The following is a 45,607-nucleotide window of genomic DNA, read 5'->3' as shown; positions in this document are numbered from 1 at the left end:
AACACCCTGCTGCCGGTGCTGGCGGCTTCAAATGGCGTAGAATCGGCGGCGAACGCCGTTCGCACTTATGTTCCAGGGTGGCGGAGAGGGAGGGATTCGAACCCCCGATAGAGTTGCCCCTATACCGCATTTCGAGTGCGGCGCTTTCAACCGCTCAGCCACCTCTCCGCACGCAGTGCCGCGCTGTCTAGCGCCAAGGTCCGCCCAAAACAAGACGTAACGGTCCATTGTCCGGCCGGTCCCGCTTGACTTTTCGCGCTCCGCCCACCATAGCAAGCGCCAGCGTGGCGCGGTCGGACCGCGCCTTGCTCCTTTTGGCGAAAGACCCGTTGGCGAAAGACCCGGCACGGGCGTCGCTCGAAAGGCAAGAAAACGGGAAAATCCGGAAAGACTGAACAAGAAGCCGGCCGGCGTGCCGATCGCCCATGGCGCCCTGTGCGTGTGGGATCCGGGCGTGCCAGAGCCGTATCGAACACGAAGGGAAAAACGATGTTCGCAGTCATCAAGACCGGCGGCAAGCAGTATCGCGTCGCCACCGATGATGTGCTCACGCTCGAAAAACTCGACGGCGATGCCGGCGAAACGGTCCAGTTCACCGAGGTGCTCGCCGTCGGCGATGGGGCCGATGTCACCCTCGGCAGCCCGCGCGTCGAGGGTGCCATGGTCACCGCCGATGTCGTCGAACAGGGTCGCGCCAAGAAGGTGATCGCCTTCAAGAAACGCCGGCGGCAGAATTCGCGCCGCAAGCGCGGCCACCGCCAGTTGCTGACCACCGTGCGCATCCGCGAGATTCTGACGGACGGCGCCAAGCCCTCGGCCGAGCCGACCAAGAAGCAGTCCGCACCGGCCAAGGCCCCGAAGACCGAACCGAAGGCCGAGTCGCCCGCACCGGGGGCCGGGGCCGCGCCAGAAGGCCCGCTGTTCACCGCGCCCGACGGCGAAAAGGACAAGCTGACCGAGCTCAAGGGCGTCGGCCCGGTCGCCGAAGGCCAGCTCAACGAGCAGGGGATCACCACCTTCGCGCAGATCGCCGCGCTGACCGCCGACGACATTGCCCGGATCGACGAGCACATGCCGTTCAGCGCGGCGCAGATCGAGGACTGGCAGGCCCAGGCCAGGGAGCGCGCCGGCTGAGACCGTGCAAGGCCGGGTGCGCCGCACAACAGCTTCACCCTTGAACCGCCCGCCGGAAACGCCCATAAGGACGGCACGCCCGGTCGGGACGCATTAAGACGCCGACTGCGGCAGGAGAGATAAGATGGCACACAAGAAAGCGGGCGGATCGTCGCGCAACGGACGTGATTCGGAATCCAAGCGCCTTGGCGTCAAGAAGTTCGGCGGCCAGTCGGTGACCGCCGGCAACATCATCGTGCGCCAGCGCGGCACCCGGTGGCACCCGGGGACCAATGTCGGGATCGGCAAGGACCATACCCTGTTCGCCCTCGCCGACGGCGCGGTGGAATTCCGCAGGAAAGCCAATGGCCGCACCTATGTATCGGTGATGGCGACCAGCGACTGACCGGGCAGGTCGATAAAGCGCCCGGCGTTCCAACACCCGGGAGTAGAGCGTTTTCAAAGGGGAGTTGGGGCAGGCATCAACTCCCTTTTGATTCGGACCGAACCCATGATCAGCTCCGCCGAAAAGCCCGATTACCGTCAGCCCGAAAGCCGGCCCTTCTCGCTGAACACGCCCGTTCTCGCCACCGATCGCCTGGTGTTGCGCATGCCCGTGCTCGACGATGCCGACGAATTGGCGATCATCGCCAACAGCCGCGAGATCGCCGAGATGACGGCGCGCATGCCCCACCCCTACAAGCGGGCGGACGCGATCGCCTACATCAACGCCATCCATGACGGCCGGGTCGAAGGCTATGTCTATGCGGTGACGATTGCCGACACGGGCCGGCTGATCGGCATGTGCGCGGTCACCAACCGCCCGCCCTCGGGCGATCTGGAGGTCGGCTACTGGCTCGGACGGAGCTGGTGGGGCAAGGGCTACGCATCGGAAGCGGCGAGCGCGGTGGTCGATCTCGCCTTCCGGGTGACCGGCGCCAACGTCATCTATGCCGGCTCGCGCACGGTCAATCCGCGTTCGCGCCAGGTGCTCGTCAAGCAGGGCTTCGAGTTCACCGGCCACGACCATATCGACACGATCGCCGCCGGGCGCGTTGCCATGGAGCGCTATCGGCTGAGCCGCGAAAACTGGCTGGCCCGCAAGGCCGAAACCGGCTGAGCCGCGCCTTGCCGGGCCGCTCAGCCCGCGATCTCGATCCAGACCGGCATATGGTCCGAGCCTTCGGCCTCGCGGTCGATCCGCGTGCCCTTCGCCCGCGCCGCCAGCGCCGTGTTGCAGAAGGCATAATCGAGCCGCCGTCGCCGCACCGGCTCCTCGCCTAAGGCCGATCGCCAGCTCCAGCCCGGATCGGTCGCGGTCGCCTCGACGATCGCGCCATCGTCGACCATCAGGCGATATTCATCGGAATCCGGTTCGCAGTTGAAATCGCCCATCAGGACGAAATCGCCCCGGTCCTCCATGTCCGGCAGGCCAAACTCGAACGCCCCGGTGATCGCGCCGCCGGTGCGGGCGAAATCGCCCGCGATCCGTTTGAGCGCGCGGATCTGCGCCATGCGCTCGCGCGCATCCACATGGTCCAGATGCACCGAATAGAACCGGATCGGGCCGGCCGGCGTGTCGATCCGCGCTTCGAGCGCGCCGCGCTGAAGGTTGAACGCGTCCTTGCGCCAGGAACGGGGCAGCAAATGTCCGCGCACCGCCGTCAGCGGCCATCGCGACAGCACCATGTTGCCGAATTGGAACCGGCGGTTGACCGCCACGCCGTCGACGATCGCGCCGCCCATGTCCAGATCGGCGGCCGGATGGTACGCCGAAAAGTGGCTCGGCAACGCCGCAACGATCGCTTCGACCATGTCCATGCCGCCATTCTTGACGTAGCCACGCGTCACCTCCTGCAGGCAGATCACATCGGCGGCCCGGACACGCGCGATGATCCGGCCCAGATCGCAGGTTCCATCGAACCCGAAGCCGTACTGAATGTTGTAACTGACAGCGCTGATCATCGTCGCGTCCCCGTGCCGCCCATCGATAATGCTCGCAAGGCGCGTTTCGATACGCTACAGACTGCGCCCCGTAGCCGTCCGAACCACCGCTCCCGATCCGCCGACCCTTACAGCGGCAACCGTGACAATGCGATGAAATTCCTCGACCAGGCCAAGGTGTACATTCGATCGGGCGACGGCGGCGCCGGCGCCGTCTCGTTTCGGCGCGAGAAGTATATCGAGTTCGGCGGCCCCGACGGCGGCGACGGCGGCCGGGGCGGCGATGTCTGGGTCGAGGCCGTGGACGGGCTCAACACGCTGATCGACTATCGCTACAGGCAGCATTTCAAGGCCAGGACCGGCCAGCACGGCATGGGCAAGACCCGCACGGGCGCCGGCGCCCCCGATGTCGTTCTGCCCGTGCCCGCCGGCACGCAGGTGCTCGAACAGGACAATGAAACGCCGATCTGCGATCTGGTCAATATCGGCGACCGGCATCGCCTGGCCCGCGGCGGCAATGGCGGGTTCGGCAACGCGCATTTCAAGTCCTCGACCAACCGGGCGCCGCGCCGCGCCAATCCCGGACAGCAAGGCGAGGAGCGCTGGATCTGGCTGCGCCTGAAGCTGATCGCCGATGCGGGTATTGTCGGCCTGCCCAACGCGGGCAAGTCGACCTTTCTCGCCTCGGTGACCGCCGCCAGGCCGAAGATCGCCGACTATCCGTTCACCACGCTGCACCCCAATCTGGGCGTCGCGCGGATCGACGCGCGCGAATTCGTCCTCGCCGACATTCCCGGGCTGATCGAGGGCGCCTCGCAGGGCGCGGGCATCGGCGACCGCTTCCTGGGCCATGTGGAGCGCACGCGCGTTCTGCTGCATCTCGTGTCGGCGCGCGAGGACGATGTCGAGGCTGCCTACCGCACCGTCCGCGGCGAGCTTGAGGCCTATGGCCAGGGCCTTGCGGACAAGCCCGAAGTGCTGGCCCTGTCGCAGGCCGACCTGGCCGACGACGCCGCGCGCGCCGACATGGCGGCCCGGCTTGAGGCGATAGGCGGCCGGGCGCCGCTGTTGCTGTCGTCGGCCACGCGCGAGGGCGTGGAGGCGGCGCTGCGCGCCCTGATGGCGGCCGTCGAGCAAGCGCGGAGCGCCGATCGCAGCGCCGGGCGGCAGGCCCGCCCGTGGCGACCGCTCGATGGGGGGCGGTGAACGATGGGCCTTGCCGCGCACAAGCGCATCACAGTCAAGATCGGCTCGGCGCTTCTGGTCGACCGGGCCTGCGGCCTGCGCGCGGCCTGGCTCGACAGCCTGTGCGACGATCTGGCCGGCCTTGCCGCCGATGGCCACGAGATCCTCGTCGTTTCCTCAGGCGCCATCGCGCTCGGCCGCACGATCCTCGACATGCCCGGCGGCACGCTCAAGCTCGAAGGAAGCCAGGCCGCGGCGGCCGTCGGGCAGATCGCGCTCGCCCATGCCTGGAACGCTTCGCTCGCCCGCCATGGCGTCACCACGGGCCAGGTGCTCGTCACCCTGGACGATACCGAGACGCGCCGGCGCTATCTGAACGCGCGCGCGACCATCGGAGCGCTGCTGAAGGTCGGCGCGATTCCCGTCATCAACGAGAACGATACCGTGGCGACCAGCGAAATCCGCTACGGCGACAATGACCGGCTGGCCGCCCGCGTCGCGGTGATGATGAACGCCGATCTTCTGGTGCTCCTGTCGGATGTGGACGGGCTCTATTCGGCGCCGCCCGCGCGCGATCCGGCCGCCGAACACATTGCCCGCGTCGCGGCCATCACGCCCCAGATCGAGGCGATGGCCGGCGGTTCGGCGTCGGAGACCGCGCGCGGCGGCATGCGCACCAAGATCGAGGCCGGCCGCATCGCCACCGCCGGCGGCACCGCGATGGTGATCACGCGCGGCACGGTCGACCGTCCGCTGACCGCGCTCGAAGAAGGCGCGCGCGCCACATGGTTCGCCGCTTCGCCCACCCCCGTCTCGGCCTGGAAGGGCTGGATCGCCGGCAAGCTGGAGCCGCGCGGCACGCTGACGGTGGACGCGGGCGCGCACCGGGCGCTTCGGCAGGGCAAGTCGCTGCTGCCGGCCGGCGTGAAACGCGTCGAGGGCGACTTCGCGCGCGGCGACACGGTCGCCATCGCGCTCGACGGCGGTGGCGAGATCGCCCGTGGTCTTGCCGCCTATGGTGCCGCCGAGGCCCGCGCGATCGCCGGCCGCAAGACCGACGAGATCGAGGCCGTTCTCGGTCACGCGCCGCGCGCCGCCATGGTCCATCGCGACGATCTGGTCATGGGCGCGCACCGTTGAAACCGGCGTTGCCCTCGCCATGGGCGGCATGTAAAAGACGGACCCTGTGAAAGGGACGATCGCCATGCTGACCCGCGCGGACAAGGCCGATACCGATAAGGCCCGTACCGATATCGCCGCCGTCATGGCCGGGATGGGCGCGCGGGCCAGGGCCGCCGCGGCGCCCTTGGCGATCGCGCCGGCCGGCGCCAGGAACGAAGCGCTCGACGCGATGGCCGAGACGATCCTCGCCGGCCAGGCGGACATTCTCGCCGCCAACCGGGCCGACATGGAGGCGGCCCGCGCGGCCGGCCTGTCGAGCGCCTTGTTGGACCGGCTCGCGCTGACGCCCGAACGCGTCAAGGCGATGGCCGAGGGCGTAAGCGCCATCGCCGGGCTCGACGATCCGGTCGGCAGCGTCATCGCCCGGTGGGACAGGCCCAACGGGCTGCGCATCGAGCGCGTGCGCACGCCGCTGGGCGTGGTCGGCGTCATCTATGAAAGCCGGCCGAACGTGACCGCCGATGCCGGCGCGCTGTGCCTGAAGGCGGGCAACGCGGTGATCCTGCGCGGCGGCTCGGACTCGGCGAACTCCTCGCGCGCCATCCATGCCTGCCTGGTCGACGGTCTCGAAAGGGCCGGGCTGCCGGCCGACGCCATCCAGCGCGTGCCGGTCACCGACCGTCAGGCGGTGGGCGAGATGCTCAAGGGCCTCGACGGCGCCATCGACGTGATCGTGCCGCGCGGCGGGCGCGGGCTGGTCGAGCGGGTGCAGGCCGACGCGCGCGTGCCGGTCTTCGCGCATCTTGAAGGCATCTGCCATGTCTATGTGGACGGTTCGGCCGCGCTTGAGATGGCGGTCGAGGTGACGGTCAATTCCAAGATGCGCCGCACCGGCATCTGCGGCGCCGCCGAGACGCTTCTGGTCGATCGCGCCGCGGCGGACCGGGTGCTCGCGCCGATCCTGGACGCGCTCGACAAGGCCGGCTGCCAGATCCGCGGCGATGAGGCCGTGCGCGCCGCCTGGCCGAAGGCGGCGCCCGCGCGGGAGGCCGACTGGTCGACCGAATATCTCGACAGCATCATCTCGGTCGCTCTCGTCGATGGCGTCGGCGGCGCGATCGGCCATATCGGCCGCTATTCCTCCAACCACACCGAGGCGATCCTCGCCGAGGACGCCGGGGCCGTGGCGCGCTTCTTCGCCGAGATCGACTCGGCGATCGTGCTGCACAACGCCTCCACCCAGTTCGCCGACGGCGGCGAGTTCGGCATGGGCGCCGAGATCGGCATCGCCACCGGCAAGATGCATGCCCGCGGGCCCGTCGGCGTCGAACAGCTCACCTCCTTCAACTATCGCGTGCGCGGCTCCGGCCAGACGCGCCCGTGACCATCAACTGACGCCGATCCGGCGCGCGGGGGACCACGACCCAGATGACGTTCGACCATGCCGGCGTCGGCGCCCAGCATCTGCGCATGCCGCATGTCGAGCCGGGCATGAGCGTCGGCCTGTTCGGCGGCACGTTCAACCCGCCCCATGACGGCCATCTTCTGGTCGCCGAACTCGCCCTGCGCCGCATCGCGCTCGACCAGGTCTGGTGGATGGTCACGCCCGGCAACCCGCTCAAGCGAAACGACGCGCTGCCCCCGCTCGCCGAGCGCATCGGCTGGTCGCAGGCCATCAACCGGGACCCGCGCGTCAAGGTCACCGCGTTCGAGGCGCGCCACAATGTGCGCTACACGGCCCAGACCCTTGCCATCGTCAAGGCGCGCAACCCCACGGTCCGCTTCGTCTGGATCATGGGCGCGGACAATCTGGCGACGTTCCACCACTGGCAGGACTGGCGCGCCATCGCCATGCGTTTCCCGATCGCGGTCGTCGACCGGCCGGGCTCGACACTGGCCTTCCTGTCCTCTGTGATGGCCAAGACGTTCGCCCGCGCCCGGCTCGACGAGAACGACGCGGCGCTTCTTGCGCACCTCGACCCGCCGGCCTGGACGTTCATCCACGGCCCCCGCTCGCCGCTTTCCTCGACCGCGATCCGCAACGGCACGCAGACGCCGAACCGGAGCGCGGCGCGGCGCCGTTAAAAGCGGGTAAACCGACCTGTCTTGAAACTGTCAGACGCCCATGCATATCTTGTGGGTGTGGATGCCGAATCGTCCACATGTGTCCGGTGTTCATTGAAAGGAAGCTCTTGAGAACACAGACCCTGAAGAAGGCCGTCGCCGTGCCTTCGCCCTCCGATCCCGACGGCCGCGCCGTTGCGGAGCGGATTTTTCGAACCGTCCTTGCAAGCCTTGATGCCTCCAAGGCCGAAGACATCGTCTCCCTCGACATAAAGGGCAAGTCCGCCCTCGCCGACCATATGGTCATCGCGTCGGGCCGCTCGCACCGCCATGTCGGCGCGGTGGCCGACCATCTTCTGCGCGCGCTCAAGGGTGCCGGTTTCGGCGCCGCCCGCGTCGAGGGCCTTTCGGGCGCCGACTGGGTGCTGATCGACACGGGCGACGTGATCGTTCACATCTTCCGCCCCGAAGTGCGTGCGTTCTACGCGCTCGAAAAGATGTGGGCGGAAGACAGCCAGGCGGAGACGGACACGCTGCACTAGGCCTTGTGGCCTAGTAAGCCCGTCCGCTCACCGCGCAAGCTCCGTCATGCGGCTGATCGTCTTTGCCGTCGGCCGCATGAAGAGCGGACCCGAGGCCGAACTGGCCGGCCGTTACCTCGACCGGCTCGGCAAGGCCGGACCGGCGGTCGGCCTGACATGGGAAGGCGTGACCGAGATCGCCGAAAGCCGCGCCGCCTCGCCCGGCCGGCGCAGGGTCGAGGAAAGCACCCGGTGCCTGGCGCTCGCCGATGGCCGGGCCTGCGCCCTGATCGCCCTTGATGAAGCCGGCAAGTCGCTGACATCGGACGGCCTGGCAAGCCGAATAGCCCGCCTGCGCGATGACGGCGTCCGCCGCGCCGTCTTCGCCATTGGCGGGCCGGACGGGCACGCGCCGGAGCTTCTGGCCCGTGCCGATCTGCATCTGGCGCTCGGCGCCATGACCTGGCCGCACCAGATCGCCCGCATCCTCGTCGCCGAGCAGCTCTACCGCGCTGCGACCATTCTCGCCGGCCATCCCTATCACCGTGCGTGAGCGCCGACCAACAATTGCCGCCTTTGCAGGTTTTCTCGGCGTCACCGGATGCCGATAGTGCCCGGAACGAACCGCCTGATTCGACCACGGAGCGAGACGACGCCTTGGCGCGCGGCAGGACAAAACGAACAGCGGCCTTGGCGCTTGTTGCCGCCCTGATCGGGCCTTGCGCCTCGGCCCAGCCGGTCGTTGCGCCCGACAGCGCCACCGCCACCGCCACGGCCACCGCCGATATGGAAGCGCGGCTCGGCAGGTCCGTCGAGGAACTGGAACGCGTGCTGGGCGAACGCGGCGTTGCCGGCGCGCGCGCGGCCGAGCTTGCGCGCGAAATCGAGACGATCCGCTCGGACCGCGCCGCGATCACCACCACCCTGATCGCCGCCGCAAAGACCGAGCGGAAGCTCGGGCTCGACATTGTGGCGCTTGAGGGCCGGCTGGAAAGCCTGAAGGCGCAGGCGTCGTCGCTTCGCACGAGGCTGTGGGACCGCCGCGCCCTGCTGGCCGAGGTACTGGCCGCGCTGCAACGCATGGGCCTCAATCCGCCGCCTGCCATCCTCGTGACGCCCGACGATGCGCTGGCATCGGTGCGCAGCGCGATACTGCTGGGCGCCGTCGTGCCGGAGATGCGCGCCGAGACGGAGCGGCTGAACGCCGATTTGGCCGAATTGGGTCAATTGACCGCATCGATCACCGAAGAGCGGGCTCGCCTTGAGACGGCGCGCGCCGCCCAGGCCGAGGAGCGGGCGCGCCTGACCGTGCTCGTCGAGGAAAAGCGTGCGCTCGAAAGCGGCGCCGCCGAGGCACTGGCCGAACAGGAGCGGCGCGCCGCCCGGCTCGCCGGGGAGGCGCGCGATCTCCAGGCGCTGATCATGGCGCTCGAAGAGGACATCCAGGCCGCGCGGGCGGCGGCGGAACGGGCCCGGCTCGAAGCCCAAGAGGCCGAACGAAGCGCCCGCGCGGCGCGGCAGGAGGCCCAGCGGGTTGCGCGGGAGAGCGCCGAGCGAGCTGCCCGCGAGCGCCTGGAGGCGGCGCGACAGGCCGAACGGGAGGCGCGGACGCGGCTCGAAGCCAGCCGCCGGCGCGCCGAGGAACTGGCCGAGCGCCAGAGGCGCATCGCGCCCTCGACACCTTTCGACGCCCTCGCCGGCCAGCTCGAACATCCGGTGGCGGGCCGCACAATCACCGCATTTGGCGACGATGACGGGCTGGGAAGCCTGGCCCGCGGCGATACGCTACAGACCACGCCTAACGCAATCGTGACGGCCCCGGCGGACGGCTGGGTGCTTTATGCCGGCCCGTTTCGCGCCTATGGTAACCTCTTGATACTGGACGCTGGCGACGGATACCATATTGTGTTGGCGGGCATGGACCGGATCGAGGTCTCACGGGGCCAGTTCGTGGCCGGCGGCGAGCCGGTCGGGATCATGGGTTCGATCCGGCTGGCCGGCGTGACGGCGGCGGCCACTGAAAATGACAGTCCGACGCTCTATGTTGAATTCAGGAAGAACGGAAAACCGGTCGACCCCTCCCCCTGGTGGGAAGCGGCCGGAGCAGGAAGGACATGACCAAGATGTTTCGCAGAGCTAGCCTCTTGTTTGCCGGCGCGCTGGTCGGCGCCGCGACGACGCTTCTTGTTGCCGGCCAGCCGCTGATGCCGGCGAACGCGGCCGGGAGCGAGACCTACCGTCAACTGGCCATCTTCGGCGACATCTTCGAACGCGTGCGCGCCAACTATGTCGAGGCGCCCGAGGAAAGGGAGCTCATCGAGAACGCGATCAACGGCATGCTGACCGCGCTCGACCCGCACTCGTCCTTCCTCAACGCCGAGGACGCCGAGGACATGCGCACCCAGACGCGTGGCGAGTTCGGCGGGCTGGGCATCGAGGTGACGATGGAAGACGAACTCGTCAAGGTGATCGCGCCCATGTTCGGCACGCCCGCCGAGGCGGCGGGCGTTCTCGCCGGCGACCTGATCGCCCGGATCGACGGCGAGGAGGTGCGCGGCCTGACCTTGCAGCAGGCGGTCGAGAGAATGCGCGGACCGGTGAACACGCCGATCGAGCTGACGATCCTGCGCGAAGGCCTGGCCGAGCCGGTCGAGATCACCATCGTCCGCGACATCATCAAGCTTCAGGCCGTCAAGGTCCGCACCGAGGGCGATGTCGGCTATCTGCGGGTCATCTCGTTCACCGAACAGACCTATGACGATCTGCGCGAGGGCCTTGAGCAACTGACCGAGCAGATCGGCGAGGACAATCTCCAAGGCATCGTGCTGGACCTGCGCCTCAACCCGGGCGGCCTGCTCGACCAGGCGATCAGCATTTCCGACGCCTTCCTCGAAAAGGGCCTGATCGTCTCCACGCGCGGGCGCGACGACCGCGACAGCCGGCGCTTTTCGGCCCGCCGCGGCGACCTGCTTGACGGCAAGCCCGTCGTCGTGCTGATCAATGGCGGCTCCGCATCGGCCTCCGAGATCGTCGCCGGCGCACTTCAGGACCACCGCCGCGCGACCGTCGTCGGCACCCGGTCTTTCGGCAAGGGATCGGTGCAGACCATCATCCCGCTGGGCGAGGCGGGCGCGCTGCGCCTGACCACGGCGCTCTATTACACGCCGGCCGGAACGTCGATCCAGGGCAAGGGCATCACGCCGGACATCGAGGTGCAGCAGACCCTTCCCCAGGAGTTGCGCGACCGGCAGGATGAACTCGCGCGCGGCGAATCCGACCTGCGCGGCCATATCCAGGGCGAAGAGGAGGACGAGAACGGCTCCGGCTCGATCGCCTATGTCCCGCAGGACGCCGAACAGGACGATCAGCTGCAATATGCGCTGTCGCTGTTGCGGGGCGAGGTTGCCCACGCCGCCTTCCCGGCCGATCCGAGCGAGGCGATCCCGAACTGACCGCACGCGCCATTGCCAAACCGTCCATGAGGCATGAACATCGGGGCCGCCGTCGACCGGCGGCCCTTTGATTCGCCTCCTTTCCCAGGTGCGAGACCGTTCATGACCGACCTTCACGCACCGCTGGGCGCCGACAGGCCGAAAAAGGCGGTCGGCACGCAGGCACCGGCGCAAAGGGCAGGCCGCTGGTCCGGTGTTGGCGCCGCGCTCGCCTTCGCCCTGGTGCTGGCGGGCGCCAATCTGGCGATCCTCGCAACGGGCGGCCCGGCGCGGGAAACCACGCTCCTCACCCTCCCCGCGCCGGCCGCGACCGGACGGGGCGGCACCCTGACGACCGGCGCCGTCACCGTGTCCGATCCCGCTGCGAGCGAGGGCGCGGACGTCAACATCGTCTACGGAGACGGCGGCGCGGACCGCCGGACGTCCGACCTGCCGCTGCCGACATTCGACGATGGCGGCCGGCAGGTCTCGCCGGGCGGGCCGAAGATCATCACCGTGCGCGATCCGGCGGCCGCGCGCGTGGGCCAGCCCCTTCAGGTGGCGCACCTGCCCGAGGAGGGTGCGCTCGAAGACAGCGATTTCGGGCCGCTGCCGGTGCGCACGGACGATGGCCGCCGCCCGATGGACATCTACGCCCGCCCCTGGTCGGGCGACAGGGGCAAGCGGATCGCGATCGTCATTGGCGGCCTCGGCCTGTCCCAGACCGGCAGCCACCGCGCGATCGAGATCCTGCCGCCCGAAATCACGCTGGCCTTCGCGTCGACCGGCCATTCGCTGCGGCGCTGGATGGGCGAGGCGCGCAAGGGGGGCCACGAACTGCTCGTCCAGGTGCCGATGGAGCCGCACGGATATCCCGAGATCGACCCCGGACCGCGCACGCTTCGCTTGGCCTCGTCCGCCGAAGCCAATCTTGAGAAGCTGCACTGGGCGCTCGGCCGGCTGACCAACTATACCGGGGTGATGAACCATATGGGCGCGCGCTTCGCCGCCGACGAGGCGGCGATGGCCCCCGTTCTGGGGGATCTCGCCCATCGCGGCCTCCTGTTCTTCAACGACGGGTCGGCCGGCGGCCAGCCGCTGGCCGATGCCGCGCGCGCGCGGGGCGTGCCCTATCTGTCGGCCGACATCGTCATCGACGCCTCGCGCCGGCGCGGCGACATCGAAACGCGGCTGAAGGCCCTTGAGGAACTGGCCGCGGCGCGCGGCTATGCCGTCGGCAGCGGCTCGGCGCTCGAACTGACCGTCGGCACCGTCGCCGACTGGGCGGAAGACGCCAAGAAGCGCGGCTTCGAACTGGTCGGCGTCGCATCGCTCGCCGGCCGGAGCCGGTAGCCGCCATGTCCGCAAAGACCGTGCCGGCCGACACGCTGCCCTACCGCCCCTGCGCCGGCATGATGGTGCTCAACCGGCAGGGGCTCGTCTGGGTCGGCCGCCGCATGAAGCAGGGCAACACCGAATATTCCGGCGCGCCGCTTCTTTGGCAGATGCCGCAGGGCGGAATCGATCCGGGCGAGGACCCGCTTCCGGCCGCCCGGCGCGAACTCTACGAGGAAACCGGTATCCGCTCGGTCGAGCTGATCGAGCGGGCGCCCCGCGCCGTCCGCTACGATTTGCCCGCGCACATGATGGGCATCGGGCTCAAGGGCAGGTATCGCGGGCAGGAGCAGCACTGGTTCGCCTTCCGCTTCACCGGCGGCGAGAGCGAGATCCGGGTCGATCCGCCGCCCGATGGTCACGACCCGGAATTCGACGCCTGGCGATGGGTCGAGATGGCGACGCTTCCCGACGGCATCGTCGACTTCAAGCGCGACGCCTACCGCCAGGTCGTCGCCATGTTCGGCCATCTGGCCGGCACGCGCAGCTGACGGCGGCGCGCGCGTGAACACCTGATTGTCATATGCAGCCGCTACGGGATGAAGCCATGATCATCAGCAAGACCGTTTTTCGCCCGTCGGCGCCGGAGGACAGGATCGCCGTGCGCGCGGTCCACAGGCGCGCCTTCGGCCGGGACGCGGAGGCGGACCTGGCCGTCGCCCTGCTGGAAGGGGCGACGGTGACGATCGACATGCTGGCGAAGATCGACGCCATGGTCGTCGGGCATGTCGTGCTGTCCGAACTGTCCGGGCCGGAGCGGTCGCTCGGTCTCGGTCCGCTGGGGGTCGATCCCGAATGGCACGATTTCAAGATCGGCACCGAACTGACGCGGCGCGCGCTGGAACAGGCGCGGCGCGGGGGCTGGAAGAGCGTCTTCGTGCTGGGCGATCCGGCCTATTACCGCCGCTTCGGCTTCAAGCGGTCGCTCGCCGAGCCCGTCCGCTGCGCCTATCAGAGCGATGCCCTGCAAGCGCTCGAACTCGCCCCGGGCGGCCTTGAGGGCTATGCGGGCCCGGTCGCCTATCCGCCCGAATTCCACGCCGTCGACTGACGCGCGGGCAAGGAGAAACAGCTTTCCGGCCGGGCGCGGCAAGCAGAGCCGTTCTAGGCCGGCAGAACCGCGTCCTGCAACGTGGCGAGCTGGTCGAGATAGGCCTGCGCCTTGGCGCGGGCCTCGTCATCCCTGGCGTCGGCCACATCCTCGCGCGCGTCCTCGATGCGCTGTTCGAGGTCCGCCCGATCGATGTCGGCGACACGGACCGCCGATTCGGCAAGGATGGTGCAGGCCTGCGGCGTGACGTCCACGAACCCGCCGAAAACGACGTAATTGTCAGCCTGGCCATCCGAAAGGGTCACCTCGGCAACGCCAGGCCGCAATGTCGACATGGTCGGCGCATGGTCGGCCAGCACGGTGAAATAGCCGTCCGTTCCGGGCACGACGACCGCGCTTACCTCGGCCGAGACGAGCAATTGTTCGGGCGAAACCAGTTCGAAGTTGAAGCCGTCGGCCATGGTCTCAGTCAATCTCCTTGGCGAGCGAGCCCAGGACGCCGAACGCGGCCCCGACCAACGCTCCGACGAGCACGTTCAGCACCACCGGGTTGTTCGGAATGATGCCGATGAACTCGTCGAGCGAGTTCGGGCCGATCAGGAAACCGACCAGGGCGCCGGCCATTCCCATCTGGGCGATCAGGTTGATCTTCACGCGTTCACCCTCCCGGCGGGCCGCCCGCACACGTGCGGCCCCCGGCCCTCATAACATCAGGCGGCCTCGGCGGCCAGCCTTTGCGCCTTCTCGACGGCTTCCTCGATGGTGCCGACCATATAGAAGGCGGCCTCGGGAAGATGGTCGTACGCGCCTTCGACGAGCCCCTTGAAGCCCTTGATCGTATCGGCGAGGTCGACGAGCTTGCCCGGCGCGCCGGTGAACACCTCGGCGACGAAGAAGGGCTGGGACAGGAAGCGCTCGATCTTGCGCGCGCGCGCCACGGTCAGCTTGTCCTCTTCGCTGAGTTCGTCCATGCCCAGGATCGCGATGATGTCCTGGAGCGACTTGTAGCGCTGGAGCGTTGCCTGCACGGCGCGCGCGACGTCATAGTGCTCCTGGCCGACCACTTGCGGGTCGAGCATGCGGGAGCTGGAATCGAGCGGGTCCACGGCCGGGTAGATGCCCTTTTCGGAGATGGCGCGGTTGAGCACGGTCGTCGCATCGAGGTGGGCGAACGAGGTCGCTGGCGCCGGGTCGGTCAGATCGTCGGCGGGGACATAGATGGCCTGCACCGAGGTGATCGAGCCCTTGGTGGTCGTGGTGATGCGCTCCTGCAACGCGCCCATGTCCGTGGCGAGCGTGGGCTGATAGCCCACGGCGGACGGGATGCGGCCGAGCAGCGCCGACACTTCCGAGCCCGCCTGGGTGAAGCGGAAGATGTTGTCGACGAAGAACAGCACGTCCTGGCCCTGGTCGCGGAAATATTCGGCGATGGTCAGGCCGGTCAGGCCGACGCGCGCGCGTGCGCCGGGCGGCTCGTTCATCTGGCCGAAGACGAGCGCGGCCTTCGAGCCTTCGCCACCGCCTTCCTTGTTCACGCCCGATTCGATGAATTCGTGATAGAGATCGTTGCCCTCGCGGGTGCGCTCGCCGACGCCGGCGAACACTGAAAAGCCGCCATGGGCCTTGGCCACATTGTTGATCAGTTCCTGGATCAGAACGGTCTTGCCGACGCCGGCGCCGCCGAACAGGCCGATCTTGCCGCCCTTGGCGTAGGGGGCGAGCAGGTCGAGCACCTTGATGCCCGTGACAAGGATTTCGGCCTCGGTCGACTGGTCGACATATTCGGGCGCGGGCTGGTGGATGCCGCGCACCTCCTCGCCCTTGACCTCGCCGGCCTCGTCGATCGGCTCGCCGACCACGTTGATGATGCGGCCCAGAAGCTGCGGGCCGACCGGAATGGCGATCGGCGTCGCCGTATCGGCCACCGGCTGGCCGCGCACGAGGCCTTCGGTCGAATCCATGGCGATGCAGCGCACAATGTTCTCGCCCAGATGCTGGGCGACCTCCAGCACCAGGCGCACGCCGTTGTTGTCGGTCTCGAGCGCGTTGAGGATTTCCGGCAGCGCATCATCGAATTTGACGTCCACGACCGCGCCGATGACCTGTTCGATCCTGCCGGTCGCGGCTTTTGCCTTGGCTGCTGCTTTTGCCATCTTCGCTTCCTCTTTCGTGGCGCGACCGGCCGGCCGCTCCGCAATTGCGTGACGCCCTCAGGCGTCGGTCAGTTTCAGTTCGCTTTCAATCCGGTCGAGCCGGGATTCGGGTCGATCAAGCGCCGGTCCCCAACGGTCTGGCCGCGGCCTTCGAGCTTGTCGGCGCGCCTATGGCGCGAAGCTGCCGACGGCTGCACCTGCGAAATCGCGCCCTGAAGGTTGGAAAGCCGAAATCCGATGTTTGATTGGCCCCGTTCAAACGCCGACATTCGAAACGTCAGATCCGAGACCTCTTGCTTGATATCCTCAACGGCAGTCCAGATTTGCCGCACATGCTCCGGAACCAGATTTTCCGCGTTCTCACTCATGGTTCGACCCTATCACAGCGCCTCGGCGCCCGAAATGATCTCGATGAGTTCCTTGGTGATCTGCGCCTGACGCTGGCGGTTGTAGCTCAGCGTCAACCGGTCGATCATCTCGCCGGCATTGCGGGTGGCATTGTCCATGGCGGTCATCTTGGCGCCCATCTCGCCGGCTGCGTTTTCAAGCAGCGCGCGGAAGATCTGCACCGAAATGTTGCGCGGCACCAGGTCTTCGAGGATGGCGCCCGCATCGGGTTCGTACTCGTATATCGCGGCGGCGCCCGCACCGCCGGCATCGTCGTCGGCGGTCGCCGGAATGATCCGCTGGCCTGTCGGCACCTGGCTGATCACCGACTTGAACTCGGAATAGTAGAGCGTGGCGACGTCGAATGCTTCGTCCTCGAACAGGCCGATGACTTTCCTGCCGATCGTGTCCGCGTTGACGAAGCCGACCGATTTGACCTCGCGCAGTTCGACGAGTTCAATGATCAGCGGCGCGAATTCGCGCTTGAGGATGTCAAAGCCCTTCTTGCCGACGCACAGGATCTTGACGTCCTTGCCCTCGCCCTGAAGGCGGCGGACATCCTCGCGCACCATCTTGGCGATCGAGGAATTGAAGCCGCCGCAAAGCCCGCGCTCGGCGGTGCAGCAGATCAGAAGATGGACCCGGTCTCCGCCCGAGCCGGCCATCAGGCGCGGCGCGTCATCGCCGTCGACGGACGCGGCCAGATTGGCCAGCACCGCGCCCATGCGCTGCGAATAGGGGCGCGCGGCCTCGGCGGCCTCGTGCGCCCGGCGCAGCTTGGCCGCGGCGACCATCTGCATCGCCCTTGTGATCTTCTGCGTCGCCTTGACGGAGGAGATGCGGCTGCGAAGGTCCTTCAATGAAGGCATCGGTCAAACCCTTTTGAACGCGGCCTTCCCGTGTCAGGCGAAGCTCTTGGCGAACGCGTCGATGGCGGCCTTGAGCTTGCCCTCGATCTCGTCGGTCAGCTTCTGCTCGGCGCGGATGGCGTCGAGCACGTCCCTGCCCTCGCCGCGCATATGCGTGAGCAGACCCTGTTCGAACGCGCCGACCCGGTCGACCGGCAAGCCGTCCAGATAGCCGTTGACGCCGGCAAAGATGACCGCGACCTGCTCCTCGGTCTTGAGCGGCGAGAATTGCGGCTGCTTGAGCAGTTCGGTCAGGCGCGCGCCGCGATTGAGCAGGCGCTGCGTGGCGGCATCGAGATCGGAGCCGAACTGCGCGAACGCGGCCATCTCGCGATACTGGGCAAGCTCGCCCTTGATCGAGCCGGCGACCTGCTTCATCGCCTTGACCTGCGCGGACGAGCCCACGCGCGACACCGAAAGGCCGACATTGACGGCCGGGCGGATGCCCTGGAAGAACAGGTCCGTCTCAAGGAAGATCTGCCCGTCGGTGATCGAGATCACGTTGGTCGGAATGAAGGCGGACACGTCGTTGCCCTGCGTTTCGATGACCGGCAGGGCGGTCAGCGAGCCCGCGCCATTGTCCTCGTTCAGCTTGGCCGCGCGCTCCAGAAGCCGCGAATGCAGGTAGAACACATCGCCGGGATAGGCCTCGCGGCCCGGCGGGCGGCGCAGCAGGAGCGACATCTGGCGATAGGCGACGGCCTGCTTGGACAGATCGTCATAGCCGATCAGCGCATGCTTGCCATTGTCGCGGAAATATTCGCCGATCGCGCAGCCGGCGAACGGCGCCAGGAACTGCAACGGCGCCGGATCGGAGGCGGTGGCGGCGATGATGATCGAATAGTCGAGCGCGCCCCGCTCCTCCAGCACCTTGACGAACTGGGCGACGGTCGAGCGCTTCTGGCCGACGGCGACATAGACGCAGTAGAGCTTCTCGTTCTCAGGGCCGCTGTCGTGGATCGGCTTCTGGTTCAGGAACGTGTCGAGCAGAATCGCGGTCTTGCCGGTCTGGCGGTCGCCGATGACGAGTTCGCGCTGGCCGCGGCCGACTGGGATCAGCGCGTCGATCGCCTTCAGGCCCGTCGACATCGGCTCATGCACCGACTTGCGTGGGATGATGCCCGGCGCCTTGACGTCGACGCGCCGGCGCTCGGCGGTGTTGATGGGACCCTTGCCGTCAAGCGGATTGCCGAGCGGGTCGACCACGCGCCCAAGCAGTTCCATGCCGACGGGCACGTCCACGATCGCGCCCGTGCGCTTGACCGTGTCGCCTTCCTTGATGTCGCGGTCGTTGCCGAAGATCACCGCGCCGACATTGTCGCTTTCAAGGTTCAGCGCCATGCCGGCAATGCCGCCGGGGAACGCGACCATCTCGCCGGCCTGCACCTGATCGAGCCCGTAGATGCGGGCGATGCCGTCGCCGACCGACAGCACCTGCCCGATTTCCGAGACCTCGGCCTCCTGGCCGAAATTCTTGATCTGGTCCTTGAGGATTGCGGAGATTTCCGCGGCACGGATGTCCATCAGCCGACCTCTTTGAGTGCAAGCTTGAGTGAGGAGAGTTTCGTCTTCAGCGAGGAATCGATCTGACGCGAGCCGATCTTGACGACCAGGCCGCCCAGGATCGACGGATCGACCGTCACAGACAGCGTGACGTCCTTGCCGGCGACCCGCTTGAGCGTGGCCTTGAGCGCCTTTTCCTGCGTGGCGTTGAGCGCGGCGGCGCTCGTGACCTCGGCGATCACCTCGCCGCGCGCGCGCGCGGCGATCGCCCCGAACGCCTTGATGATCGCCGGCAGGGCGAACAGGCGCCGATTGCGGGCGACGACCCGAAGGAAATTGGCCGTAAGCGGTTCGAGCCCGGCCTTGGCGACAATGGCATCGAGCGCGGCCGACTGCTCGTCGGCGGAAAAGACCGGGCTCTCGATCAGGCGCTTGAGATCGGCGCTTTCGCCGATCAGCACCCCGAAGGCGTCAAGGGCCGTCCCGACCGCCTCGACCGCGCCGGATTCGGAGGCCAGCTCATAGAGCGAGCGGGCATAGCGATCGGCAACCGAGGAAGTGGGGGATATGCTGGCCACCGCGCCGAAGGTCCCTGTTTTCGGGCATGTGCCGAAGTGCCACGCGAAGGCAAGTCAACACATTGAATTGATTTTTCTTTTTTCGGCCCGCCGGGAAAGTGGTCGTCCCCTCCGAGAGCCGGTCCAGCGCCGTCTAGCATAGCGTTTTTGGCGGTGCAAGGTGATCCGCCCACCCTTTTGTCACAGGGCAAAAGGCGCTCTTGAACGGTTTCAGCGCACATATCCCAGCGCAAGGGCGAGCGGGCCCGCCGCAAGCGCGATCTCGAAGGCCAGCGAGCCCCAGTTGAAGCCGCTGTTGCCCCTGTCGGCGAAGATCGAAACCAGCCGGCCGAGCGCCGTGAAGGCCCATCCCGCGCCGAGCACGAGCCAGACGAAGGGCTGCTGGAAGACGATCGCCAGAAGACCGGTCCCCAGATAGAAGCCGGCCATCGTCGCCCGGCTCTCCGACAGGGCTGCGGGCACGCCTTCGGCGGTGCGCAGGCGCAGGATGCGAAAGGTCGCGCGCGGCGCGAAGAAGCAGATCAGGCCGAAGATGACGGTGATGACGGCCGAGGTCCAGGCGAGCCATTCGCCGGGCGTTTGCGGGGGTATGAGGGTGAGCATGATGGAACCTTTGCTGAGGGCGCGTTGCGGATCGGGCTATGTCAAAGAAAACTCTGCGGGTCGACATCGACCGCCACGCGGACCGAGCCGCGCGGGTTGGGCGCCGTGGCGATCATGGCGCGCAGATAGGCCTGCATGTCGGCTCGCTCGGTGCCGTGCACCAGGAGCCGGAACCGGTGCCGTCCGCGCACCATGGCGAGCGGCGCCTCGGCCGGCCCGAGAACCATGATGTCGTGCGACGCCGGGGCGGCGGCGCGCAGGCTCCGGCCATGGGCTTCGGCGTCGGCGCGGCTGCCGGCCGACACGATGATCGCGGCCAGCCGGCCGAAGGGCGGCATCCGGCCGCGCGCGCGCTCGGCGATCTGGGCGGCGTAGAAAGCGTCGAGATCGCCCTTCGCGCAGGCTTTGAGCACCGGATGCTCGGGCTGGTAGGTCTGGATCAGGCCATGGCTCCGCCGCCCCGTGCGGCCGGCCCGGCCGGTCACCTGCGACAGAAGCTGGAAGGTGCGTTCGGCCGCGCGCGGATCGCCATTGGCAAGGCCGAGATCGGCGTCGACCGCGCCGACCAGCGTCAAGAGCGGGAAGTTGTGGCCCTTGGCGACCAGTTGCGTGCCGATGACGATGTCGGCCTCGCCCCCGGCGATCGCCTCCATTTCGAGCCGCAGGCGCTTGACCCCGCCCGCCATGTCCGACGACAGCACGGTCACCCGCGCATCGGGGAAGTGGCCAAGCGTCTCCTCGGCGATGCGCTCGATGCCCGGCCCGCAGGCGACCAGATGGTCGAACGTGCCGCATTGCGGGCAGGCTTCGGGCACCGGCTCGTGATGGCCGCAATGATGGCACTGCAATTGCCGCCGGAACCGATGCTCGACCAGCCAAGCCGAGCAATCCTCGCAGGCGAAGCGATGCCCGCACGCCCGGCACAGCGTCAGCGGCGCATAGCCGCGCCGGTTGAGGAACAGGAGCGACTGCTCGCCCTTCTCCAGCGTTCGCGCCATGGCTTCCAGCAGCACCGGCGACAGGAAGCCGCCCCGCGCCGGCGGGCTCTTGCGCATGTCGACGAGCCTGACATCGGGCAGGGCGGCGTCGGCGAACCGGCGCGGCAATGTCAGGTGCCTGTAGCGGCCTTCAAGGGCATTGTGGCGGGTTTCCACCGACGGCGTCGCCGACACCAGCACGACCGGGCAGCCGGCGAGCTTGGCGCGCACCACCGCCATGTCGCGCGCATTGTAGTGGACGCGGTCCTCCTGCTTGTAGGCCGTGTCATGCTCCTCGTCGACGATGATCAGGCCGAGATCGGCGAACGGCAGGAACAGCGCCGAGCGCGCGCCGGCGACGACGCGCACGCGCCCTTCGACCACCTGCCGCCAGACCTTCTCGCGCATCCTGGGCGGAAGGTCCGAATGCCAGGGCGCGGGCGGGGCGCCGAAGCGCGCCTCGAACCGGTCGATGAAGCTCTGGGTCAGCGCGATCTCCGGCAGCAGGACCAGGACCTGCCGGCCCGCTTCGAGCGCGGCGGCGATCGCCTCGAAATAGACCTCGGTCTTGCCGGCGCCGGTGACGCCTTCGAGCAGCGCGACCGAAAAGGCGCGCGCGGCGACCCCGTCCGCAAGCCTTCGCGCGGCCCCGGCCTGCTCGGCGCGCAGATCGGGGACCGCGTGGGCCGGATCGGGCGGCGCGACGACCGGCGGCGGCGGCAGCGTCACCGCCTCGAACGCGCCGGCCTTCGCCAGTCCGTCGACCACTGACGGCGACACGCCCGCCGCATGGGCAAGGCCCGGGCGCGTCCAGGACGCCGGGCGCGTTTCGGCGGCAAGGGCGAGCACGCGCGCGCGCGCCGCGGTCAGGCGTTCGGGGCGCGTTTCGGTCAGCCGCAGCGCCGGCACCGGCGCTTCGGGCTCGAAAGCGGCGGGCGCGCGCAGCGCCATGCGCGCGACCAGGCCCGGCGCCGACAGCGTATAGCGCGCCACCCATGCGATGAAGCGGCGCATGTCTTCGGCGAGCGGCGGACAGTCGAAGACGGCCGTCACCGGCCGCAGCTTCGCGGCATCGACGGGCACGTCCCGCCCCGCCGCGTCCCAGACCAGGCCCGGCACCTGGCGCGGGCCGAGCGGCACCTTCACGATCGCGCCCGGCGCGGCCGACAACGCTTCGGGCAGCGCATAGGTGTAGGGCACCGGAGACGGCGTCGGCACCAAAACCGATACGGTTCGGGCAACTTTTTGCGAATCGGTCCTCATGGCGGGTGACCTTGCAGCCCGATTGCTCTAAACGGAACCCGACCGAGCGGCGCGGCCGCGCAATCCGAAAGCGGGAAAACAAGACATGAAGTTCTTTGTCGACACGGCGGACGTCAACGAAATCCGTGCGCTCAACGATATCGGCCTGCTCGACGGGGTGACCACGAACCCCTCGCTCATCATGAAGTCGGGCCGGCCCTATGGCGAGGTGACAAAGGAAATCTGCGACATCGTGGAAGGCCCCGTCTCCGCCGAGGTCACCGCGACCGATTTCGGCGGCATGATGAAAGAGGCCGATGTGCTCGGCGCGATCGCCGACAATATCTGCATCAAGCTGCCGCTGACGATGGATGGGCTGAAAGCCTGCCGCGCGATCACCCAGGGCGGCCGGCAGGTCAATGTGACGCTGTGCTTTTCGGCCAACCAGGCGCTTTTGGCCGCCAAGGCGGGCGCGACGTTCATCTCGCCCTTCGTGGGCCGCATCGACGACCTGGCGGTGGACGGGATGGAGCTGATCGAGGAGATTCGCACCATCTACGACAATTACGATTTCGGCACCGAGATCCTCGCCGCCTCGATCCGCACGGTCAATCACGTCAAGCAGGCCGCGCTGATCGGCGCCGACGTGGCGACCGTGCCGCCGGCAACGCTCAAGGCGCTGTTCAGGCACCCGCTGACCGACAAGGGGCTGGACGCGTTCCTGGCCGACTGGGCCAAGACCGGCCAGACAATCGCGTGACGGCCTGGGAACGGCTTAGTCAGCGCAATTTGGCCCCGCGCGCGGCCGGCGCGCGATCGCGGCACGGCTCAAGTCCGGTCGAATGCGCCAAGTGTGGCGTTCCAAGTGTGGCGTTCAGGGCGCAAACACCGCATCCGCGTCGTCCTTAAGCCGGTGCTCGCAATGGCCCTGCAAGGCGTGCGTCAGGTCCTGCACGTCCCCGTCGAGCGCTTCGGGAGCGATCGGCGCGCCGAGCGTCATCGAAAAGGTGCTGCCGGTCTTGTTGAGCAACTCATGGAACACGGTCATGTCGCGCAGTTCCGGGTTGCGGTGCGCGAGCAGGTAGAAAAGCCAGGAATTGCGGGCCTCGACATGCATGGGAACGATCGGCACGTCATAACGCTTGGCCATCTGGATGCCGGTCGCCATCCATGGCCGTTCGCGCAGCGCGCCGTGCGACCAGTAGGCGATGCGGCCGGACGGGAACAACACGATCGCCTTGCCGTCCTTGAAGGCGCGGTTGGTGCGCACCAGCGTCTCGCGGCTCTTGGCATGCGATTTCTGGCCGGCGCGCCATTCCACCGGGATGATGATGTCGGCCAGCCCCTTGGAGACGCGGATCGCGTCGCGGTTGGCGAAGAACATGAAGTCCGGCCTTGTGTCCTTGAGCATGTCATGGACGGCGATCCCATCGGCGATGCCGGTCGGGTGATTGGAGACCAGGATGAAGGCGCCCTTGCGCGGCAGGTGCCCGGCCCCGGACACGCGCACATCCAGCTTCAGCAGGTCGGAGACGTAGCCGAAGCAATCGAGCCCCTTCATCTCGGCGACGGCGTCGGCCATGCGCACCGCCTGATCATAGTGCAGGATCTTGTAGAGCGCCGGCCGCAGCAACGGCCAGGCCAGGCTCTTGACCAGCGTCTGGCCGCGCTCGGCGATCAACTGGTCGACGATGTGCGGGTCGCCGGCCTGCCTGCTGGCTTGCGTGCGGCCGCTAATGACGCCCGCAAAGGTCGAGGTCACGCTTTGGATTTCCATGGCCATTGTGTCCGGTCTGGGTGAACAGTCCCTTGCCGATTTGTGTATCGGCATTATGACACATGTGCGAACGTGTTGAAAACGCCGCCCGCCGGCCGGGGGGCGTTCGTGTGCAATTTGCCGCACGGCCGGCGGGCGGCCGTGGATTGCGGGCATCGCGAGCCAGACGCGCTCTAACCTTCGCCGACCCCCCGATAGGCCTGCTCGCCCCAGATCTGCGTGACGCGCTCGTCGCGCCCGCAGGCGGCGCGGTAGCCCTTGTAGGCGCGTGCCTTGGTGACAAGGCCGAACCGCGTCAGGACGCGCTCCTGGCTCAGATGATAGTCGAGGTGATAGTCCTCGGCCTGCCAGAAGGCGACCGGGCCCTCGACCGGCGTGACGACCGGCTGCCCGAGCGCTTGCGAGGCGGCGTTGACGGCTTCGAGCGCGGCCCGCTTCTCGGTGTCGTCCGCGGCATGGATCGCCGTTTCGTAGGACCGGCCGCGGTCGCAGAACTGGCCGCCGGAATCAAGCGGATCGATGGTGCGCAGGAAGATGTCGACGAGCGTTCGGTAGTCGGTCACGGAAGGGTCGTAGTCGATCCTGACCACTTCGCGGTGGCGGCCGTGATTGCGATAGGTCGGGTTGCGCATCTCGCCGCCGGCATAGCCCGAGGTGGTGCCGACCACGCCGGCCACCTTGTCGAAGTCCGCCTCCACGCACCAAAAACACCCGCCTGCGACCACGAGCGATCTGGTTTCGGCCTGGGCGGGCGCGGGCGCGGCAAGAATGGCCAGCAAGCCGGACAGGACGAGCGAACGAACAAGGGACAACGGCATGAAGCGGCTCCGATCTGCACTCTGTACCATACCGACTAGAGAATGTCCGCAGCGGACAGGCAACTCAATCGCGGACACGTTTGTGTGAGGGCGGCCGCGGGCGCCGCAAGGGCACATGCTTGTCAAACGGGGGGCGGCTGCCTATGCATGCCGCGCCCTTTCCCCTTGTCCCGCGATGGCTGTCTTGCTTGCCCGCCTGAAAACCGCCTTCCGAGACCGGCAGAATCTATGGCGCGCGAGCTGGAGCGCCGACCTGGCCAGGCCGGCGAACCGGCGGCGCGCCTATCTCGACATGATGGCGTCCGACCACGGCGTCCTGCGCCTTTGGTGGCGCAATATGGACGAGATCGCGCCCGGCGTTTGGCGCTCGAACCAGCCTTCGCCGGAACAGGTCCGGGATCTTGCGCGCCGCGGCATCCGCACCATCGTCAATCTGCGCGGCCCGTCGAGCTGGGGGTCCTACTATCTGGAACGGGAAACCAGCGGGGCGCTGGGCATCAAGATGGTCGATGCGCGGCTCTATTCGCGCATGCCGCCGACGCCCGAAGAAGTGGAAGCCCTGTTCGCGCTGTTCGAGACCGCCGACAAGCCGCTCCTTATGCATTGCAAGTCCGGTGCCGACAGGGCCGGGCTGGGCGCGGCTCTCTACATGCTCTGGGCCGGCCGGCCGCCAGAGGCGGCGGCGCGGCAGCTCTCGCTGCGCTATCTGCACGTAAGGCACGCCAAGACCGGCGTGCTCGACCGCTTCATCGAAGACTATGCGCGCGCGCACCGGCAAAGCGGCATCGCGTTCCGCGACTGGCTGCACACCACCTATGACAGGCAGGCGGTTATGGATGCCCATCGGGCCAGCCGGGTTGGCAGTTTCCTGACCGACCGGATCCTGCGCCGCGAATGAACCGGCACTCCCGCCGGACACTCTAGCCCTACCAGCGCACCGGCTCGCCCGGCGCGGCCGGCTCGATCGCCAGCGCATGCACGCCTGCGGCCAGTTCTGCCGACAGCGCCGCGTTGACCGCCCTGTGGCGCGCGAGCCGCGCCATGCCCTCGAAGGCCGCAGAGACGATGCGCACGCGAAAATGGGTTTCGCCCGTGCCGTCCACCGCGCCGCCCTGATGGCCGGCATGCAGGTGGCTCTCATTGATCACTTCGAGCCGCTGGGGGGCGAAAGCCGCCGTCAACCTGTCGCGCATCGCGCTTTCAATGGAACCCGTCAATGGCTATCTCCCGCTTGTCACGCGCCGTCAGGACCGGTAAACGGGTGCGTGGTTTTCCGCGCCCCTGCATCCGCCCTACCGCGCGCATCCCTCGTGTCAATCCTTGTTTGTCCGGGCTCCGGCCCCATAATCGCTTCGCATGAAAACCAGTTCGAAATATTTCGATTCGATCCGCATCAAGCCGGGCGGCAAGAAGCGCCAGGCCGAGGAGGAGGCGCGCAACCGCTGCCAATGGGCCGGCTGCGAAAATCCGGGCCGCCACAAGGCGCCGGCGGGCCGCAACCGCGAGGGCGAATATCTGTGGTTCTGCCTCGACCATGTGCGCGAATACAACAAGAACTACAACTATTTCTCGGGCCTTTCGGACGAGGACATCGCCCGCTTCCAGAAGGACTCGATGACCGGCAACCGGCCAACCTGGAAGATGGGCACGGCGAACGCCAGGACGACGGCCGCGCCCGTCTTCTCCGATCTCAAGTCGGGGTCGGCCAAGGCCATGCGCATGCGCGACCCGGACGCATGGGCGAACGCGCGCAACGCCGCCCCGGTTCGCCGGCTCAAGCCGCTTGAGTCCAAGGCCATGCGCACGCTCGGGCTCAAGGACGAGGCGAACTCCGACGACATCAAGACCCGCTACAAGGAGCTGGTCAAGAAGCACCATCCCGACGCCAATGGCGGTGACCGCACCTCCGAGGAGCGGTTCCGCGACGTCATCCAGGCATATCAACTGTTAAAGACCGCGGGGCTGTGCTAGCCCGCCTCCGACTGTGACCGTGAAGCCCGGCGACCCGGCGCCGCGCCAGGAATGACCCATGAACAAGATCGACCTCGACATTGCCGACATGCCCGACACCACCGTCGACGTGCGCGAGACCTTCGGTCTCGACGTCGACATGGCCGTGCCGGCTTTTTCGGCCGTCGCCTCGCACGTGCCGGAGATCGATCGCGACTATATTTTCGACCGGGCGACGACGCTGGCGATCCTGGCCGGGTTCGCCCACAATCGCCGCGTGATGGTCTCGGGCTATCACGGCACCGGCAAGTCGACCCATATCGAGCAGGTCGCCGCAAGGCTCAACTGGCCGGCCGTCCGCGTCAACCTGGACAGCCATATCTCCCGGATCGACCTGGTCGGAAAGGACGCCATCGTCGTGCGCGAGGGCAAGCAGGTCACCGAGTTCCGCGACGGCATCCTGCCCTGGGCCTATCAGCACAATGTCGCGCTCGTCTTCGACGAATATGACGCCGGCCGTCCGGACGTGATGTTCGTCATCCAGCGCGTGCTTGAATCCTCGGGCCGTCTGACGCTGCTCGACCAGAGCCGCGTCATCCGGCCGCACCCCGCCTTCCGCCTGTTCGCCACCGCCAACACGGTCGGCCTGGGCGATACGACAGGGCTCTATCACGGCACCCAGCAGATCAACCAGGCGCAGATGGACCGCTGGTCGATCGTCACCACGCTCAACTATCTGCCGCATGACAACGAGGTCGAGATCGTCCTGGCCAAGGCCAAGCACTATCAGACGCGAGAGGGCCGCGAGACGGCGGGCGCCATGGTGCGCCTCGCCGACCTGACGCGGCAGGCCTTCATCAATGGCGACCTTTCGACCGTGATGAGCCCGCGCACGGTGATCACCTGGGCGGAGAACGCCGAGATTTTCGGCGATCTGGCGATGGCCTTCCGCCTGACCTTCCTGAACAAGTGCGACGATCTGGAGCGCACGCTGGTGGCCGAGTTCTACCAGCGCTGCTTCGGCGAGGAACTGAAGGAATCGGCGGCGAATGTCGCGTTGAGCTAGCCGCGGCGAACCATGGCCACCCTCGGAGACAATGCGCGCAAGCGCTCCCACAAGCCCGCCGACACCGAGCCGTTCAAGCGGGCGGTGTCGAGTTGCATGCGGGCGATATCAGGCGAACCGGAGCTTGAGGTCGTCTTTTCCAACGACCGGCCGGCCTTTGCCGGCAAGCATGCGCGACTGACCGACCTGCCCAAGCGGGTCACCCGCAACGATGTCATGATCACGCGCGGCATGGGCGATTCGATCGCCCTGCGCTCGGCCTGCCATGACAACGGCGTGCATCGGGCCATCGCGCCGGACGGCGATCAGGCCCGCGCGGTGTACGATGCGGTCGAACAGGCGCGCTGCGAATCGCTCGGCGCGCGGCGCATGGCCGGTGTCGGCGACAATCTGTCGGCGATGCTCGAAGACCGCTTCACGCGCAACAATCTGTCGGCCGTCACCGAGCGCGATAAGGCGCCGCTGGAAGAGGCGGTGGCGCTGATCGTGCGCGAAAAGCTCACCGGACGGCCGACGCCGGAAGCGGCCAGCGCCGTCGCCGATCTCTGGCGCGACTGGATCACCGACAAGGCCGGCGGCGATCTTGAGGCGCTCGCCGCCAATCTTGAGGATCAGGACGCTTTCGCCCGCACCGTGCGCCACATGCTGGCGGCCATGGAGATGGCCGAGGACTATGAGGGCGAAGGCCCGGACGACGCCGGCGAGGATGACGGCGAGGACCAGGAGCCACCCGAGCAGGACGATCAGGACGAGGAGGGCGGCCTCGACGACCAGCAATCGGGTGAGGAAAACGCCGAGGAGGACGAGGCGCCCGCCGAAAGCCAGCAGGCCGAGGCCGGCGAGATGGAGGCCGCCGACGCGGCCAGCGACGAGATGGACGAGGATTTCGATCTCGATGCCGAGGAGCCTGGCGATGTCGAGCGGCCCGACCCGCGCTTTGAGGACATCCTGTCGGGCATCGACTATCAGGTGTTCACCGCCGAGTTCGACGAGACGGTCGCCGCCGAGGATCTGTGCGACGAGGTCGAGCTTGAGCGGCTCCGCGCCTATCTGGACAAGCAGCTCGCAAATCTCCAGGGCGTGGTGGGGCGGCTCGCCAACCGTCTGCAACGGCGCCTGATGGCGCAGCAGAGCCGCTCCTGGGACTTCGACCTCGAAGAGGGGTTTCTCGATCCGGCGCGCCTGCCGCGCGTCGTCGTCGAGGAGATGAAGGGCGGCTTCGGCGCGCTGACCTTCAAGCGCGAGCGGGACACCAATTTCAGGGACACCGTCGTCACCCTGCTGATCGACAATTCCGGCTCGATGCGGGGCCGGCCCATCTCTGTCGCCGCCACTTGCGCCGACATTCTGGCGCGCACGCTCGAACGGTGCGGCGTGAAGGTCGAGATCCTCGGTTTCACCACCCGCGCATGGAAGGGCGGTCAGGCGCGCGAAGCCTGGCTCAAGCGCGGCAAGCCGGCCGAGCCGGGGCGGCTCAACGATCTGCGCCACATCATCTACAAGAGCGCCGACGCGCCCTGGCGCCGGTCGCGGCGCAATCTCGGCCTGATGATGCGCGAGGGCCTGCTCAAGGAGAACATCGACGGCGAGGCGCTCGCCTGGGCCTACAGGCGCCTGGCCGCCCGCCCAGAGCAGCGCAGGATCCTGATGATGATCTCCGATGGCGCGCCGGTCGACGATTCGACGCTGTCGGTCAATCCGGGCAACTATCTCGAACGCCACCTGCGCGCGGTGATCGAGGAGATCGAGACACGTTCCGGCGTGGAGCTGCTCGCCATCGGCATCGGCCACGACGTCACGCGCTATTATCGCCGCGCGGTGACGATCGTGGACGCCGAGGAACTGGCCGGCGCCATGACCGAGCAATTGGCCGCGCTGTTCGAGGACGAAGGCGGCCGCCCGGCCGGCCGGGGACCGGCGCGCCGCAGGCGGGCGGGCTGAGTGCGGCCGCGCGCAAGGGCGCTCGCCCTGGCCGCCGCCATGTTCTGCGCCACACCGCCGGCCGGCACCCCGACCGCCGGCGCCGAGGAGGCCGGGACATATCGCATAAAGGCGCGCATACACCCCATTGCGCGCTTTCGCATCGGCTCGGATCAGGCGCGCTTCGGCGAACTGGAGTTCGCCGGCGGCCTGGAGATGAAGGCCGCCTCGCCGCATTTCGGCGCCCTTTCGGGCTTGCGCTTCACCGACGGGCAGGCGGGTTTCATCGCCGTGACCGATACCGGCTTCTGGCTGACGGGCACGGTCGAACGCGACGGTGCGCGGCGGCCGGTCGGCGTCGCCGGCCTTGAGATGACGCGGATCGCCGGCCGCGACGGCCTGCCCTTCGCCGGCAAATGGTTCGCCGACGCCGAGGGCATCGCCGCCAGCGGCGACACGGTGCTCGTCTCCTTCGAGCGCGCCCATCGCATCGTCCGCTACCGGCGGCGCGCGAACGGCGCGCCGGTCTGGCAGGGCGCTGACCATCCGCCCGTGCCGGCGCGCGAACTGCGCCCCAATCGCGGCTTCGAGGGGATCGCCATCGGCGCGCCGAACGGTCCGCTTGCGGGCGCCCTGATCGGCATCAGCGAGTACAGCCTCGATGCGGCCGGCGACATCATGGCGTTCGTTGCGCCGAAAGAAGGCGAGGCGTTCGAGTTTTCGGTCCGCAGGAGCGGCGGGTTCCACGTCACCGATGTCGACGCGCTGCCCAACGGCGACCTGATCGTCCTCGAAAGGCGCTTCAACGTTCGGGACGGAATCGGCATGCGCCTGCGGCGCATCGACGATGCGGACATTCGCGAGGGCGCGACCGTCGATGGCCCGACGCTGCTGGAAGCCGATCTGCGCTATCAGATCGACAATATGGAAGGGCTGGCGGTCACGGCCGACCCGGACGGCGTGCCGCGCCTGACCATCGTCTCCGACGACAACCACTCGCTGCTGCAACGCAGCCTTCTGATCGAGTTCAGGCTTGTCGGACCGGACGTCAGCCCGCAACCGGCCGCGGCGGACGGGTAGCACCCAGAAGGAGACCGTAGGGCACCAGCATGGCGAGCCCCACGGCCAGCTTGACCAGCAGGTCGCCGGCGGCCAGCGAGACCCAGAGCGGCGTCTGCCCGCCGACCCCCAGGAACGGCACGGCAAAGCCGAGCGAGCCGTCCTCCATGCCGAGCCCCGTATCGATCAGGCCGAAAGCGGGCGCAAAGGCGATCGAGAAGAACAGGGCCGTGTCGACCAGGGAGCCGATCACCGACGAGATCAGCGGCGCCTGCCACCATCGCTGTTCGCGCAGCCGGTTGAAGATGGCGACATCGAGCAGTTGCGCGGTCAGGAAGGCGGTGCCCGAGGCGATCGCGATGCGGGGCGTGGCCAGAAAGACCGACAGCACCACGGCCAGCGCGAAGCCGGCGAGCACCACGGTGCGGGCCACCTGCGGGCCGAAACGCCGGTTCGTCAGGTCCGTGACGAGGAACGCCACCGGATATGTGAAGGCGCCCCAGGTCAGCAGATCGGCGAGGTTGACGCCGCCGAGGGTCGCCTGAACGGGGAACTGGACGAGATAGTTGGACGCGGCCACCACCGCGCACATGGCGGCGATGAAACCGAGGGTCGGAACGAGCGGAAGGGAGTGCATTTTTTTATCCTGGGTGATGCCACCAGTTGCAATCGGACCGACCCGTTTCCGGGCCGGCGGCGAAATCGGGATCAAGCCCCGGCGGCTTCGGCCTGTTTCTGGGCGATGCGGCGCTTGATCAGGCGCGCGCGCTGCGACAGTTCGGTGGCCTTGGCCTTGGCCAGATAGGCGTCGAGGCCGCCACGATGCTCGACCGAGCGCAGCGCCGAGGCCGAAACGCGCAGCCGGAACTTCTCGCCCAGCGTTTCGCTCATCAGCGTCACCTGGCACAGATTGGGCAGGAAACGGCGCCGGGTCTTGTTGTTGGCGTGGCTGACATTGTTGCCGGCCATGACCGCCTTGTTGGTCAGTTCGCATGCGCGCGACATGGCGTTCACCTTCAAGCGTGTTCGATCGGGTTCGCTCCGCCGGCGCGAGCGAACCATCGTGGCCAAACCGGAACCCCGGACTCGGCAATGGACCTGGCGCATTGCGGAAAAGTCGCCGCTCTATAGTGACTGCGCGCCACCGCGTCAATGGTGCGGGTCGATGCCCGGTCGGCCGCGCCGCGCCGGACGCTCCACACAAACGGCCCATTTGCCGTCTACCCGGAGAAGGGGACGATTTGATCAGGACGACATCCATGCGACGCGCCATCCTGGCCGCATCGGCCGCGCTCCTCGCCGCCGCCATCGCGACACCGGCCGAAGCGAACGGCTACCGTTCCGAATATATGATCTCCGCCTTCGGGCTCCGCATCGCCTCGACCCGTTTCGAATCGGTCATCGACGGGTCGAGCTACACCGTGAACGGGTCCATGCGCGCCCGCGGCATCGCACGCCTGTTCACCACGACCAGCGGCACCGTGACCGCCACGGGCAGGATCGACGAGGGCGCGGTCGCCCCGCTGAGCTTCAAGGTGCGCTATACCGACGGCGGCAGGGACAAGAAGACCGTCATCGCCTTCTCCGGCGGCCGCGTGACCGAGGTCAGCAACCGGCCGGCCGTCACCCGCGATGAGGACTGGATCGACGTGCCGGGCGCCCAGCTCGTCGATGTGCTCGACCCGATCGGCGCCATGCTCGTGCCGGCGCGCTCCATGGGCGCGGTGTGCCGCCGCACGATCCGCACCTTTTCCGGCGCGCTGCGCGCCGACCTCAGGCTCAGCCACCTGCGCACGATCCCCTTTTCCGCCCGGGGCTACAGGGGCGATGCCGTCACCTGTCGCGCCCGGTTCGTGCCGATCGCCGGCTTCAACAGCTCCAAGCGCGAGATCAATGCGATGCGCGACGATGGGCGGATCGAGATCAGCTTCGCCCCGGTCGGCCAAACGGGCCTGTTCGCCCCCGTCAAGGCGCGCCTTACCTATGAGGGCATCACGGTCCACGTCACCGCCATCCGTTTCGAGCAATTGACAAACTGAGCGGCCGGCCCGAAAGGGCGACCATGGCGACCAGCATCCACACCGGTCGGGCGACCGCGCGGCGGCGCAACCGCGCAACGCTTGCCGGCTTTGCCGCCGTGATCATGTGGGCGTTTCTGGCGCTTCTGACCGATGCGACCGGGGCCATGCCGCCGTTCCAGACGGCCACGCTCGGCTTTGCCATCGGCACGCTCGTCGGTCTTGTCTGGTGGGCCTGCCATGGCGACCGGCCCTCCCTGCGGCCGGCGGGCGGCGAAGGGTTCGCCTGGCTGCTCGGCGCGCTGGGCCTGTTCGGCTATCATGCGCTCTATTTCGCCGCGCTCAAGAACGCGCCGGCCGTCGAGGCGAGCCTGGTCGCCTATCTGTGGCCGCTCCTGATCGTCGTCGGCAGCGCGCTGTTGCCCGGCGAGAAGCTGCGCCGTCCGCACGTGCTGGGCGCATTGTGCGGCTTTGCCGGCGCGGCATTGATCGTCACGCGCGGCCAGGGGCCGGTGATCGATCCGGCCCATGCGCAGGGCTATGCGCTGGCGCTGGCGGCCGCCTTCACATGGTCGTCCTATTCTCTGCTGGCACGCCGGTTCGCCACCGTCCCGACGTCGGCGGTGATCGGCTTTTGCGCGGTGGCGACCGCTCTGTCGGCCCTGTGCGTCCTGCTGTTCGAAGCTGGACACGTGGTCTGGCCGCTGTCGGGCCTGCAATGGGCCGCGGTGATCGGCCTTGGCCTGCTGCCGGTGGGCGCCGCCTTTTATGTGTGGGACCATGGCGTCAAACATGGCGATATCCAGCTCGTCGGCACGTCGAGCTATGCGGCTCCGCTGCTCTCAACGCTCATCCTGATCGCCGCCGGACGCGCCGAGGCGGGCTGGGCCGTGCTCGCCGCCTGCGCGCTGATCACGGCCGGCGCGTTCCTGGCCGCGCTGCCGGCCCTGCGGGCCCGGCCTTGAACGCGCCCGGCGATCCGGGCGGCCCTCGCATCGCCGCGCGGGCGCCGATACTGCGTGCCTTCTGACGACCTCAGAACCGGTCCTTGCGGGCACGCAGTTCGGCGAAGACGGCGACATCGTCCGCGTCTTCCATGCCCAGGCGGGCACGGATCGCCGGATCGTTCGTACGCAGGAACGGGTTGGTCTTAAACTCGCGCGCGAGCGGGACCGGCAGCGTCGGCTTGCCGTCGGCGCGCAGCGCGTCCACCTCGGCCGCGCGCGCGGCGAGCGCGGCATTGCCCGGATCGACCGAAAGCGCGAACGCGGCGTTCGCCTTGGTGTATTCGTGGCCGCAATAGAGCAGCGTATCGCCCGGCAGGCGCCCGAGCTTTGCGAGCGAGGCGTGCATGTCGGCGGCACTTCCCTCGAACAGGCGCCCGCACCCCATCGAAAACAGCGTGTCGCCGGCAAAAAGGGCCCTTGCGGCCGGGCAGTGATAGTTGATCTGCCCCAGCGTGTGCCCCGGCGTTTCGATCACTTCGAAGGCGAGCCCGCCGGCGCTATAGGCGGCGCCTTCGACAAGCGTCTCGTCCAGCAGTCCGATCGCGTCGGCTTCCGCCTTCGGCCCCGCGACCGTGCAGCCATGGGCGTCCCTGAGCGCCCCGAGCCCCTCTATATGGTCGAGATGCTTGTGTGTGACCAGAATGTCGGTCAGGCGCCAGCGGCGCCGTCGCAGCGCCGCTTCGACGGCCGCCGCCTCGGGCGCGTCGATGGCGACCGTGCGTCCGCTTCCGGCATCGTGCACGAGCACGCCGAAATTGTCCGACCGGCAAGGGAACTGTTCGATCTCGATCATCGGCCCGCACTCCCGCACCGCATTGCCCTTGGCGCACAAATGCGGTTTTGTGGCGCCGCGTCAACCATAGGGCGTCTCCGATGCACACCGACATTGTCGAACTGCGCGCCTTCTACCATTCCGCGCTCGGCAAGCGCGCCCGCGGCGCGATCGGCCTTGCCCTGTCCCGGATCTGGCACCCGCTGCCCAACGAACGGCTGGTCGGGCTGGGCCATGCGCGACCATGGCTCGACCGGTTCGAGCCCGACACCGAGCGCACGCTGTGCCTGGTGCCCGCCGCGCAGGGCGCCGCGCGCTGGCCGCGCACCGGCCCGTCACGCACCGCGCTCGTGTTCGACGAAGAGCTTCCCCTGCCCGATTCCTCGGTGGACCGGCTGCTGCTCGTGCACGCGCTCGAATTCGCCGAAAACCCGCGCGAAACCCTGATGGAGCTTTGGCGCGTGCTCGCCCCCAACGGCCGGCTCGTCATCGTCGTGCCCAACCGCCGTGGCGTGTGGGCGCGCATCGAACACACCCCGTTCGGCAATGGCCGGCCGTTTTCGCGCGGCCAGCTCATCAAGCTCCTCCGGGAGACCAATTTCACCATGACGTCGGAGACCGAGGCGCTGTTCTTTCCGCCTTCGCGGCGCCTTTTGTCGTTGCGCCTGTCGTCGCGGCTTGAGGAATGGGGGCTGCGCCTGTGGCCCCTGTTCGGCGGCGTGATCGTCGTCGAGGCGCAAAAGCGCCTCTATCAGGGCCTGCCTGTCGCCGAACGCCAGTCGCGACGCGTCTTCGTACCCGCGCTCGCGCCCCAGGGTACGGTCGCGGGGCGCGCGCCGGCGAGCGGGCGGCGACTTTGCATTCGCACGTCCATGCGCCTATGACGAGGCGACACGCCCGAGTGATCACGCCATGGCCGAAACGCCCCCCAACCCGCAGCGCCTGACGGAACTGCGCGCCAAGATCGACGCGATCGACGAATCGATGCACGCGCTGCTGATGCAGCGCGCGGGCGTGATCGACGAACTGATCCGCATCAAGGGCGCCGACCGGGCGCGCGGCGCCGCCTTCCGGCCCGGCCGCGAGGCGCAGATGATGAAGGTCATGGCCGGCCGGCACGCGGGCTCGGTGCCCTTGTCGATGATCGTGCATGTCTGGCGCGAGATCATCTCGACCTTCACCCACATGCAGGCGCCCTATCGGGTTCATCTGGCGCAGGGTCCGTCCCCTTGCGTCCTGCGCGACATGGCGCGCTACCATTTCGGCTTCACCGTCGAACTGGTGCCGCACGCCGATGCCGCAAGCGCCATGGCCGCGGCAAGCGCGGAACGGAACGCGTTGGCGGTCGTGCCGTTGCGCGATGCGGGCGAGTGGTGGCGCGACATCGATGCGGCCGCGGGCCTTTCGGTGATGGCGCGCCTGCCGGTGACCGGTTCGCCCTTCGAGACGACGGATGCCTTCGTGCTCGCCCCGCCCCTGTCCGACCCCGTCCCGTTCGATGTCAGGCTCTATACGGGCCTCGAAGAGGCGGAAGGCGCGCTTGCCGGCTGGACCGGCGGCCATGTCGTCCATCCCGGCGTCGGGAACGGCCGCGCCCTGATCGCGATTCCGGCGGGCGGAACCGCGCCGCAGGGCCTACTCGACATCCGTGCCGCCGGGGGCTATTTCGCGCCATCGCAAGACGAGGACGTCGACAGATGACCACGCCTGCCACGACCGCGCCCGCGCCCAACGCCGGTGTGATGGAGATCGCCGCCTACGTGCCCGGCCGCGACAAGGCGCCGCCGGGCGTCAGGCTGCATAAGCTGTCGTCCAACGAAACCCCGATCGGGCCGAGCCCGGCGGCGATCGAGGCTTGCAAGGCGGCCGTCGGCCGGCTGGACGCCTATCCGGACGGCTCGGCGCACGCCCTGCGCCAAGCCATTGCGGAGGTCCACGGCCTGAACCCCGACAACATCGTCTGCTCGAACGGATCGGACGAACTGCTCGGGCTGCTCGCATCCACCTATCTGGGCCCCGGCGACGAAGGCATCTTCACCGAGCATGGATTCCTCGTCTACAGGATCCAAATTCTCGCCGCCGGCGGCACGCCGGTCGTCGCGCCCGAGACCGACCACCGCGCCGATGTCGAGGCGATCCTCGATGCCGTCACCGAACGGACCAGGATCGTCTTTCTGGCCAATCCGAACAACCCGACCGGCACCTATATGACCGACGCCGAGGTGCGCCGGCTGCATGCCGGCCTGCCGCCGCGCGTGCTGCTGGTGCTCGATGCGGCCTATGCCGAATATGTCCGTCGCAACGATTACGCCTCGGGCATCGAACTGGTCTCGGCCAACCGCAACGTCGTCATGACCCGGACATTTTCCAAGATCCACGGTCTGGCCGCGCTGCGCATCGGCTGGCTGTACGGGCCGGCCGAAGTGGTCGACGCGCTCAACCGCGTGCGCGGCCCGTTCAACGTCAACGCGCCGGCGATCGCCGCCGCCGCCGCCGCGATCCGCGACCGCGCCCATGTCGACAGGGCCATCGCGCACAATGACGCATGGCTGCCGCGCCTGACCGAAGCCCTCACGGCGCTTGGCCTCGAAGTCACGCCCTCGGTCGGCAATTTCGTGCTGATTCACTTTCCCGACGGCGACGGGGCGAGGTCCGCCGCCGCCGCCGACCGCCATCTGGTCGCGCGCGGCTTCGTGCTGCGCCAGGTCGCGCCCTACGGCCTGCCGAACGCGCTGCGCATGACGATCGGCACGGACGCGGCCAACGAGGGCGTCATCGAAGCGCTGGCCGCCTTCATGCGCCGATGAGCGAGCGGACGCCCATGTTCGGCCGCATCGCCCTGGTCGGGATCGGCCTGATCGGCTCGTCGCTGGCGCGTGTCGTCCGCCGCCAGGGGCTGGCCGGCCATGTCGCCGTCTCGACGCGCAGCGCCGAAACGCTCGCGCGTGCCGAGGAACTGGGCCTTGGCGACAGCTATGCGCACGACCCCACCGAAGCGGCGCGCGACGCCGATCTCGTCATCGTCTCGGTTCCGGTGGGCGCGTCCGGCGCGGTCGCCGAAGCGGTCGGCGGCGCGCTCAAGCCCGGCGCGATCGTCACCGATGTCGGCTCGACCAAGCGCTCGGTGATCGACCAGATGGCGCCCCATATGCCCGAAGGCGTGCATTTCATCCCCGGCCATCCGATCGCCGGCACCGAATATTCCGGCCCCGACGCCGGCTTTGCGTCCCTGTTCGAGGATCGCTGGTGCATCCTGACGCCGTTGCCGGGAACCGATCCCGATGCGCTCGAACGCCTCAAGGCGTTCTGGCGCGCCTGCGGCTCGGACGTCGACGAGATGGACCCGGACCATCACGACCGGGTTCTGGCGGTGGTCTCGCACCTGCCGCAACTGATCAGCTACAACATTGTCGGAACCGCGTCCGACCTTGAGGCCGTCACCGAATCGGAGGTGATCAAATATTCCGCTTCGGGCTTTCGCGACTTCACGCGCCTGGCTGCGTCCGACCCGACCATGTGGCGCGACGTGTGCCTGCACAACAAGGAGGCGATCCTGGAGATGCTGGCGCGCTTCTCCGAGGACCTCGCCTCGATGCAGCGGGCGATCCGCTGGGAAGACGGCGACAAGCTGTTCGACCTGTTCGCCCGCACCCGCGCGATCCGCACGTCGATCATCGAGGCCGGCCAGGATGTCGGGGTGCCCGATTTCGGGCGCCAGGCGGCGCGGCGCGGCGGCTCATAGGCCGAACGGACCGCCCGCAGGCAGGGGCGGAATGCGCCCGAGCGGGACGATGCCGGCGAACACGCGGCCCTCGCGCACGGTCAGCGACAGGGACAGTTCGTCCTCTGGCTGACCCTCCTGCCGGGAGGTCGCGGCGGCCAGCGCCTCCAATTGCGGCGCAAGCAAGGGAAAGGCGGCGCGGACCGTTTCGATCGTGCCGGACACGTCGACGATGCGCACGTCGAATTCGCCGCTGATCCGGCCCTCCGGCGACAGCGAGAACGGGCCTTGGACGATGATGCCCCGATCGTCGGTCAGAAGAAGCGCCAGCCGGTTGACGATCCCGCCGCCGCGCGCCGGCGTCCCGGACCAGTTCGCCTTCCAGTCTTCCAGCCGGACATCGATGTCGAGGCCGACCGCCGGCAGGCGCCGGCCGAGCGTCAGCGCCGGATCGACCGAAAGGCCGCGGGGCCTGACCGCGATGTCGAGCGCGCCCCCCCGCTCGCGCAGATAGATGCCGAGGCGATCGGCCGCCGCGATGGTCCCGAGCCCGTCCATGGCGAGCGTTGCGCGCTCGGCTTCGAACCCGGCCATGCGCGCGGCGGTGGGCGCGGTGACCAGGTTGGACCGCGCCCGTTGCCAGTCGAGCGCGTAGCGCCTGCCGGCCGCCCTATCGCGCACGACGACCGGCGCCTCGAACGCGGCGACGATCCGGCGCGGGCTGTGGACCACCGCCGAGGAGCGGACAGCGCCGCCGGACACGGCGTACCGTCCGTCGGACAAGGCCATTTCAAGCCTGTCGCAATAAACGCCGATGCGCAGCGGAAATCCGCGCACGGACTGGCCCGGACAGGACCAGGCGATGGCACCGCCATTGCCGGCCTCGATGTCGTCGACCGCCGCGCCGACCCGCCCCGCCGCCCAGAACCAGCCGGCGGAATAGACGGCGACGGCGGCAACCACCGCGATCATCAGCCGGCGGATGCGCCTTGCGGCGTCGTAGGACGGTTTTTGGGACGGTTTTTGGGACGGTTTTTTTGTCGGCTCGGTCATGCTAGCTCACCCTTCCTTCCGGGTTTGGCGCTTATGAACCAATTGTGGATATTCGGCTATGCGTCATTGATGTGGCGCCCGGGCTTCGCCTTCGTCGAGCGCCGCCGGGCGCGGCTGTCCGGTTTCCACCGCAGCCTGTGCATCCATTCGTTCGAGCATCGCGGCACGCGCGCCCGGCCCGGCCTCGTCATGGGCCTCGATCGCGGCGGCGCCTGCGTCGGCGTCGCCTTCCGCGTCGATCCGGCGGACGAGACCGGGGTGATGGCCTATCTGCGCGCGCGCGAACTGATCACCCATGTATACAAGGAGCGGCGCAGCCGCATCGTGCTGTCCGACGGCCAGGCGACCGAGGCGGTCACCTATGTCGTGGACCGGAACCATGAACAATATGCCGGCCGCCTGAGCGTGCAGACGGCGGTGGAGCGCGTATGCGGCGCGGTCGGCCGGGCCGGCCCGAACGAGGATTATGTTCTGAACACCGTCGCGCACCTGCACGGGCTGGGCATTCGCGACCGCTGGCTGGAGGCGGTCGCCGCCGGCATCACGCGGCGTCCGGCGTAACGCCCCCGCCGGCACGCAGAACGGCCAGGCGCGCGGCGGCCTCGGGCGGCAATGGCGGTGCATCGGGGCTTTCGGCGGCGCGCAGCAGGAGGCGGTCGCAGGCCCGCTCGGTGCGGCGCTCCAGCTCCGCCATGAAGTCGGCGCGCGACAGGCCCGGCTCGATCGGGTCCAGCACCTCCACCTCGATCAGGCCGGGATGGCGCAGGAACCGGCGGCGCGGCCAGTAAAGGCCCGCCACATGGGCGATCGGCACCACCGGCACGTTCAGCCTCTCATACAGATGGACGATGCCGGTCTTGTAGGCCGGTTCGGCGCCGGGCGGACGGCGTGTGCCCTCGGGGTAGATGATGATCTGACGGCCCTCGGCGACGGCCACCTGGGCGCCGGTATTGATCGCCTTGATCGCCTGCTCGCGATTGCCGCGGTCGATGGCGATCATCTTCATGCGCGCGATGTACCACCCGAACAGCGGCACCCACATCAACTCCCTCTTCAGAATGTAGATCGGGTCTGGCCACCAGGGCAGGAAGGCGATCGTGTCCCATGCCGACTGGTGCTTGGGGGCGATGATACAGCCCCCTTGCGGGAGCTTGTCGGTGCCGCGCACCAGATGGTCCGTGCCCGCGATGACCTTCATCAGCCACAGGTGCGAACGCGACCAGAACCGTACGATCCGCCAGGCGAAGCGGCGCGGGCCGAAGAAATAGAACGGCGTCCAGACGATCATCTGGACGACATTGTTGGCGTAGAAGGCCAGGTTGAACAGAAGCGACCGGAGAACGAGCACGGGCTGAACCTTGCGGAACCGGGATCGCCCCGGCAAGCGGAGGCTCCCTTATCGCGACCGGACCCTAATTGGAAAGGCTCCGGGCCTGGGCGATCAGATATTTGCCGTATTCGCCCGCCAGCACGCGGTAGCGGTCGAACGCTGTGTCCAGGCTCGCCGCCTTCGGCTTGGCGCTGATCACCGGATGGGCCGTCAACGCGCGATCGGGCATGGCGCGGCGCATTTCAAGCATTGCGCGCGGCACGTGATAGTCGTTGGTGACGACGATCAGGCTCGCATAGCCGTTGCGCTCGGCCCAGGCGGCGCTGCCGCGCGCATTGCCGGCCGTATCGAGCGCGTCGCGATCGATGTCGATGCAGCAGGCGTAAAGGCCCGCGCTGACGCCCAGCGCGCGCCGCAGCGCGCCTTCGCCGAGTTCGGCATGCACGCCGCTGACGAGCAGCCGCTCGCCGCGGCCGTCACGCAGCAGCGTCACCGCGGCGTCGAGCCTGGCCCGCCCGCCCGTCAAAACGACGATGCCGTCGGCCGACGCCGCCCCGCCCACCGTGCGTGCCTGGCTCGCCACCTGCGCAACGAAGCCGGCAAAGCCGGTGACCAGAAAGGCTGCCGCCGCGATCAGCACGAACGACAGCGCCATGCCGAGCCGGACCGCCGGGCCACGGTGGCCCGGAGACGTGCCGGCATGGGCGGTGCGATCGGCTTGGCGTGTCATCCGGCGATTGATAGCGCCCAATCTTGGCGCTTGATAGGTCGGGCATGCGCCTTCCGGCGGCAGAGCGCCGTAGACGGCGCCGGCTTGGTGCCGCCGGGGATCACAGCGAGGGATCGGCGCGCTTCTCGTCGATCTCGAACAGAAGGCGCAGCACGGTGATTCGCGTCGTCACCATGGTCAGCACGCCGACCAGCCCGATCACCAGGACCACGCCCAGATAGACCGGCGGCCCGATCGCGAAATCGCCGAAGAAGGCCGACAATTGCTCGCTCTCGGCGCTGGTCAGATTGCGACCCGCCCACAGGCCCGCCGCAACGAAGGCGAGCACGGCCAGCGCGCCGCCGGCGGTCGCGCCGACCAGCCCGATCATGAGGAAGCGGCGCTCGAACTGGCGCGCGATGAAGCCGGCCCTTGCGCCCACGAAATGCAGAACCTCGATCGCCTCGTGATTGCCGGCCAGCGCGCCGCGCGTGGCAAACACGACCGTCATCACCAGCGCGGCGAGCACGAGCGCCAGGACGGCGAAGCCCGCCAGCGTCGTCGTGCGGGCCATGGCCACGAGCCGGCCGACCCAGGCGCGATGATCGTCGAGCGTGGCGTTCGGAATGGCCTCGGCGATCGCCCCGCGCATGGCGGCGAAATCGGGCGGCGCCGTCTCGTCGATCGTGATGACGACAAGGCGCGGCACGGGAAGCGCATCGAGCCCCAGGGCGCTGCCGAGCCAGGGTTCGAGCAGCGCGAGCGTTTCCTCGGGTTCGATGATCCGCGCCGAGCGCACGCCGTCGAAGCTGGCGGCGATCGCCCGCGCCTCGACCAGCGCCGTTTCGATCTCGAAGCCGCGCGCGGGCCTGATCTGCACGGTCGCCTCGCGCGAGATCTGGCTTTGCCAGGTGGCCGCGCTCTGGCCCACCAGAGAGACCGCGCCCACCGTCAGGCAGGCCAGAAACGACATGATCGCAACGACCAGCGCCATCGCCTGGCCGGCTATGCTGCCCGGCGGCACGATCGGGCTCGCAGGCGGCAGGGGCGGGGCGGCGTGTTCGGCAGGCACGGGGTATCGGGCGCTCATCCGAACATCTCCAGCTGGCCGTTCGACAGGATCATCCGCCGCGCGTCGACCTGATCCATCAGGCCCAGATCGTGGGTCGCGATGACCACCGCCGTGCCGGAACGGTTCAACTCGATGAACAACCGCAAGAGGCGGTGCGCCATGGGCGGATCGACATTGCCGGTCGGCTCGTCGGCGAGCAGGATCTCGGGCTGGTCGATCAGGGCGCGGGCGATCGCCACACGCTGCTTCTCGCCCCCCGAAAGGACCGGGGGCAGCGCGTGAAGCTTGTCGCCCAGGCCGACCCAGTCGAGCAGTTCGGAGACGTCGCGCCGGTAGCTTGCGGCCTCCTTGCCGCGCACCCGGAGCGGGAGCGCGACATTTTCGAAGATGGTCATGTGGTTGAGCAGGCGAAAATCCTGAAAGACGACGCCGATGCGGCGGCGCAGAAGCGGCAGCTCCCCGCGATCGAGCGTCAGCACGTCCCGGTCGAATACGGTGATCTGGCCCCGTGTCGGACGCAGCGACATGAACAAAAGCCGCAGCAGCGAGGTCTTGCCGGCGCCGGAGGGGCCGGTCAGGAACTGAAACGATTGCGCCGGAATGTGGAACGAGACGTCGGACAGGACCTCCGGCTCCAGCCCGTAGCGCAACCCCACATTGTCGAACCTGATCAAGGCGCACCGCCCGCGAATCGCCGTTTGGACAGGGCCACAGCAATAAAGCGCGCGGCGGCCCTTGCAAACCGGGCGTGATGCCGCCCGCCCGCGTCAGCGCGTCTGCGCCGTCAGGATTTTCACCGCGAAGGCGCCGAAGACGCCCGCGAACATCCAGTCGAGCGCGCGGGTCAGTCGCGGCCGGGTCCGCAACGCCGAGGCGAACATGTCGGCGGCGGCGATCATCGGCAGGATGATCGGGATCGCCACGACCAGGAAGAAGATCCCCAGAAAGACCAGCTTGCCCGACGCGTTCGGATCGGCGGCCGACACGAACTGCGGCAGGAACGTCAGGAAGAAAAGGGCCACCTTGGGGTTGAGGATGTTGATGCCGATGCCGGTCAGATAGTGCCCCCAAAGCGAGTCCGCCCGCTCCGTACTGCCCGTGCGCGGCGCAAAGGACGAACCATGACGGATCGCCTGCCAGCCCAGCCACGCCAGATAGGCGGCGCCGACGATCTTCAGCCCCATGAAGGCGGCTGGCGCGGCCACCAGCAGAGCCGAAAGGCCGAGCGCGACCAGCATGGTGTGGACCAGGACGCCGGTGACCGCGCCGGCGAAGCAGGCAAGGCCGACCATCCGCGAATGGGTGATCGCCCGGCCCATATAGAGCGCCATGTCCGGGCCCGGCGTGACGGCCAGGATCGCGGCGGCGAGCGCGAACTGGGCCAGAATCGCCGCATCGGGCACGAACTGCGTCATCATTCACTCCATCGCTTCGGCGCGGCGGCATGTCCGCGGGCCGCTGGCCGGCCGTGGGCACTCAAGACCCGTTCGGCCTTCGGAGCAACCCCGTTCCTGCCGTCGGGCCGCACCGCGCCATCTCCGAATGCCCCTTCGATGAAACGCCGCGCGCCGGTCGCGGGACCGGACCGCTGCCTCAAAGCCCTTGGGCCGCCTTGCGCCCTGGCGGAAACCCAATATGGTGCGCGCCGGCAAAACACCCTCGCAGACGGAAACCGCATGCCCATCGAACGCAACGACATCAAGAAAGTGGTGCTGGCCTATTCGGGCGGCCTTGACACGTCCATCATCCTCAAATGGCTGCAAACCGAACTGGGCGCCGAAGTCGTCACCTTCACCGCCGACCTCGGCCAGGGCGACGAACTCGAACCGGCCCGCCGCAAGGCGCAGATGCTGGGCATCGGCGAGATCTACATCGAGGATCTGCGCGAGGAGTTCGTGCGCGACTTCGTCTTTCCCATGTTCCGGGCCAATGCGGTCTATGAGGGCGTCTACCTGCTCGGCACCTCGATCGCCCGGCCGCTGATCGCCAAGCGCCTGGTCGAGATCGCCGCCGAGACGGGCGGCGATGCGATCGCGCACGGAGCCACCGGCAAGGGCAACGATCAGGTGCGGTTCGAGCTGAGCGCCTACGCGCTCAATCCCGACATCAAGGTGATCGCGCCCTGGCGCGACTGGGACTTCAAGTCGCGCACCGATCTGGTCGACTTCGCCGAGAAACACCAGATTCCCGTGCCCAAGGACAAGCGGGGCGAAGCGCCCTTCTCCGTCGACGCCAACCTTCTGCACTCCTCCTCCGAGGGCAAGGTACTGGAAGACCCGTGGGCGGCACCGCCGGAATATGTCCATATGCGCACGGTCTCCCCGATGGACGCGCCCGACACACCGACCGATATCGAGATCACCTTCGACAAGGGCGACGCCGTGGCGCTCGACGGCACGGCGATGAGCCCGGCGACCCTTCTCGCCGCGCTCAACGATCTGGGGCGCGACAATGGCATCGGCCGGCTCGACCTCGTCGAGAACCGCTTCGTGGGCATGAAGTCGCGCGGCGTCTACGAGACCCCCGGCGGTACCATCCTTCTGGCCGCGCACCGGGCCATCGAATCCGTCACGCTCGATCGCGGGGCGGCGCACCTCAAGGACGAATTGATGCCGCGCTACGCGGAGCTGATCTACAACGGTTTGTGGTTCTCGCCCGAGCGGCGCATGCTGCAGGCGGCGGTCGACGAAAGTCAGGCGCGCGTAGAGGGAACCGTTCGTCTCAAGCTTTACAAGGGCAATGTGATCGTCACCGGCCGCAAGTCGGACGCATCGCTCTATGACGACGCGCTGGTCACCTTCGAGGACGATCGCGGCGCCTACGACCAGAAGGACGCGGCCGGCTTCATTCGCCTGAACGCGTTGCGGCTGCGCACGCTGGCCGCGCGCGACCGCAGGCGCTGACGGGAAGGCCGACGACGATGGCCGAAGGCAGGTCCGGCGACCGCCGAAGCCGGCGAACGGGGGCGACAGCCGCGCCCGGCCGCCCCAATGTGCGCTCGCGGCGCGCGCTCTTTGCCCGCTCGGGGGCCGTGCTCACGGTCCTGATTATGGCCGTCGCCCTCGTGCTGGTCTGGCAGTGGATCGCCCGCGACCGCGCGCCCGATGTGCTGACGATCGCCACGGGCCCGGTCGGCTCGGACACCTATACGCTGATGC

At 68.3% G+C, this 45,607-nt stretch carries 50 protein-coding genes and 1 tRNA gene; 28 read left to right on the top strand and 23 right to left on the bottom strand.

From position 1 onward, the window contains the following. Positions 1-78: 78 nt before the first annotated feature. Positions 79-168 (bottom strand) — tRNA-Ser (locus AC5E6L_RS00860). Between the two features lie 321 nt (positions 169-489). Here AC5E6L_RS00860 and AC5E6L_RS00855 point away from each other — a divergent pair. The 3 genes from AC5E6L_RS00855 to AC5E6L_RS00845 all read left to right on the top strand — a co-directional run bounded on the left by AC5E6L_RS00855 (position 490) and on the right by AC5E6L_RS00845 (position 2,233). Next, positions 490-1,134: a 50S ribosomal protein L21 gene (locus AC5E6L_RS00855; RefSeq protein ID WP_491770592.1), complete on the top strand. Its 645-nt coding sequence runs from the start codon at positions 490-492 to the stop codon at positions 1,132-1,134. A gap of 124 nt (positions 1,135-1,258) precedes the next feature. Beyond that, complete coding sequence (gene rpmA, locus AC5E6L_RS00850) at positions 1,259-1,519, top strand: 50S ribosomal protein L27 (protein ID WP_491770590.1); 261 nt, start codon at positions 1,259-1,261, stop codon at positions 1,517-1,519. 105 nt (positions 1,520-1,624) lie between these two features. Then, the gene (locus AC5E6L_RS00845; protein ID WP_491770588.1) at positions 1,625-2,233 is read left to right on the top strand and encodes a GNAT family N-acetyltransferase; all 609 of its coding nucleotides are present in this window, start codon (positions 1,625-1,627) and stop codon (positions 2,231-2,233) included. A 20-nt stretch (positions 2,234-2,253) separates the two neighbouring features. Here AC5E6L_RS00845 and AC5E6L_RS00840 read toward each other — a convergent pair whose 3' ends face one another. After that, entirely contained in the window at positions 2,254-3,075 is an 822-nt protein-coding gene (locus tag AC5E6L_RS00840; protein ID WP_491770601.1) for an endonuclease/exonuclease/phosphatase family protein, read from the bottom strand. 135 nt (positions 3,076-3,210) lie between these two features. Between AC5E6L_RS00840 and obgE the strand changes: the two genes are divergently transcribed. The 11 genes from obgE to AC5E6L_RS00785 all read left to right on the top strand — a co-directional run bounded on the left by obgE (position 3,211) and on the right by AC5E6L_RS00785 (position 13,826). Further along, positions 3,211-4,263 carry a GTPase ObgE gene (gene obgE / locus AC5E6L_RS00835; protein ID WP_491770586.1) on the top strand — a complete coding sequence of 351 codons (1,053 nt, stop codon included), beginning with the start codon at positions 3,211-3,213 and terminating at the stop codon, positions 4,261-4,263. A gap of 3 nt (positions 4,264-4,266) precedes the next feature. Continuing rightward, positions 4,267-5,382 carry a glutamate 5-kinase gene (gene proB / locus AC5E6L_RS00830; RefSeq protein ID WP_491229025.1) on the top strand — a complete coding sequence of 372 codons (1,116 nt, stop codon included), beginning with the start codon at positions 4,267-4,269 and terminating at the stop codon, positions 5,380-5,382. A gap of 64 nt (positions 5,383-5,446) precedes the next feature. Next, the gene (locus tag AC5E6L_RS00825) at positions 5,447-6,748 is read left to right on the top strand and encodes a glutamate-5-semialdehyde dehydrogenase (protein WP_491770584.1); all 1,302 of its coding nucleotides are present in this window, start codon (positions 5,447-5,449) and stop codon (positions 6,746-6,748) included. Positions 6,749-6,792: 44 nt separating this feature from the next. Then, on the top strand, positions 6,793-7,449 hold the full coding sequence (locus AC5E6L_RS00820) for a nicotinate-nucleotide adenylyltransferase (protein WP_491229023.1): 657 nt from the start codon (positions 6,793-6,795) through the stop codon (positions 7,447-7,449). A 140-nt stretch (positions 7,450-7,589) separates the two neighbouring features. Next, a complete protein-coding gene (rsfS, locus tag AC5E6L_RS00815) occupies positions 7,590-7,970 on the top strand; it encodes a ribosome silencing factor (protein WP_491229031.1) in 381 nt (126 codons plus the stop codon). Positions 7,971-8,016: 46 nt separating this feature from the next. Beyond that, entirely contained in the window at positions 8,017-8,502 is a 486-nt protein-coding gene (gene rlmH / locus AC5E6L_RS00810; protein WP_491770582.1) for a 23S rRNA (pseudouridine(1915)-N(3))-methyltransferase RlmH, read from the top strand. A 137-nt stretch (positions 8,503-8,639) separates the two neighbouring features. After that, positions 8,640-10,067, top strand: coding sequence for a murein hydrolase activator EnvC family protein (locus AC5E6L_RS00805; protein ID WP_491229021.1), 1,428 nt, complete (start codon positions 8,640-8,642; stop codon positions 10,065-10,067). Between the two features lie 5 nt (positions 10,068-10,072). Continuing rightward, positions 10,073-11,401: a S41 family peptidase gene (locus tag AC5E6L_RS00800; RefSeq protein WP_491229030.1), complete on the top strand. Its 1,329-nt coding sequence runs from the start codon at positions 10,073-10,075 to the stop codon at positions 11,399-11,401. A 102-nt stretch (positions 11,402-11,503) separates the two neighbouring features. After that, positions 11,504-12,733, top strand: coding sequence for a divergent polysaccharide deacetylase family protein (locus tag AC5E6L_RS00795; protein ID WP_491770579.1), 1,230 nt, complete (start codon positions 11,504-11,506; stop codon positions 12,731-12,733). A gap of 5 nt (positions 12,734-12,738) precedes the next feature. Next, a complete protein-coding gene (locus AC5E6L_RS00790) occupies positions 12,739-13,266 on the top strand; it encodes an RNA pyrophosphohydrolase (protein ID WP_491770577.1) in 528 nt (175 codons plus the stop codon). A gap of 56 nt (positions 13,267-13,322) precedes the next feature. Continuing rightward, entirely contained in the window at positions 13,323-13,826 is a 504-nt protein-coding gene (locus tag AC5E6L_RS00785) for a GNAT family N-acetyltransferase (protein ID WP_491230516.1), read from the top strand. Positions 13,827-13,879: 53 nt separating this feature from the next. On the opposite strand, the gene AC5E6L_RS00780 is transcribed toward AC5E6L_RS00785, so the two are convergent. The 9 genes from AC5E6L_RS00780 to AC5E6L_RS00740 all read right to left on the bottom strand — a co-directional run bounded on the left by AC5E6L_RS00780 (position 13,880) and on the right by AC5E6L_RS00740 (position 22,198). Then, positions 13,880-14,287 (bottom strand): F0F1 ATP synthase subunit epsilon, encoded by a 408-nt coding sequence (locus AC5E6L_RS00780; RefSeq protein ID WP_491230517.1) that lies wholly within the window; start codon positions 14,285-14,287, stop codon positions 13,880-13,882. A 4-nt stretch (positions 14,288-14,291) separates the two neighbouring features. Beyond that, positions 14,292-14,480: a hypothetical protein gene (locus AC5E6L_RS00775; RefSeq protein ID WP_491230518.1), complete on the bottom strand. Its 189-nt coding sequence runs from the start codon at positions 14,478-14,480 to the stop codon at positions 14,292-14,294. A 56-nt stretch (positions 14,481-14,536) separates the two neighbouring features. Then, complete coding sequence (gene atpD / locus AC5E6L_RS00770) at positions 14,537-15,979, bottom strand: F0F1 ATP synthase subunit beta (protein ID WP_491230519.1); 1,443 nt, start codon at positions 15,977-15,979, stop codon at positions 14,537-14,539. A gap of 74 nt (positions 15,980-16,053) precedes the next feature. Further along, positions 16,054-16,347 (bottom strand): hypothetical protein, encoded by a 294-nt coding sequence (locus AC5E6L_RS00765; RefSeq protein WP_491230520.1) that lies wholly within the window; start codon positions 16,345-16,347, stop codon positions 16,054-16,056. A 12-nt stretch (positions 16,348-16,359) separates the two neighbouring features. Beyond that, positions 16,360-17,235 carry a F0F1 ATP synthase subunit gamma gene (locus AC5E6L_RS00760; protein WP_491770574.1) on the bottom strand — a complete coding sequence of 292 codons (876 nt, stop codon included), beginning with the start codon at positions 17,233-17,235 and terminating at the stop codon, positions 16,360-16,362. A gap of 33 nt (positions 17,236-17,268) precedes the next feature. Further along, entirely contained in the window at positions 17,269-18,798 is a 1,530-nt protein-coding gene (gene atpA / locus AC5E6L_RS00755) for a F0F1 ATP synthase subunit alpha (protein WP_491770572.1), read from the bottom strand. Then, positions 18,798-19,355 (bottom strand): F0F1 ATP synthase subunit delta, encoded by a 558-nt coding sequence (locus AC5E6L_RS00750; RefSeq protein ID WP_491770570.1) that lies wholly within the window; start codon positions 19,353-19,355, stop codon positions 18,798-18,800. The genes atpA and AC5E6L_RS00750 overlap by 1 nt, the downstream gene beginning before the upstream one ends. Positions 19,356-19,565: 210 nt before the next feature. Then, complete coding sequence (locus tag AC5E6L_RS00745) at positions 19,566-19,958, bottom strand: AGROH133_08824 family phage infection protein (RefSeq protein ID WP_491229255.1); 393 nt, start codon at positions 19,956-19,958, stop codon at positions 19,566-19,568. A gap of 41 nt (positions 19,959-19,999) precedes the next feature. Then, complete coding sequence (locus AC5E6L_RS00740) at positions 20,000-22,198, bottom strand: primosomal protein N' (RefSeq protein ID WP_491770568.1); 2,199 nt, start codon at positions 22,196-22,198, stop codon at positions 20,000-20,002. A gap of 85 nt (positions 22,199-22,283) precedes the next feature. Here AC5E6L_RS00740 and fsa point away from each other — a divergent pair, with 85 nt between their 5' ends. Then, positions 22,284-22,937, top strand: a complete 654-nt coding sequence (gene fsa, locus AC5E6L_RS00735; RefSeq protein WP_491229253.1) for a fructose-6-phosphate aldolase — start codon at positions 22,284-22,286, stop codon at positions 22,935-22,937. A gap of 114 nt (positions 22,938-23,051) precedes the next feature. On the opposite strand, the gene AC5E6L_RS00730 is transcribed toward fsa, so the two are convergent. Together AC5E6L_RS00730 and msrA are read right to left on the bottom strand one after the other, a co-directional pair. After that, positions 23,052-23,954: a lysophospholipid acyltransferase family protein gene (locus AC5E6L_RS00730; protein WP_491770566.1), complete on the bottom strand. Its 903-nt coding sequence runs from the start codon at positions 23,952-23,954 to the stop codon at positions 23,052-23,054. A gap of 173 nt (positions 23,955-24,127) precedes the next feature. Next, a complete protein-coding gene (msrA, locus tag AC5E6L_RS00725; RefSeq protein WP_491229251.1) occupies positions 24,128-24,772 on the bottom strand; it encodes a peptide-methionine (S)-S-oxide reductase MsrA in 645 nt (214 codons plus the stop codon). A 175-nt stretch (positions 24,773-24,947) separates the two neighbouring features. Here msrA and AC5E6L_RS00720 point away from each other — a divergent pair, with 175 nt between their 5' ends. Beyond that, positions 24,948-25,670 (top strand): fused DSP-PTPase phosphatase/NAD kinase-like protein, encoded by a 723-nt coding sequence (locus AC5E6L_RS00720; protein WP_491229250.1) that lies wholly within the window; start codon positions 24,948-24,950, stop codon positions 25,668-25,670. Between the two features lie 28 nt (positions 25,671-25,698). Here AC5E6L_RS00720 and AC5E6L_RS00715 read toward each other — a convergent pair whose 3' ends face one another. Further along, positions 25,699-25,965 carry a BolA family protein gene (locus AC5E6L_RS00715; RefSeq protein WP_491229258.1) on the bottom strand — a complete coding sequence of 89 codons (267 nt, stop codon included), beginning with the start codon at positions 25,963-25,965 and terminating at the stop codon, positions 25,699-25,701. 163 nt (positions 25,966-26,128) lie between these two features. On the opposite strand from AC5E6L_RS00715, the gene AC5E6L_RS00710 reads away from it, so the two are divergent. Genes AC5E6L_RS00710 through AC5E6L_RS00695 form a run of 4 tightly spaced genes read left to right on the top strand, consistent with a single transcriptional unit; the run spans position 26,129 to position 30,788 of the window. Continuing rightward, a complete protein-coding gene (locus AC5E6L_RS00710; protein WP_491229249.1) occupies positions 26,129-26,743 on the top strand; it encodes a J domain-containing protein in 615 nt (204 codons plus the stop codon). 58 nt (positions 26,744-26,801) lie between these two features. Further along, positions 26,802-27,788 carry a cobaltochelatase subunit CobS gene (gene cobS, locus AC5E6L_RS00705; protein ID WP_491229248.1) on the top strand — a complete coding sequence of 329 codons (987 nt, stop codon included), beginning with the start codon at positions 26,802-26,804 and terminating at the stop codon, positions 27,786-27,788. Between the two features lie 12 nt (positions 27,789-27,800). Beyond that, on the top strand, positions 27,801-29,729 hold the full coding sequence (gene cobT / locus AC5E6L_RS00700) for a cobaltochelatase subunit CobT (protein ID WP_491770562.1): 1,929 nt from the start codon (positions 27,801-27,803) through the stop codon (positions 29,727-29,729). Continuing rightward, positions 29,730-30,788, top strand: coding sequence for an esterase-like activity of phytase family protein (locus AC5E6L_RS00695; RefSeq protein ID WP_491770560.1), 1,059 nt, complete (start codon positions 29,730-29,732; stop codon positions 30,786-30,788). It begins immediately after the preceding gene. Here the strand turns inward: AC5E6L_RS00695 and AC5E6L_RS00690 are convergent. Both AC5E6L_RS00690 and rpmB read right to left on the bottom strand, forming a co-directional pair. After that, positions 30,757-31,404, bottom strand: coding sequence for a VUT family protein (locus AC5E6L_RS00690; RefSeq protein ID WP_491770558.1), 648 nt, complete (start codon positions 31,402-31,404; stop codon positions 30,757-30,759). The two genes, AC5E6L_RS00695 and AC5E6L_RS00690, sit on opposite strands and share 32 nt — an antisense overlap. A 71-nt stretch (positions 31,405-31,475) precedes the next feature. Then, positions 31,476-31,772 (bottom strand): 50S ribosomal protein L28, encoded by a 297-nt coding sequence (gene rpmB, locus AC5E6L_RS00685; protein ID WP_491229617.1) that lies wholly within the window; start codon positions 31,770-31,772, stop codon positions 31,476-31,478. Between the two features lie 254 nt (positions 31,773-32,026). Here rpmB and AC5E6L_RS00680 point away from each other — a divergent pair, with 254 nt between their 5' ends. Both AC5E6L_RS00680 and yddG read left to right on the top strand, forming a co-directional pair. Continuing rightward, positions 32,027-32,806, top strand: coding sequence for a DUF3108 domain-containing protein (locus tag AC5E6L_RS00680; RefSeq protein WP_491770556.1), 780 nt, complete (start codon positions 32,027-32,029; stop codon positions 32,804-32,806). A 23-nt stretch (positions 32,807-32,829) separates the two neighbouring features. Beyond that, positions 32,830-33,750 carry an aromatic amino acid exporter YddG gene (gene yddG / locus AC5E6L_RS00675; RefSeq protein ID WP_491229619.1) on the top strand — a complete coding sequence of 307 codons (921 nt, stop codon included), beginning with the start codon at positions 32,830-32,832 and terminating at the stop codon, positions 33,748-33,750. Positions 33,751-33,820: 70 nt separating this feature from the next. Here yddG and gloB read toward each other — a convergent pair whose 3' ends face one another. Next, on the bottom strand, positions 33,821-34,585 hold the full coding sequence (gene gloB / locus AC5E6L_RS00670) for a hydroxyacylglutathione hydrolase (protein WP_491770554.1): 765 nt from the start codon (positions 34,583-34,585) through the stop codon (positions 33,821-33,823). An 80-nt stretch (positions 34,586-34,665) separates the two neighbouring features. Here gloB and AC5E6L_RS00665 point away from each other — a divergent pair, with 80 nt between their 5' ends. The 4 genes from AC5E6L_RS00665 to AC5E6L_RS00650 are packed head-to-tail and all read left to right on the top strand — an operon-like array spanning position 34,666 to position 38,306. Then, positions 34,666-35,448 (top strand): class I SAM-dependent methyltransferase, encoded by a 783-nt coding sequence (locus AC5E6L_RS00665; RefSeq protein WP_491229621.1) that lies wholly within the window; start codon positions 34,666-34,668, stop codon positions 35,446-35,448. Between the two features lie 28 nt (positions 35,449-35,476). Further along, entirely contained in the window at positions 35,477-36,265 is a 789-nt protein-coding gene (locus AC5E6L_RS00660) for a chorismate mutase (RefSeq protein WP_491770552.1), read from the top strand. Then, positions 36,262-37,371 carry a histidinol-phosphate transaminase gene (gene hisC, locus AC5E6L_RS00655; protein ID WP_491770550.1) on the top strand — a complete coding sequence of 370 codons (1,110 nt, stop codon included), beginning with the start codon at positions 36,262-36,264 and terminating at the stop codon, positions 37,369-37,371. The genes AC5E6L_RS00660 and hisC overlap by 4 nt, the downstream gene beginning before the upstream one ends. Before the next feature lie 14 nt (positions 37,372-37,385). After that, entirely contained in the window at positions 37,386-38,306 is a 921-nt protein-coding gene (locus AC5E6L_RS00650; RefSeq protein ID WP_491770598.1) for a prephenate/arogenate dehydrogenase family protein, read from the top strand. On the opposite strand, the gene AC5E6L_RS00645 is transcribed toward AC5E6L_RS00650, so the two are convergent. Continuing rightward, positions 38,301-39,338 (bottom strand): DUF2125 domain-containing protein, encoded by a 1,038-nt coding sequence (locus tag AC5E6L_RS00645; RefSeq protein WP_491770548.1) that lies wholly within the window; start codon positions 39,336-39,338, stop codon positions 38,301-38,303. The genes AC5E6L_RS00650 and AC5E6L_RS00645 overlap by 6 nt on opposite strands. Before the next feature lie 33 nt (positions 39,339-39,371). On the opposite strand from AC5E6L_RS00645, the gene AC5E6L_RS00640 reads away from it, so the two are divergent. Further along, positions 39,372-39,899, top strand: coding sequence for a gamma-glutamylcyclotransferase (locus AC5E6L_RS00640; RefSeq protein ID WP_491770546.1), 528 nt, complete (start codon positions 39,372-39,374; stop codon positions 39,897-39,899). On the opposite strand, the gene AC5E6L_RS00635 is transcribed toward AC5E6L_RS00640, so the two are convergent. The 5 genes from AC5E6L_RS00635 to AC5E6L_RS00615 all read right to left on the bottom strand — a co-directional run bounded on the left by AC5E6L_RS00635 (position 39,880) and on the right by AC5E6L_RS00615 (position 43,864). Next, on the bottom strand, positions 39,880-40,626 hold the full coding sequence (locus tag AC5E6L_RS00635; RefSeq protein ID WP_491770596.1) for a lysophospholipid acyltransferase family protein: 747 nt from the start codon (positions 40,624-40,626) through the stop codon (positions 39,880-39,882). The two genes, AC5E6L_RS00640 and AC5E6L_RS00635, sit on opposite strands and share 20 nt — an antisense overlap. Positions 40,627-40,750: 124 nt before the next feature. Next, positions 40,751-41,398 (bottom strand): YdcF family protein, encoded by a 648-nt coding sequence (locus AC5E6L_RS00630; protein ID WP_491770544.1) that lies wholly within the window; start codon positions 41,396-41,398, stop codon positions 40,751-40,753. A 100-nt stretch (positions 41,399-41,498) separates the two neighbouring features. Further along, entirely contained in the window at positions 41,499-42,467 is a 969-nt protein-coding gene (locus AC5E6L_RS00625) for a cell division protein FtsX (RefSeq protein WP_491230538.1), read from the bottom strand. Continuing rightward, complete coding sequence (ftsE, locus tag AC5E6L_RS00620; protein WP_491230539.1) at positions 42,464-43,123, bottom strand: cell division ATP-binding protein FtsE; 660 nt, start codon at positions 43,121-43,123, stop codon at positions 42,464-42,466. Before ftsE ends, AC5E6L_RS00625 begins: the two co-directional genes overlap by 4 nt. 93 nt (positions 43,124-43,216) lie before the next feature. Continuing rightward, positions 43,217-43,864 (bottom strand): LysE family translocator, encoded by a 648-nt coding sequence (locus AC5E6L_RS00615; protein WP_491770594.1) that lies wholly within the window; start codon positions 43,862-43,864, stop codon positions 43,217-43,219. A gap of 261 nt (positions 43,865-44,125) precedes the next feature. On the opposite strand from AC5E6L_RS00615, the gene AC5E6L_RS00610 reads away from it, so the two are divergent. Then, positions 44,126-45,352 carry an argininosuccinate synthase gene (locus tag AC5E6L_RS00610; protein WP_491770541.1) on the top strand — a complete coding sequence of 409 codons (1,227 nt, stop codon included), beginning with the start codon at positions 44,126-44,128 and terminating at the stop codon, positions 45,350-45,352. The last annotated feature ends 255 nt before the right edge of the window (positions 45,353-45,607 follow it).

The sequence above is a fragment of the Roseitalea sp. genome (assembly GCF_984466335.1).
Note: the sequence above shows the minus strand (reverse complement) of the source record. Positions and strands in the feature narration are given on the sequence as shown.

Coding starts and splice junctions, on each gene's coding strand:
- AC5E6L_RS00855 (WP_491770592.1), top strand. CDS start 490: ATGTTCGCAGTCATCAAGACCGGCGGCAAGCAGTATCGCGTCGCCACC.
- rpmA (WP_491770590.1), top strand. CDS start 1,259: ATGGCACACAAGAAAGCGGGCGGATCGTCGCGCAACGGACGTGATTCG.
- AC5E6L_RS00845 (WP_491770588.1), top strand. CDS start 1,625: ATGATCAGCTCCGCCGAAAAGCCCGATTACCGTCAGCCCGAAAGCCGG.
- obgE (WP_491770586.1), top strand. CDS start 3,211: ATGAAATTCCTCGACCAGGCCAAGGTGTACATTCGATCGGGCGACGGC.
- proB (WP_491229025.1), top strand. CDS start 4,267: ATGGGCCTTGCCGCGCACAAGCGCATCACAGTCAAGATCGGCTCGGCG.
- AC5E6L_RS00825 (WP_491770584.1), top strand. CDS start 5,447: ATGCTGACCCGCGCGGACAAGGCCGATACCGATAAGGCCCGTACCGAT.
- AC5E6L_RS00820 (WP_491229023.1), top strand. CDS start 6,793: ATGACGTTCGACCATGCCGGCGTCGGCGCCCAGCATCTGCGCATGCCG.
- rlmH (WP_491770582.1), top strand. CDS start 8,017: ATGCGGCTGATCGTCTTTGCCGTCGGCCGCATGAAGAGCGGACCCGAG.
- AC5E6L_RS00800 (WP_491229030.1), top strand. CDS start 10,073: ATGTTTCGCAGAGCTAGCCTCTTGTTTGCCGGCGCGCTGGTCGGCGCC.
- AC5E6L_RS00795 (WP_491770579.1), top strand. CDS start 11,504: ATGACCGACCTTCACGCACCGCTGGGCGCCGACAGGCCGAAAAAGGCG.
- AC5E6L_RS00790 (WP_491770577.1), top strand. CDS start 12,739: ATGTCCGCAAAGACCGTGCCGGCCGACACGCTGCCCTACCGCCCCTGC.
- AC5E6L_RS00785 (WP_491230516.1), top strand. CDS start 13,323: ATGATCATCAGCAAGACCGTTTTTCGCCCGTCGGCGCCGGAGGACAGG.
- AC5E6L_RS00780 (WP_491230517.1), bottom strand. CDS start 14,287: ATGGCCGACGGCTTCAACTTCGAACTGGTTTCGCCCGAACAATTGCTC.
- atpD (WP_491230519.1), bottom strand. CDS start 15,979: ATGGCAAAAGCAGCAGCCAAGGCAAAAGCCGCGACCGGCAGGATCGAA.
- AC5E6L_RS00765 (WP_491230520.1), bottom strand. CDS start 16,347: ATGAGTGAGAACGCGGAAAATCTGGTTCCGGAGCATGTGCGGCAAATC.
- AC5E6L_RS00760 (WP_491770574.1), bottom strand. CDS start 17,235: ATGCCTTCATTGAAGGACCTTCGCAGCCGCATCTCCTCCGTCAAGGCG.
- atpA (WP_491770572.1), bottom strand. CDS start 18,798: ATGGACATCCGTGCCGCGGAAATCTCCGCAATCCTCAAGGACCAGATC.
- AC5E6L_RS00745 (WP_491229255.1), bottom strand. CDS start 19,958: ATGCTCACCCTCATACCCCCGCAAACGCCCGGCGAATGGCTCGCCTGG.
- AC5E6L_RS00740 (WP_491770568.1), bottom strand. CDS start 22,198: ATGAGGACCGATTCGCAAAAAGTTGCCCGAACCGTATCGGTTTTGGTG.
- fsa (WP_491229253.1), top strand. CDS start 22,284: ATGAAGTTCTTTGTCGACACGGCGGACGTCAACGAAATCCGTGCGCTC.
- AC5E6L_RS00730 (WP_491770566.1), bottom strand. CDS start 23,954: ATGGAAATCCAAAGCGTGACCTCGACCTTTGCGGGCGTCATTAGCGGC.
- msrA (WP_491229251.1), bottom strand. CDS start 24,772: ATGCCGTTGTCCCTTGTTCGTTCGCTCGTCCTGTCCGGCTTGCTGGCC.
- AC5E6L_RS00720 (WP_491229250.1), top strand. CDS start 24,948: ATGGCTGTCTTGCTTGCCCGCCTGAAAACCGCCTTCCGAGACCGGCAG.
- AC5E6L_RS00715 (WP_491229258.1), bottom strand. CDS start 25,965: ATGCGCGACAGGTTGACGGCGGCTTTCGCCCCCCAGCGGCTCGAAGTG.
- AC5E6L_RS00710 (WP_491229249.1), top strand. CDS start 26,129: ATGAAAACCAGTTCGAAATATTTCGATTCGATCCGCATCAAGCCGGGC.
- cobS (WP_491229248.1), top strand. CDS start 26,802: ATGAACAAGATCGACCTCGACATTGCCGACATGCCCGACACCACCGTC.
- cobT (WP_491770562.1), top strand. CDS start 27,801: ATGGCCACCCTCGGAGACAATGCGCGCAAGCGCTCCCACAAGCCCGCC.
- AC5E6L_RS00690 (WP_491770558.1), bottom strand. CDS start 31,404: ATGCACTCCCTTCCGCTCGTTCCGACCCTCGGTTTCATCGCCGCCATG.
- rpmB (WP_491229617.1), bottom strand. CDS start 31,772: ATGTCGCGCGCATGCGAACTGACCAACAAGGCGGTCATGGCCGGCAAC.
- AC5E6L_RS00680 (WP_491770556.1), top strand. CDS start 32,027: ATGCGACGCGCCATCCTGGCCGCATCGGCCGCGCTCCTCGCCGCCGCC.
- yddG (WP_491229619.1), top strand. CDS start 32,830: ATGGCGACCAGCATCCACACCGGTCGGGCGACCGCGCGGCGGCGCAAC.
- gloB (WP_491770554.1), bottom strand. CDS start 34,585: ATGATCGAGATCGAACAGTTCCCTTGCCGGTCGGACAATTTCGGCGTG.
- AC5E6L_RS00665 (WP_491229621.1), top strand. CDS start 34,666: ATGCACACCGACATTGTCGAACTGCGCGCCTTCTACCATTCCGCGCTC.
- AC5E6L_RS00660 (WP_491770552.1), top strand. CDS start 35,477: ATGGCCGAAACGCCCCCCAACCCGCAGCGCCTGACGGAACTGCGCGCC.
- hisC (WP_491770550.1), top strand. CDS start 36,262: ATGACCACGCCTGCCACGACCGCGCCCGCGCCCAACGCCGGTGTGATG.
- AC5E6L_RS00650 (WP_491770598.1), top strand. CDS start 37,386: ATGTTCGGCCGCATCGCCCTGGTCGGGATCGGCCTGATCGGCTCGTCG.
- AC5E6L_RS00645 (WP_491770548.1), bottom strand. CDS start 39,338: ATGACCGAGCCGACAAAAAAACCGTCCCAAAAACCGTCCCAAAAACCG.
- AC5E6L_RS00640 (WP_491770546.1), top strand. CDS start 39,372: ATGAACCAATTGTGGATATTCGGCTATGCGTCATTGATGTGGCGCCCG.
- AC5E6L_RS00635 (WP_491770596.1), bottom strand. CDS start 40,626: ATGATCGTCTGGACGCCGTTCTATTTCTTCGGCCCGCGCCGCTTCGCC.
- AC5E6L_RS00630 (WP_491770544.1), bottom strand. CDS start 41,398: ATGACACGCCAAGCCGATCGCACCGCCCATGCCGGCACGTCTCCGGGC.
- AC5E6L_RS00625 (WP_491230538.1), bottom strand. CDS start 42,467: ATGAGCGCCCGATACCCCGTGCCTGCCGAACACGCCGCCCCGCCCCTG.
- AC5E6L_RS00615 (WP_491770594.1), bottom strand. CDS start 43,864: ATGACGCAGTTCGTGCCCGATGCGGCGATTCTGGCCCAGTTCGCGCTC.
- AC5E6L_RS00610 (WP_491770541.1), top strand. CDS start 44,126: ATGCCCATCGAACGCAACGACATCAAGAAAGTGGTGCTGGCCTATTCG.